Source organism: Xanthomonas vasicola (assembly GCF_000772705.2).
Classification (GTDB): Bacteria; Pseudomonadota; Gammaproteobacteria; order Xanthomonadales; family Xanthomonadaceae; genus Xanthomonas; species Xanthomonas vasicola.
On sequence record NZ_JSBW02000059.1, the window covers coordinates 57,672 to 112,762 of the forward strand.

Here is a 55,091-nt window from a genome sequence, read left to right on the forward strand (position 1 = left end):
GCGAAAGCGTTCATCCCCCGGCCGGTTGCGCGCATTGCCGCAGCACGTGCGCGCCCCCATCGACTAAGAACCCTCGAACACTTACGGTGCCTGTCATGGCAAACCATTCTTCAACGCGCGGCGTGCTGCTGTGCGTTTTGCTGACACTGGCCGGTACGGCGCTGGCGCAGTCGGCCACAACGACGCGCTCGTCCAATACCTTGCAACCCATCACCACGCCAACACCGGTGCAGCCCACCGTTGCGCCGCCGCGCACGCTGCAGCCGGCGCCTTCCGCCGCACCCGTGCCCTCGCAGCTGGGGCAACGCCCGGGCTCGCCAACCATTCCTACACGTGGGCCGGCACAGACCCCTGTCGCGCCTGCCGGCAGCCAGGTGGCTCCCACCAAGCCGATGATCTACGATCGCAACGGCCGCTTGCTGCAGGGCATGCAGCCGGCCGGTGCCAACCGGGTGCTGGATACCAAGACCGGTCGCTACTACGACGCGGTGCCGGCGGGCGATGGTATGCGTGTGGTGCGCTGATAGCGGCGCTGCGATCTCCTGTCCATCGACTCCCAAGCATCCGGCCGACGCCGCTAGCGGGCTGCCCGCACTGTGTCGCCAGTACCCGCGATCCCCCATCCCCGCCTCAATCGGCAATCGGCAAGGCCAGCGTTTCCTTGACCTCTTCCATCACGATGTAGCTCTTGGATTCGCGCACATGCGGCATGGTCAGCAAAGTGCTGCCCAGCAGCTTGCGGTAGGAGGCCATCTCGCTGATGCGCGCCTTGAGCAGGTAGTCGAAATCGCCGGAGACCAGGTGGCACTCCAACACGTTGGGCAGCTTCAGCGCGGCGCGGCGGAATTCTTCGAAGATGTCGCCGGATTTGTAGGCCAGGCTGATTTCCACGAAGACCAGCAGGCTGGCTTTGAGATAGTGCGGGTCCAGCCGCGCGTAGTAGCCGGTGATGGCGCCATCGCGCTCCAGCCGGCGCACGCGCTCGGTGCAGGGTGTGGTGGACAGGCCCACTCGCTCGCCCAGTTCGGTGAACGAAATCCGCCCTTCCTGCTGCAGGATGCGCAGGATCTTGCGGTCGATCTTGTCCAACTCGCGGGCGCGGGTGGTCATGGGGTTTGTTTCGGCAAGGTTTGACAGGAAGTTTCACTGCAAAGGCGCGCCGATTCCAGAAATGGCACTGCCTGGCTCGCAATATACTGCGTCTAACTGTCCCCCTCAGCGCTTGGTTGTGGGGGAATGCCCTTTTCAGGAGAACGACATGCGTGTGCTCATTCTCGGCAGCGGCGTCATTGGCGTGACCAGTGCGTGGTACCTGGCGCAGGCCGGTTGCGAAGTCACCGTGGTCGACCGCCAGCCGGCCGCCGCGCTGGAGACCAGTTACGCCAACGCCGGCCAGCTGTCGTTCGGCTATACCTCTCCCTGGGCCGCGCCCGGCGTGCCCGGCAAGGCGGTGAAGTGGCTGTTCGAGCAGCATGCGCCGCTATCGATCCGCCCCACCCGCGACCTGCGCCAGCTGGCGTGGCTGAGCCAGATGCTGCGCAACTGCACTGCCGAGCGCTATGCGGTGAACAAGGCGCGCATGGTGCGCATGTCCGACTACAGCCGCGATTGCCTCAATGCATTGCGTGCCGAAACCGGGATCGCATTCGAAGGCCGCCAGCTTGGCACCACGCAGTTGTTCCGCACCCAGCAGCAGCTCGACGCGGCCGCGCAGGACATCGAAGTGCTGGCCCAGTACGGCGTGCCGTACGAGCTGCTGAGCCCTGCGCAGATTGCGCAATTCGAACCCGGCCTGGCCGGCGGGGGCGCGCAGATGGCTGGCGCGCTGCGCCTGCCCGAAGACCAGACCGGTGATTGCCGGCTGTTTACCCAGCGCCTGGCCGAACTGGCTGCGCAGGCAGGCGTCACGTTCCGCTACGGGCAGCAGATCGAACGGCTGGAGCATGCTGGCGGCCAGGTCACTGGCGTGCAGATCGATGGCCGCATCGAAACCGCCGACCGTTACGTGCTGGCGCTGGGCAGCTATTCGGCCGACCTGCTGCTCTCGCTCGGTCTGCATCTTCCGGTGTACCCGCTCAAGGGCTACTCGCTCACCATCCCGATCGTGGATGCGCAGCGCGCGCCGACCTCCACCGTGCTGGACGAAAGCTACAAGATCGCGCTCACCCGTTTCGATGATCGCATTCGCGTGGGCGGCATGGCCGAGGTGGCTGGCTTCGACATGTCGTTGAATCCGCGTCGTCGCGCCACCCTGGAAATGGTGGTCAACGACCTGTTCCCAGGCGGCGGCGATCTGGCCCAGGCCGAGTTCTGGACCGGCCTGCGCCCGGCCACCCCGGATGGCACGCCCGTGGTCGGCGCCACCCCGTATGCCAACCTGTTCCTCAACACCGGCCACGGCACGCTGGGCTGGACCATGGCCTGCGGCTCCGGGCGCTACCTGGCCGACCTCATGCAAGGCCGCGCGCCCGAGATCGATACCGAAGGTCTGGACGTGTTCCGGTACCTGTCGCCACGCAGCGCCCGCCCGCAGCGGGAGGCCGCGTAGTGCGTCCTGCGCAAGCGTTGATCGATCTGGAGGCGTTGCGCCACAACTACCGCCTGGCCAAGCAGCTAGGTGGCAGCAAGGCGCTGGCCGTCGTCAAGGCCGATGCCTACGGGCATGGCGCGGTGCGCTGCGCGCAAGCCTTGGAGCCGGAGGCGGACGGCTTCGCAGTGGCCTGCATCGAAGAAGCGCTGGAATTGCGCCAGGCCGGCATCCGTGCGCCGATCCTGTTGCTGGAGGGTTTCTTCGAGCACGACGAATTACGCCTGATCGCCGAACACGACCTGTGGACGGTGGCGGCCACGCCGCAGCAGGTGCGCGCGCTGGCCGAGTTCCAGAGCCCGCGACCGTTGCGGGTGTGGTTGAAGATGGACAGCGGCATGCATCGGCTGGGCCTGTCGCCGGAAGATTTCCGTGCCGCATGGCTGCGCCTGCGCGGGCTGCCGCAGATCGCCTCGCTGGTGCTGATGACCCATCTGGCGCGCGCCGACGAATTGGACTGCAGCCGCACTGACGAACAGGCGGTGGCCTTTGCGCTGACTGCCGGCGGCATGCGCGCGGAAACCAGCCTGCGCAATTCGCCCGGCCTGCTCGGCTGGCCAGCGCTGCGCAACGACTGGTCGCGCCCGGGGTTGATGTTGTACGGCGCCAACCCGTTCCGGCAGGACACCGAGAACACTGCGCAACTGCGCCCGGTGATGACCCTGCGCTCGCGCATCATTTCGGTACGCGAGCTGCCGGTGGGCGAGCCGGTGGGCTACGGCGCCCGCTTTGTCGCCGAACGACCGACGCGCGTCGGCGTGGTGGCAATGGGCTATGCCGACGGCTATCCACAGTTCGCGCCGAACGGCACCCCTGTGCTGGTGGACGGCAAGGTCTGCCCGTTGATCGGTCGCGTCTCGATGGACATGCTCACCGTGGACCTCACCGACCACCCGCACGCGGACATCGGCACGCCGGTGCAGCTCTGGGGCGATGCCCCGCAGGTCAGCCCGCTGGCCGCGCAATGCAACGTCAGCGCATATCAACTGCTGTGCGGACTCAAGCGGGTACCGCGGGTGTATGTGGGCGAGGCGGCAGTGCGCGAGGGAGTCACGCGGTGAGGTGTCTTTTCTCCCACCGGGACATTGTGCTCCTTCATGGGGGAGAAGCTGCCCGAAGGGGCGGATGAGCGTACGTGCGAAGCCACATGCACTTGGAACAACACCTGGGCTTGGCTCGTACCCTCACCCCAACCGCCGCTCCGCGCCCCGGCCGGCGCTTGCGGCGCGGGCGCTCCAAGGCACGCGCGCCAGTGGCGCGCAAGCAGTGCCTTTCCGCCCCGACGGGAGAGGGGCTTTAGCGCGCCCACAAACAAAAACGGCGCGTTGACACGCGCCGTTTTCATTCAGGCCGAATTGCTTTTCCGGCGTCGTCAGCACCAGCCCATCACACCCTGGCCGTACTGCGATCAGCGCGGAACTGCTTGCGCACCCAGTCGTCGATCATCGCCTTCTCGAAGCGCAGCGGGTCGCTGTCGGTGAGCCGTGGGCCGCTCATCAGAAAGGCCGAATCCACCAGCTTGCGTTCGCCCTGGTCGATCACCCGGCCGTCGGCGCCAGTGAGCGTGTAGGTGAAGCTCAGGCGCGGCGGGTAGATGTCCTTCACCACACGCACGTCCTGCATACGTGGCCCGTGCCAGGGCTCGTACTGGCCGGCGCGGCGGATGTCGGTGATGGTGACGCTGAGGTGCTGGCCGTCGGGCAACTGGCGCGCTGCGCTCTTCTGAAAATGGGTTGCCAGCTGCGTCACCCAGTCGCCACGCTGGGCCTCCCAACGGTTGCCGCTGAAGCGCACTTCGGAGAACTGCGCCGGGTCGGTCCAGCGCACGTCCACCTTGCCGTCGCTGCTCAGCGCGCGGGGTGCTGCGGGGTCGGTGACGTTGCGTACCCCGGCCTGCACACCGGTCGCCGCGAGCAAGCCAGCCAGCAGCAGGCCGGCGCCGGAAAGATTGGAAAGTTTCATTGAAAGCCTCCAAACGGAAGGTACGTGACGTACCGGGCATATCAGCAGTGTGGGGGTGCTCCTGAGCGCCTGCAACGCGCTGCACGCCTGGGCTCGTGACCGCGTTGCTGCGCGGTTAATCGCCGCTGCAGGCCATGACGGCGGGTTCACTGCGCCTGCGCCCGCGCTTCACGGCACAGCCCGGAAGATCACCAACATGGACACCCACTCCTTCCGCACAAAATCAGCGTCTTTGGCGCAGGCATACATGCCGTCGGACGTGCGTTTGCAATTCATCGACTGGGCCAAACAGCACGGTCATAACCCTGCCTCCGGTGCGGCCGCCTTCGTCGCCCTGCAGAGCGAGGTCGACCTGGATCTGGCCACCCGCGCGTTGCAGCTGGAGCCGGGCGCCGACCCACGCGCTGCGCTGCGCGAGCATCTGGCTGCGCTGGCGCGGCAGGTCGATGTGGCGGTGCAGTTTCCGCCGGTCTACACCTACACCGCTGCCAGTGGCCTGGAGTATCGCTATTCGCTGATGCTGGTCATTGCCGAAGACTGCGTCGAGTGGACCGGCCGGGTCTGGCAGGACCTGGATTACCAGGGGATGCTTACCGGCCGTGGACAGGGTCCGCGTGCTAACTACACCCAGCTGGCGCGCATGGCGCTGGAACATGAGCTTGATCAGGAACGCCCCCGTTATGTCCAGGCATGAACTTGAATTGCAATTGCCGGTGGGCGCGCAGATCGCCAGCGGCGAAGACGGCTTCAGCCAGCGCTGCCGCGACGAATGCGCCGAGATGGGCGTGTCGCGGGTCCGCCTGTTGCTGCTGGATGCGGATGACGCACGCTCCACCGCCTGGCGCGAGGAAGCGCAGCACTGGATGGACGAACAGCTGCGGCGCGAAGGGGAATGGGTGCTGCGCGGTGTGATCGCCGGGATCGTCGTGCTGGCAACCTGCATTGGATTGGCTGCCATCACCTTATGGTGAGTCTGGGCATTGGCAAGCAAAGCGTGAACTGTAAGTAGCGTGCCGTGCACCCGCTGACGACATCGGGCATGGTTTGATCTGCCCGTCATCCGCTCCGGCAGCATCCGTGGTCTCCGATTTGAGCACTCCCCCTCCCAGCCCTTCGCTGGCTGCCGCACTGCCGGCCGCCATCGCCGAGCCGTTTCTCGACCCGGCGATGTATCACGAAATCTTCCACAACATCGATGCCGGGTTCTGCGTCATCGATATGGTGTTCGACGGTGAGCAGGCGGTGGATTATCTGATCCGCACCACTAATGGCGCCTTCGAGCGCTACACCGGTCTGTCCACCAACGCATTGAACGTTTCCATCCGCGACCTGCTGCCGGAGCACGAACAGGAGTGGTTCGATCGCTACGGCCACGTGGCCCGCACCGGCAACCGCATCCATTTCGAAATGCAGGCCAAAGCGCTCAAGCGCTGGTATTCGGTGGATGCATTCCGGGTCGGGCCACCGGAGCAGGGGCGGGTCGCGATCCTGTTCATGGACATCACCGAGCGCAAACGCGTCGAACGCGAGCTGGCCGAGAGCGAGGCGCGTTTCAGCGCGCTGGCCGACGGACTGCCGATGCCGGTGTGGGTGCTGGACGCGCAGGGCGTCGTGCGCTTCGTCAACAGCGCGTATGGCGAATTCTTCGGCCTGGATATTTCCAGTGGCACGGTGTCGGCGTGGAGAGAATTGCTGCATCCGGACGACCTGCCGACGTTCCAGTTTGAGCTGACGGCATCGCTGCAGGAACAACACGGCCTGCGCGCGTTGGTACGCGCGCGCCGCCATGATGGGCAGTGGCGCTGGATCGAAATGACTGCCACGCCGCGTTATTCGGCCGACGGCCGGTTCATCGGCCTGGCCGGCAGCAGCCCGGACGTGACCGAGCAGCGCGAGATCGAACTGGCGCGCGAACAACTGCTCGAATCCGAGCGCAGCGCACGTAACGAAGCCGAAAGCATGGCGCGGCTGAAGGACGAGTTTCTGGCCACGCTCTCGCACGAACTGCGCACTCCGCTGACCACCATTCTGGGCTGGAGCGAGTTGCTGCTGCAGCGCGTGGAAGAAGGGCAACCCAATTACAAGGGCCTGTCGGTGATCGCCAGCAGCGCACGCGCGCAGAAGCGGCTGATTTCCGACATGCTCGATCTCAGCAGCATGTTGCTGGGCAAGGTGCAGCTGGAAGTCGAATCGCTGGATCTGGTCGAGCAGGTGCGCGAAGCCTTGAACACCCAGGAGCTGGCCGCCGAAGGCAAGGACCAGATACTGGAGCTGCACGTGCCACCCACGCCATGCCTGGTGCTTGGCGATGCCACGCGCCTGCAGCAGGTGTTGTGGAATCTGCTTTCCAACGCGATCAAGTTCACCCCGGCGCATGGCCGTATCGACGTCAGTATCGAGCGCGACGACGGGCATCTGGTGGTGTCGGTCTCCGACTCTGGTGACGGCATTGCAGCTGAATTCCTGCCGCATCTGTTCGGCCGCTTCCGTCAGGCTGACGGCACCACCACGCGCCAGCATGGCGGACTCGGGCTGGGCTTGGCGATCGTGCAACAGCTGGTGGAAATGCACGGTGGCCAGGTCGGTGCGACCAGCGGCGGCCGCGGCAAGGGCGCGACCTTTACCGTGCGCCTGCCGGAACATATTCCCGATCAAGCAAAGCGCCCGCGTCGCGAATTGCGGCGGCGCCTGATGTCCGAACAGATTGTCGAGGCGCGCGCGCTCAATGGCCTGCGCTTGCTGGCGGTCGAAGACCAACCGGATATGCTCGATTATCTGCGGCGTCTGCTCGAAGAGCAGGGCGCCGAGGTGGTCACCGCTGGCAGCGCCACCGACGCATTGGCCTTGATCGATCATCGTGGCCACGCCCGCTTCGACCTGATGCTCACCGATATCGGCATGCCGGGCATGGACGGCTACGGCTTGATCCGCACCGTGCGCGAAAATCTCGGATTGGACGCCACCGCGCTGCCGGCCGTGGCAGTGACCGCGCTGGCCCGGGAAGACGACCGTAAGCGCGCGTTGGAGTCTGGGTTTCAGGAGCATCTGGCCAAGCCGTATAGCGTGGCGCAACTGGTCACCGCCGTGCGCGCGGCGCGTGAAGCGGTGGAGTAACTGCGTACGGCGTTATGCCGCGCGTAAGACGGGTATTGGCGAGCGGCGTACGGCGCCACCGTCGGATGCCTGCAGCAGGTCATCCGGATCCGGTGTGCTGAGGCGTCACCGCCGCCGCTACCTTCGCAATGAAAACAGCCAGCCGTTCGCAATGGCCGTTTTTTTGATTGATCTGTCGTCTCAACTGCCGACCAGTATGTCTGCAGCAATTAGAAGCAGCTAACAAGACCACTGCGCAGCCGCCAGGCGGGCGCGGCCGGTGCTCGGAATCGGCATGTACCACTCGTACACTGCGGTTCTGAGCGCCGTCCGCTCACCTGAGGGCTGCTCGCTAGGTCTTGTTAGCCGCTCTAGGAACACCTGTCGACGCAGGCGCAGTGCGAACGTTATGCAAAAGCAGTCGACGGCAAGTAACGTGTTTTCTGCCTCTTTCACACATGCTGGCCTAGCGTGATGCGCTTTGCTCATGGAGATAGCGCAATGCCAAAATATGCCCCGCATGTGTATTCCGAACAGGTCCAGATCGCCACGCTCGAACACTGGGTATCTCTGCTTGATGGCCAGGAACGCGTGCGCATTGAACTCGACGACGGCAGCACGATCAGCGGAACGGTTGCCGTGCGCCCAAGTCTCCAGACCTACCTCGACGAATACGACAACGAAGGCGTCAACGGACAACTGCGTCTGGATCAGCTGGATGCCTCGCAAGAGCCGCAATGGATCTGGATGGACCGGATCGTCGCGGTGCACCCGATGCCGCTGGGTGCCGATCCGCAAGTGATGCCGTGAAGGCGGCGTGTTGACGGTGTGTTTACTTCTCACCGTCGCGTTGCCGGCATGATGACCAGCTGCCGCAGCCGTTCAGGATTTCGCCGCAATGAATGCACCCGTATTGAAGTTCGCTCGCTGGCCGCTGTCGTTGATGGCGCTCGCCGTTCTTGCCGGCTGTGGCGATACCGCCACGTTGGCCATCGAACAGGGGACCGGGCCGAATCCGCAATTGCCCGAGCCGGTGAAGCGTCTGATTCCCACCGTCAAGATAGCGCCGGTCAAACGCTGGGCAGCCAACGCCAAGCCTATTGCTGCCGATGATCTGCAGGTTGCTGCGTTTGCGCGCGATCTGGATCACCCGCGTTGGATCTATGTGTTGCCCAATGGCGATGTGTTGGTGGCCGAAACTGCCGAGCCGCCCAAGCCTGAAGATGCCGACACCGGCGGTGAACTGCGCAAGAAGGTGCAGGGCGCGATGATGAAAAAGGCCGGCGCGGCGGTGGCCAGCGCCAATCGCATCACCTTGCTGCGCGATGCCGATGGCGACGGTTTGGCAGAGGTGCGTACGCAGTTCGTCAGTGGCCTGTTTTCGCCGTTCGGCATGGCCTTGATTGGGGACCGTTTCTATGTCGCCAACGCCGATGCGCTGGTGAGTTTTCCGTACACGCCTGGTGACACCCACATCACCGCCAAGCCGACCTTCGTGGCCAATCTGCCTGGCGGCATCAATCACCATTGGACCAAGTCGCTGCTGGCCAGCCCGGACGGCAGCAAGCTGTACGTGGGCGTCGGCTCCAACAGCAACGTTGCCGAAAATGGCATGGAAGCCGAGTTGAATCGTGCAGCGATTCTGGAGATCGACCCGGCCACCGGCAACAGCCGCGTGTTCGCCAGTGGCTTGCGCAACCCGGTGGGCACCGCGTGGGAGCCACAGAGCAAATCGCTGTGGGTGGTGGTCAACGAGCGCGACGAAATCGGCAGCGATCTGGTGCCGGATTACTTGACCTCGGTGCGTGACGGCGGCTTCTACGGCTGGCCGTATAGCTACTACGGTCAGCACGTGGATGAGCGCGTTAAACCGCAAAATGCCGAGCTGGTGGCCAAGGCGATCAAGCCCGATTACGCGCTGGGGCCGCATACCGCGTCGCTCGGTCTCACGTTCGCCAACGGAAGCTTGCTGCCTGAGCGTTTCCGCCAGGGCGCCTTTATTGGCCAGCACGGCTCGTGGAATCGCGACCCGCCCAGCGGTTACAAGGTGCTGTTCGTCCCGTTTGCCAACGGCAAGCCCAGCGGCACGCCGATCACCGTGCTGGACGGATTCCTGGATGCAGAAGGCAATGCGCAGGGCCGTCCGGTCGGCGTGGCGTCCGACAATGGCGGCGCGCTGCTGGTCGCTGACGACGTGGGCAATGTGATCTGGCGGGTAACGCCGAAGTCGCGTTGAGCCGGCAGCGGGCCGCATGGCCAAGTGGACTAGCCCCTTTAGCGAGGCACCTCCGGTGAGGCGCTGAAGCGACGCGCATATCCCCTTTCTTCGGCAACGCGCTGGATTTCCTCATCGGCCAATTCTGGCGCGCCATAGACTGCGTAGGCCACGCTGCCATCGGCGCGCTCGCCTATCTGGTGCAGGCGGTATCGGGGGCGACCTGCGCCGGTATTGGCGGGGTAGTGCATGGGCGGGGGCATGTCGTCCAAGTCCATTTCGCTGTTATCGACCACTCCACCTACGAATAAGGCGCGCGTCATGATGCTTTCTCCGGTGTGTGCTTGACCTCAGCCTAGGTGGCTGAATGTTGCGTGCGCATCAATGGCCTGTGCAGTCGCGGCAACACAGTGGGCGGTGTGGCCCCATCGATCCCCTGCAATAGCCGGCCCGTAAGACGGTCTATTGCCAAGTGCTTCGCAAAGTTGACTGAAAGCGCTGACTCTGGCGCGATGCTCGGCCTCGCCGGAACTTCTGCAAATATCCCAAGCTCCTCTTCCCAAACAAGCGAGAGGAGCTGGCCGACAATTATGCGGAGGAAAAGAAATTAGAAAGGCTGCCGCGGGCTGTCGTTGTCGCCTTTACTTGTCGGGGCACTGAATTGATAGCCTGTCAGTTGCCATGATCCACCTGACTGACCAGCCCATTCGTAATCCCATTGTTCAAATGCCCCGCCAGGAAATTCGTTACGGATTGTAATTTTCTCGCCAGGGACGCCGCTGGCGGGCAAAGGAACCGGTGGACCATCCGGCCCGGACTGAATACTCATCAATCCGGTCGAGACTATGCTGCGGGAGACACTCAGGCTACTCGCCGGTAACAGCGGCGGATACTTTGGTGAGTGCTGCTTGATCCAAGCGACGATGGATTGCGATTCGTTAGATCCGGCGCGATATAAACTTTTCTGCGTTGTTACCAGCGAGCTGGATGGCGCCGTCGCCGTACGATAATTCTGACCATATGCGGATGTCGCCAAGAGAAGTGTTACGGAAAACAGTCCGAAATATTTCCTATATCTCATATCCAGTATTCCTATTGATGATCGGCGGGTCTTCCTGCGAGCTCAAGCGTGGGCCTTTGCTCTACCGCTGTCAACGCGCTCATTAAAGAAGCCATCCAAGCGTCGGTAAGCCATTCGAAGGCAGCCTGTGGATGAGATTGAATCGCGTGATCGCTATCGCATTATCGCTTCGCGCTCAACACCATATTTTGTTACTTATCAGTCAAATGGAATCATCTGAATGCCACGCAAGCCTCCCCTTCTGTTGCGGACAGTCAGTATGCAACCGCAGCGGGCGGCACACCGCCACCGCTCCCTTACAATGGCCGCCCATTTCCGCTCCGACGACCAATGGCTAGCCCGCACGATGCACCGCTGCAAGCCCTGTTCCTGCCCTTCGCCCAAGGTGTGCTGCCGTGGCCGGAAGGACCGGTGTTGTTCCTGCGCGCACGCGACGGCTTCCCACTGCGCGAGCAGGCGGTGGCCGAGACGCTGACCTGCGAGCAGAGCTTCCGCCCGTTTGCCGAGGCGCTGGAGCGCAACGGTTGGAACGTGCGCGAAGAAAGCGAGATCGAGGCCGACAGCACGCGCTATGCACTGGTGCTGGTGCTGCCGCCGCGGCAGCGCGAAGAGGCACGTGCGCTGTTCGCACGTGCGGTGGCACTGACTGCCCCCGGTGGCCGTGTGGTTGCCTGCCAGTCCAACAACGAAGGCGCACGCTCGGGGGAAGCCGATCTGCGCCAGCTCACCGGCCTGGCCGGTAGCCTGACCAAGCACCACTGCCGCACCTACTGGAGCGCGCCGCTGCCGGCCGACACCGACGCCGCGCTGCAGGCGCGCTGGGCCGCGCTGGATGCGCCACGCAAGATCCTGGACGGTCGCTTTGTCAGCCGTCCCGGCGTGTTTGCCTGGGATCGCATCGACCCCGCGTCGGCGCTGCTGGTCGAGCATCTGCCCACCACGCTGGCCGGGCATGGTGCCGATCTGGGCGCGGGCTTCGGTTATCTGTCGGCCGAAGTGCTGGCGCGTTGTCCCAAGGTCACCACACTGGATCTGTACGAGGCCGAGGCGCGCGCGCTGACGCTGGCGCGGCGCAATCTGCAGGACATTACGCATCCGGCGCAGCTGCACTACCACTGGCGTGATGTCACCGCCGGGCTGGTGGCGCAATACGATTTCATCGTCAGCAATCCGCCGTTCCACACGCCGTCGCGTGCCGACCGCCCGGATATCGGGCAGCGCTTCATCGCGGTGGCTGCACAGGCGTTGCGCCCAGGCGGGCAACTGTTGTTGGTGGCCAATCGGCATCTGCCCTACGAACAGGTGCTCAACGAAAGTTTCGGACAGGTGCGCGTGGCTGCAGAGCGCGATGGTTTCAAGCTGATCTCGGCCATCCGCGGCCGTGGAGCGCGCGTATGAAGCTGGTCAAACATATCGCCAATCTGGGCTATGGCAGCCGCAAGCAGGTGACCCAGCTGTTTCGGCAGGGCGCGGTCACCGATGCGCAGGGCGAGGTGGTGTACGCCGACGACCAGGTGGAGCACGACGCCATCCGCATCGACGGCGAGCCGCTCGATCCGCCCCCAGGCTTCAGCCTGTTGCTGCATAAACCCAGCGGCTACACCTGCTCGACCAAGGACACCGGGCGGCTGATCTACGAATTGCTGCCGCCACGCTTCCGCTCGCGTGCGCCGGTGCTGGCGCCGGTAGGGCGACTGGACCGCGACACCAGCGGCATGCTGTTGATGACCGATGACGGGGCGTTGTTGCACCGGATCATTTCGCCCAAATCCGCCCTGGATAAGGTGTACGACATCACCCTGGCCGAAGACCTGCGTGGCGATGAAGCCGCACTGTTTGCCAGTGGCACCTTGCTGCTGGAAGGTGAAACCAAGCCGCTCTTGCCGGCCGAGCTAGAAGTGCTTGGCCTACGCGAGGCGCGGCTGACCCTGCACGAAGGCCGCTACCACCAGGTACGGCGCATGTTCGCGGCCGCCGGCAATCACGTGGTCGCTCTACATCGCAGCCGCATCGGCGGGTTGTTGCTGGATGGATTGCCGTCCGGGCAATGGCGTGCGCTGGAAGCGAGCGATCTTGAGGTGTTGTTCGGCCGCGGTGCTGTCGCATGACGCAGATCGCAACGCTGCCGTTCCGCCCGCAGGCGGTGATCTTCGACATGGATGGCTTGATGCTCGACAGCGAGCGCGCCATCACCGCCTGCCTGGCGCAGGCCGCCGCCGATCAGGGCCTTCAGATCGAGCCGGCATTCTGGTTGCGCATGGTGGGCACCGACGATGTAGCTTGCCGCCTGTTGCTGGGCGAACGCATCGGCGATGCCGCCGCCGAGACCATGCTGGTGCACGCGCAACAGCTGTATGCCGCTGTGGTCGAACGCGGCATTCCGCACCGGCCCGGCATCATCGCGTTGCTGGAGTACCTGGCCGCGCAGCGCATGCCGCGTGCGGTGGCCACCTCCACCCAGCGCCCGCTGGCGCTGCGCAAGCTAGAAGCGGCCGATCTGCTATGGCGCTTCGATGCGGTGTGCACCGCCAGCGATGTCGTCCATCCAAAACCTGCACCGGATATCTACCTGCTGGCAGCACGCACGCTGGCCGTGGACCCTACGCACTGCCTGGTGCTGGAAGATTCGCCCATCGGCGTGCGCGCGGCATTGGCGGCCGGCATGACACCGATCCAGATTCCGGACCTGCTCGAACCCGATGCCGCGGTACGCGCACTCGGCCATCGCATCCTGCCTTCGCTAAGCGATGCGCAGCGTTTGCTGAAAGCGTGCTTGTCGGGTTGATGCGTTTGGCCATGCTGAGTATCGGCGCAGCCATGTTGCTAGCGGGCTTCCAATCACGGCGTCGCTACAGGTAAATTCGAGGCGCGGCGTCAACCCGAGCCCTTTACTGCGTGACGCTAATCAACGGTGTTTTGCATTAAGGCATGCGCGTTGGAGCGCCCGCACCTGAAACCCCGTGCACCCCGCGCGACACATGCGCAGAGCAGCGCTCACGCTGGCAGCGATGTGGCTGCATGACACGCAGGCGTGTTGGCAGCATCGTGCACGTGCGGCGTACATCAACATCCAGTCCGCACTTACACATACTGCATCTTGCGCGACATACCACCGTCGACGATGAAGTCCTGCCCGGTGACGAAACCGGAGAGCTGCGGTGCGAGCAAATAGACCGTCAGCTGCGCGATATCTTCCGGCATGCCGACGCGTCCGGCAGGATGCTGCGCATGATCGCGACGCGACAATTTGGGCGCACGCCGACGCTGCGGCGCGCGCCACGCATCGGTGCTGATCCAGCCGGGGCTGATGCTGTTGACGCGCACTTGCGGGCCTTCGCTCAGTGCCAGTGCATGCGTAAACGCCACCAAGCCACCTTTGGCTGCGGCGTAGGCTTCGCTATGCGGCTCTGATTGCCAGGCGCGGGTGGACGCAATATTGACGATCGCACCGCCACCGGGCGCCTGCGTCAACGCAGGCAGCGCGTGCTTGCTGCACAGGAAGGCGCCGTGCAGGCTGGAAAGGCGGCGGTTCCACTCGTCCCAGCCCAGTTGCGGCAGTGCTGCGCTATGCGGATCCGGCACGCCGGCATTGTTGACCAGACCATCGATGCGCCCAAAACGCTTGAGCGCGGTGGCGATCAGGCGCGCGGCCTGCACCTCACGCGCGGCATCGCAACGCACGAAAGCGCTACGACGCGGTAGCGCCCATTCCTGTAGGCAGGCCTTGCCGGCGTCGGTATCCAGATCGCCGATCACCACGCTGCCGCCGGCGCCAAGCACCGCCTGCGCAATGCCGCGGCCGATGCCTTGCGCGCCACCGGTGATCACCACCACGCGGTCCTGCAATGGTGACGGGTGCCATGCGGAAATTGCGGGAGTCAGGGCCATGGCACGCTGCACATCGGTGAAGGTTGCCGCACTGTAGCGTGCGCGCTGTCGTCGTTGCAGCAAGGCAGTGCGCGCACGAGGGGTCAGTGATTGCGCTCATCGCAAATGATGGCGCGCCCCTTGATCGTTGTTATCGAGGTCGGGCCGGAGGAACTATGCCGTCGTCCTCCCAAATGCCACGCAATGCACGTCGCACAACGGCCACAACCTGGGCAGCGTTGCTCGCGTAGCAATAGCGGTTTAAGAAGATGGCGGTGCCCAGCGTCAAGCATCGGCAGGAAATTGCGGGGTGTGGCATGTGTCACTCGGGGACGCTTGGACCCTGAGCGTGCCATTCGCGCGTCGTGCGCAGATATCCAGACCTTGCCGTCCACTCCCGGCCAATCACAGCTCGGCAATGACGCGCTGCCGACCGCGCTAACGCGCAGCAGGCGCAGCACTCAGTGCTCGGCACCGTTCAACACGCGCTCCCAGCCATCGCTGCCCAGGCGTTCGAGCGTTTGGATATTGCGTTCGACAATCACGTCCGGGTCCGGGAACGCCGCCACCGCACGCTCTACGCTGTCTTCGCGCAGCAGATGCAAGGTGGGGAAGGGCGAGCGGTTGGTGAAGTTGGCCACATCGTCCAGCGCGGCGCCTGCGAATTGGTAATCCGGATGGAAGCTGGCCACCTGCAAGACGCCTTGCAGATCCAGGGCTTCTACCGCCGCATCGGCGTTGTCGAGGAAGTCGTTGTACTCCAGGAAATCGGTGAGTACGTCCGGGTGCACGATCAGCGTGGTGTCGATCTGTTCGGCCGGCGTATCGCGCAGCAGCACCAGCTCCTCGGCCAGCTGTTCCAGCAAGGCTTCGGGCGTGCTGGCATCGCTGAGCACCAGACGTACCTGATCCTTGACGTACACCGCCTTGGCGAACGGGCATAGATTCAATCCGATCACCGCGCGCTCGATCCATTTGCGGGTGGCGACGATGGGATCGGGCGTGGCAGGCGTCGTGGTCATCGTGGCGGCAGCGGGATGGTGCGCCAGTGTATGCGATCGACATGCAGCGAGCCCCGAGCGTGGGTGCCGGGTGCCGGGTGCAGCAGCAAGCGCTAACGGCGCGTGTTCACCAAGACGCGAGCACTGCGGTTCGCGCCTGCAGCGACCGTTGCGCACTGCGTTGTGCTCAAGCGTTGCCGGCGTGCGGCGCAGCGCCGAGCTGCGCCTGCAAGAACGCGACGGACGCCTGCGCAACGGTGCCGGCCAGCGGCGTCTTGTGCGGCGACCCGATCGCATGCGCGCCACTGTCGAAGGCAATCGCTCGCTTGTGTGCAGGCGCAGTGCCCAGCGCCGCAAACATCTCCAGCATCGCCGGGACCGAGGCGGTCGCATCTTCGCGGCCATCGGTGGCGCGGTAATAGCCCAGCAATACCGGGCAGCGCACGCATGGCCAGGGTGGGTCGGTAGCAACCATCCGAAATAAGCTGCGCAATGCGCGAAATCCATCCGGGTGGATGGTCTCTGACCAGAAGGCGCGCGCTGCTGGCGTACGTGGGCGCGGGTCGGTCAGCGGCGCCTGCGCGGCGCAGACCTGGTCGAGCAAGGCCGGATCTGCGGGCTGGATGCCTGGCGACCAGGCGACCACTGCGGCAACCGCGTCCGGGTGCTGCACGGCCAACCACAAGCCCAGCGTGGCGCCCATCGACGAACCAATAATCACAACCCGCTGGCCCATGCGCTGCGCCTGAGCCAGCGCCTCCAGCGCCGAGGCTTGCAACACCGCTGGAGTCAGCCCCTGCATTGCATTGGGGCTGTTGAGTCCGTGTCCCGGCCAGCGATGCACATAGGCATTGGCGGCCAGCGCATCGGCCATCTGCTCGGGTAACGCGCCAGCTTCGCCAGGGCTGGCACTGAAGCCGTGCAGATAGAGCAGTGCCAGCGGTGTGCGGATATCCGCCGCATGCTGCCAGTGGCCACGTGCGGCATTGCCGGGTTTGAGCTCAGGGGCGTGCATGGCTGGCGTGCTGGGCGAGCAATGCCAGCAATTCGTGTGCGTTGATCGGTTTGGGCAGATAGCCGGCCACACCGGCCGCGCTGGCCTCGCGCATCGAATCGGTGCGCGTGTCGGCGGTCAGCACGATGATCGGCGGGAGTGCCCACATCGCATCGCGCGCTTCGCGCAGCGCATCCCAACCGGTCGTGCCGGGCATGTGTAGATCCAGAAACACCAGATCCGGCGCTGCCTCGCGGATGCGCTGCACTGCATCGGTGCCATCGATCTGGAAACTCACGCGATGCCCGGCGCGGGTCAGCAGGTTGCCAATCACCAAGCGATTGGTATCCATGTCCTCGAACACCAGGCAATGCAGCGAAGGAACCTGTTGCGCGTGCTGCGCCAGCGCATCGCGCAGCGCCAGCGTGTTGCTGCCAGCTGCAGCGCCGGGCAGCTCGAAGATCCAGCGGAAGATGCTGCCGCCGGCCGGGTTGTCGCTCACCGTCAGACTGCCGCCCATCGCATCGGACACCGACAGCGCGATGTACAGCCCTAAACCCACGCCGCCTTCGACGCGACTGAAGCCGGTACTGAGCTGGGTGAACGGAGTGAAGATGTAGGCCTTCTGATCGTCGGGTACGCCGATACCGGTGTCGGTCACAGTGACCGCGATGCTCCAGCGCTCCTGCACCTGTGTCGCGTCGATCAGCAGATCCACCGTGCCGCCGGCTGGAGTGAACTTGATGGCGTTGATCACCAGGTTACTGATCACCTGTTCGATGCGGCCTTCGTCGCCCATCACGTGTGGTATTTGCGGGCTATCCACACGCACGTCGAGGGTTATGCCCTTGCTGGACGCCGCGGTTGAGCACACGGCCTTTACCGTGGTGACCACGTCCAGCAGGTTTAAGGGTTTGCTCTGCAGCTGCAGGCGTCCGCCATCAATGCTGGCCACATCCAGCACTTCGTTGACGCGATGCCGCAGCGCGCTTGCATTCACCGTCACTGCCTGCAGCAGCTCGCGTTGTTGCGCCGGCATTTGCTCGGTGTCGATCAACTGCGCGCAGTTGATCACCGCATTCAACGGCGTGCGCAATTCGTGACTCATGGTGCTGATGAAACGGCTTTGCGCATCGCGCGAGGCCAGCGCCTGCAGCGCCACTTCCTGCATCGCAAGCACGATGCGCGCCACCAGCAACGGCAGCACGATGATGAGCGCCACGGCATAGACGAAATACGCCGGCCGCGACAGCCAGTAGCCTGCCGGCGCCGTCAACAGCATCAGCACGAAGGTAGTGAGCAACACCGGAAAGATCGCGCGCTGCCCATAGCGCGCCACCGCAGCGATGGTGATGAACGGCAAAAATGCGTTCAACGACATCAGCAGGATGAAGGCCAGATAGGTCTGGATGCCGATGAACAAAACGTTCATCGCAAAGCCCATCGCATCCAGCCATTCGCTCGGCGGAACGATCCGGCGGCGCACCAGCACCATCCACACCACCGATAGCGCCCACAGGCTCACCGCAGTGGGAAACACATGCTGTGCGTCCGCCACCAGCACCGGCTGCGGCCCGTACAGCCAGCCCAGGCACCACGTGGTCACGATGGTCTGTACGATCACCCGGCCAACGCAGGCGCGGTATTCCAGGAATGACTCGAACAGCCGCACCAGTCTGTCGTTGCGCAACCGCCTGGCGGCCAGGATCAGGCCGGGCGCTGCGCGGTTGGGAGTGCTACGCATGAGGGTCCGTGTTGTCGGAGGGCAGGGTACGGCGGTAATACTTGACCAGTAGACCAGCCGCGTTCGCCACGGCAATGAAGCGCTGCGCCAGCGTGTCGCCCGGCGCGTGGTGGCTGACGGCATCGCGCAATTGGTCGCAGGCTTTCAGCAGCTGCTGCGAGCCGGTCAGCGAAATGGTGTTCTTCAACGAATGGATCTGCAGCAAGGCCTGTCCCTGGGGCGTGTCGGCATCGCCGAGCGTGCAGGTGGCGATGGCATGTTCGATTTCCACCACGAAGGCATCGGCAAATGCGACTGCCGCCACCGGGTCAAGCCCGGCCATGGTGTGCAGCGTCGAACCGGCTTCGATGCAGGGTGGTGCGTGGGCGAGGCTGTTGCTCGCACTATCGCCCGATGCGTTGGTCGGCCTGTGGAGACGTAGGCGTTGCAACAGGCTGGCAAAGGAGCCTCGCACGATCGCCAGCTATGTCAGCGCGGTGACGTGACAGTGGCAACCGCCACGCAGGCGCCCTGCAGGCCGCATGCGCCAACCTGGCGCATCGCGCTGCACAGCATGCATGAACAGCGCCGCACCGATCGTTGCAATCACCCAGGCGCACTCAATCGCGGAAGTTGTCGAACTGCAGCGGCAGCTCGAAATCGGCCTTTTTCAGCAGCGCGATCGCGTCCTGCAGGTCGTCGCGCTTCTTGGCACTGACACGCAGCTTGTCGCCATTGATCTGCGCTTCGACCTTGAGCTTGGCTTCCTTCAACTTGGCCACCAGCTGCTTGGCCTGCTTCTGCTCGATGCCTTGCTTGACGGTCACTTTTTGCCGCGCGCCGGCCAGGTTGGTTTCCATATCGCCGAACTCCAGACAGCGCACATCGATACCGCGGGCCAGCAGCCGCGCGCGCAGGATGTCGGTCATTTGCTTGACCTGGAAATCGCTGGGTGCGGACTGGTTGATCAACTTGCCGTCTTCCAGCTCGAACCTGGCCTCGACTCCCTTGAAGTCGAAACGCGTGTCCAGCTCGCGGTTGGCCTGATCCACCGCATTGGTCAGTTCGTGCTTGTCTACTTCGGACACGACGTCGAAGGAAGGCATGCAAAGCTCCTGCAATTCGAAAACAGTCGCCATTCTAGGGCATCGTGCCGTCCCGGCCGTGATCCGCGCATTGGCGGGCGTGCCGGCGCCGCGGCGATAATGTGCGCATGCCCACCACCCGTTCCCCGCTTCCCGCCATCGCCTGGATGGTGGCCGCCGCGGCTTGCTTCTCGCTGATGGATGCGGGAATGAAGCTGCTCTCGGCGCACTACCCACCGCTGCAGGTCACCTTGTTGCGCGGCGCCGCCTCGCTGCCGTTCGTGCTGGTGTGGGTGTTCGCCACCGCCGGGCCGCGCGCGATCGTGCCGGTGCGCTGGGGCCTGCATTTGCTACGCGGGGCGCTGGGCATGGTAATGATCGACTGCTTTGTGTACGGCTTGAAGCGCATGCCGCTGTCCACCGCCTACACGCTGTATTTCGTGGCGCCGCTGCTGGTGGCTGCGCTGTCGGTGCCGCTGCTGGGCGAGCATGTCGGCCCACGCCGCTGGACCGCGATTGGCATTGGCCTGGTCGGGGTGATCGTGGTGCTGCGCCCGGGGGTGGACGGGCTGATCTCGCTGCCCGGCCTGATGGTGCTGCTGGCAGCCACGGCCTACGCCATCGCGGCGATCACCGTGAGCCTGCTCACCCGCACCGACACCCCGCAGGCCATGGTGGTGTGGTTTCTGCTGTTTATGGCGATCGGCGCCGGGCTGCTGGCCATCCCCGGCTGGGTGCCGCTGCAGGCCGGGCACGCCTGGTTGATCGCCGGCATGGGCCTGGCCGGTGCGCTGGGCCAGGTCGCGCTGACCCAGGCCTTCATGCGCGGCGAGGCCTCGATGATCGCCCCGCTCGAATACACCGGGCTGGTCTGGGTGATGGGCTGGGACTGGCTGCTGTGGCGGACCCTGCCCGACAGCTGGACCTGGACCGGCGCCGGCATCATCGTTGCCAGCGGGTTGTATTTGTTGCGCCGGGAGCGACTACGGCAGGCTGACCGTCCGCCGCCGCTAGACAGGCGTGAGGACGAGATTCGGGATTCGGGATTGGCAACAGCGGGGACGCTGTTGTCCTTGCGAATCCCGACTCCCCAATCCCGACTCCCGGTCGTGAACATTGACTGTTAGGCTTCACGACCCCCCACCAATCGGCTACGCGCGGTGATCCAGTTTCAGCGCCTGCACAAGTCCTATTCCGTTGACGGTCGCCAGATCGTGGCGTTGCACCCGCTCGATCTGTGGATCGGCCCCGGCGAAGTGTTTGGCATCATCGGCCACTCCGGCGCCGGCAAATCCACGCTGATCCGGCTGATCAACCGGCTGGAAGAGCCCAGCGGCGGCCGCCTGCTGATCGGCGACGAGGACGTCACCGCACTGGACAGCCAGGGCCTGCGCGCCGTGCGCCGCCGCATCGGCATGATTTTCCAGCACTTCAACCTGTTGTCCTCGCGCACCGTGGCCGGCAATGTCGCGTTCCCGCTGGAACTGGCCGGCACGCCGCGCGCCGAAATCGATGCGCGCGTGGCTGAGCTGTTGGCACGGGTGGGTCTGCAGGAGCACGCCCACAAGTATCCGGCGCAACTGTCGGGCGGGCAGAAGCAGCGCGTGGGCATTGCGCGCGCGCTGTCCACCCGGCCGCAGATCCTGCTATGCGACGAGGCCACCAGCGCGCTGGACCCGCAGACCACCGCCTCGGTGCTGCAGCTGCTGGCGCAGATCAACCGCGAGCTTGGCCTGACCATCGTGCTGATTACCCATGAGATGGACGTGATCCGCCGTGTCTGCGACCGCGTCGCGGTGCTGGACGCCGGCAAACTGGTGGAAACCGGCCCGGTGGCCGAGGTCTTCCTGCATCCCAAGCACGCCACCACCCGACGCTTCGTCTCCGAAGCCGAGCATGTGGACGAAGCCGAACTGCACCGCGATTTCGCTGCAGTCGGCGGGCGCATCGTGCGGCTGACCTTCCTTGGCAACGGCACCTACGAGCCGGTGCTGGGCCGCATCGCGCGCGAAACCGGGGTGGACTACAACATCCTGTCCGGGCGGGTGGATCGCATCAAGGACACGCCGTACGGCCAGCTCATCGTGGCCCTGACCGGCGGCGACCATAACGCTGCGCGCGCCGGCTTCGTCGCCGCCGGCGTGCAGGTGGAGGATCTATGCGTATGAATCCGATCGTTGCCGCCGCCGGCGGTTTCTTCCGCAATCTCGATGCTGCCAAGTGGGGCGATATCGGCCAGGCCACCCTCGACACGTTGTTGATGCTGGCCGGTGCGTTGCCGCTGACGCTGCTGATCGGCCTGCCGTTGGGGGTTGCGCTGTTCCTGTGCGGGGCGCCGCAGTTGCGCCGCCGCCCGGTGCTGTATGGCGCGCTCGCCGCGCTGATCAACCTGCTGCGCTCGGTGCCCTTCATTATTTTGATGATCGCGATGATCCCGCTCACGCTGATGCTGATGGGCACCTCGCTCGGCGTGCGTGGCGCGATCCTGCCGCTGGTGGTTGGTGCCGCACCGTTCTACGCCCGCCTGGTGGAAACTGCGCTGCGCGAGGTCGACCGCGGGATCATCGAAGCCACCCAGGCGATGGGCGCCACCACCCGCCAGCTGGTGCTGCGGGTGTTGCTGCCCGAAGCGCGCCCCGGCCTGATCGCCGGCGCCACCGTCACCACCATCGCGCTGATCGGCTTCACCGCGATGGGCGGTGCCATCGGCTCGGGCGGCCTGGGCGATGTGGCCTACCGCGAGGGCTACCTGCGCTCGCATTCGGACGTGGCGCTGATCACCGTCATCGCCTTGCTAGTGCTGGTGCAGGTGCTGCAGATGCTGGGCGACCGCCTGGTAGCGCATTACAGCCGGCGTTGAGCCCGTGCCCGGCGGTTGGATCGCACGTCGGGCGCCCGCAGCCTCATCGCTCCGCCCGCACCGCACCGATGCATCGCCGTTGCACGCAGGCTCTGCTAGGTTGAATCCCTGCGGCAGCGCCGCATTCTTCCCCCCACGGATCCTTACATGAGCACATTCGCGTTTCGTTCCCTCCTGGCGGCCGCCACGCTGGCCTTGGCGTCCTGTGGCGGCGGTGGCAGCAGCAGCGGCGGCACCCTGACCGTGGCCGCCACGGCGGTGCCGCATGCCGAAATCCTGGAAGTGGTCGAACCGCTGCTGGCCAAGCAGGGCGTCAAGCTCGATGTGCGCGTGTTCAACGATTACGTGCAGCCGAACGACCAGGTCGTGCAGAAGCAGATCGACGTCAACTACTTCCAGACCGAGCCCTATCTGGATGCGTACAACCGCGACCGCAAGAGCCAACTGGTGACCGTGGTCGGCGTGCATATCGAACCGTTCGGCGCGTATTCGCGCCGCTTCAAGGCGCTGGCCGATCTTCCCACCGGCGCCGATGTGGTGATCCCCAACGACCCCAGCAACAACAGCCGTGCGCTGATCCTGCTCGACAAGGCCGGGGTGATCAAACTCAAGGACCCGAGCAACGCGCTGTCCAGCCAACGCGACATCGTCGAAAACCCCAAGCAGCTCAAATTCCGCGAGCTCGATTCTGCCATGCTGCCGCGCGTACTGGACCAGGTCGATCTAGCGCTGATCAACACCAATTACGCGCTCGACGCCGGGCTCAATCCCACCCGCGATGCGCTGGCGATCGAAAGCAAGGACTCGCCGTACGTCAACTTCCTGGTGGCGCGCGCCGACAACAAGGACGATGCGCGCGTGCAGAAACTGGCCAAAGCGCTGACCAGCCCGGAAGTGAAAGCCTTTATCGAGCAGAAGTACAAGGGCGCGGTCCTGCCGGCGTTTTGAGTGCGGGCAGCGGCGCTTTTACACCCAGGCGTCTTCACCACGACTTGTAGTAATAGATGCCATCGGCCGTCATGACCAGGTTGATGGCATTCTCCTCGCCGTTGCGATCGCTCATGCTGGGGTGCAGCTTGGCGCCTACGATATTGAAGTCGTGCCCGAGCGCCAGCAGGTCTCTCTCGATTTCGAAGCTGCCCAGCTCGTCTTGGTTGGAGATCATGCCGCCTACCAGGAATATGTCGGGCTTACGCACGCCTTCTTCGCGCATATCGTCGCGGATTTCGGAAAGTGCATCTTGTGCATCCTGTATCCCCGAATAATGCAGCAGGCCCAGGATGTCGTGGCCGCGAGGATTTTTTCCTTTTGCACAAATGCAGACGCATGAAGACAAACCGTGCGTGCCGATCGAATCAAATCCATCTTGCGCAAGATTGATGACGACACATGCGTCCATATCCACATCCATTGTCCGGCTGGCTTGGATATCGCGTGCAGACCGGACGGCGCGGATGTGGGGCGTGCAAAAGAGTGCGGCGTATTGTCGTTGTTCCAGATCGTGAAATGGCTGGATCTGCTCCCGGGTAAAGCCGTCCGGGATGGCGAATTCGTCGCTGCCGCATGGGCGCGCACGGCTGCCGGCCCGTGCGCCATCGCCATCGCCCGCGGTGTCGGCAACACGCTTTCTGGGTCGTTGGCGTGGCAACCCCTGGCAGTCGGGGTGGGGCGCAGGCCACTGCGCAATCCCGTCGGCTGGATCGGCCGAAGGCGGCGGCTCCGCGGTGTAAGCGGTGCTGGTGGATGTGTCGGGTCTGATGGAAGCCGGCTTCATGGAGTCAGGACCGCCCGCGATACACGTCTGCATCCTCGCATCGCTCCTGCACGAGGGCACGCCCGCTGCCGAACCGATGGGGCTGGAAAACGAAGTGTTCTGCTTGGACGAAAACGGATGCGCGAGGCCTGCTTCTTCGAACATCGCGTCTTGATCGCCTGGCGGCGCGCCGGTACCGGGATCAACAGCCCAACGATCCAGTTGCAGCTCGCCAGGCGGGCGTCCGGTTCTTGCCAGACGGCGCCCAGATCGTAGCTCTGCGGCAACATTGCCGAGAATGTCTCCGTGGTCGCTGCCGATCTTCGGAAGGACGCGCTCGATCCTTCCCAATGCGTATCACGTTGGCGCGTTCGCCCCGAGCCGAGCGCGTTCGCCGTGCTGCAGATGTGCGCAATTGGCACCGAACACGCGCTGCTGCACGTATACGTAGTAGCGTCATCGGCCATCTTTCTACGGCAGTCTCCCGATGCCTTTGCTGCTTGCCATTCCGCTGGCTGTGATCATTGCCCTGGCAGTGTTCGTGGTGGTGTTCCCGTTGTCGCTGCTGCAGCGCTTCCGCATGGGTACTGCACGTCGTCAGGCGCGTGGATGGCTGCTGATGCTCAACCTGGTGTCGGCGGGCATCTCCAGCGTGCTGTTTGTGATCTTCAGCTTGATCGCGGCGGCGTTCTGGCCCGGCGCGATCAGCCACGCCGCATTCGGCTGGGCCTGCGGGTTGGCGCTGGGTGCGTTGGCGTTGCGCCTGACCCGTTTCGAACGCACCACGCAAGGCCTGTTTTACCGGCCCAACCTGTGGCTGGTGCTGGGCTTGACCGCGTTGGTCGTGGCCCGGGTGATCGCCGGGATGGTGCAGGGCTGGCGTAGCGCCTGGCAGGGGGTGGCCTGGCCAACCGACGGGTGGCTCAGTCATGCCAGCCTGCTCGGCGCTGCCGGCGCCTTGCTCGGTTATGCGCTCGCCTATGCCACCTTGCTGTGGTGGCGCTGGCGCAGCGCACGTTTGCGCGGCAGCGTTTATTGGCGGTGATCCTGTTACTGCCAGCCCTCTCGGTGCTGGCAGTAACAATTAGAGTGCTCCTAATTAATTAATTGATTGCTTCCGCAGCTTTAAGCGTCTGCGGGTCTGCTGGTGCTAGGCGAATGGAGCTTAGGCAATCTGGAGAGGTCTCCGGGAAGGAAAACTCCATCTTCCCCTGATTTTTAACAACGGCCAAAGTCAATGTCTCTGAACTACTCTGTCCCCTCGGAATATTTGAAATCAGATAATTCGGATATCGACTCTTGAAATCCTGACGAGAGACGCAGGAGCCTTCCAGACTCAGTAAGACTGATTCGATATTTTTTTTATCTGCTGATATTGATATGGAAGAGTTCTTGGCAGTCAGATGGTCGCCTATTTTTAATATTCCTCCGCTAACCTTATACGTTCCTTCGGTTTTCAGATTTGGCGTCGAAATGCTGGCCCCAGGCCATGAATTAATAAATTCAGAGGGTGATTTTTTGAGATTTCTCGAAATTTCTTCGGCTAGTTCAAACGTACGGGCAGCATCCGCTGCTGTCGCTGCTGAAATTTTATTTGCATATACTGAGGGTGCAATCAGGGCAGCAAGTAGCGTTATTGCAAGGCGGAAATATGATGATCTGTTAAGGAAGTTTGTCATACTGCTCTCCGTAATATACGTTATAGTTCTGTCCTGTGGTTGAGGTTACGTTATTCGCGCAGAAGGATTTTCCAACGTTTGAGGCAACATTGGGTCCTCCAGCATAGTAAATCCCGAAAAGCTGATCGGGATTTGATGCTGCAAGGTTAATGTCTATGCTATTTTGAGTGGAACTCCATATTTCATTCCTTGCAACTATGTTATTCGTTACGGCAAGTCCTTCCATCTTGCATGCTTCATCTATATATGCTTGTCGAGTCGTTTTGGCAAACGAATAGTTGAATTTCACATGACCAAACTCATGAGCTAAGGCTGAGACTGTAAAATACATGCCCGGCATATCTTGACTCTCGCAGCTATAATTTTGGATATACACAGCTTTATTTGGCATGTCCGTATAGCTGGCCGAGCCGTAAGCGATCGTAAAATTAGGGCTGCTGTTTATCTGTTCAGTAAGTGTCGTTGACTGGGAAGTTATGAAGTCAATGCAGGTTCCAAGTCCTGTGGTAGGGACAGTTGTCTGAGCCTGAGTTCCAAAGGAAACGAGCGAGAGAAGAAATATCGCGGCGGCTACATGGCATCTTATGCTCATGGTATCTCCATATTTAATTGAAGAAGTCGTGCTGATTTCTACACGATCTATCCCCCCTTCCGCGAAATCCTAAACGTAAAATTCCCTTTAAACTGAGGTTTTGATCAAAAAAACAGGCCCTTGCGGACCTGTTTGGTGGAAGTGCTTAGTCAATCGCTCTGCTTAGAAGCGCGCGCCGATGCCGAAGCCAACGGTCCACGGGTCCAGTTCCAGCTCGCTGCCGGTGCCCTGGCCGCCCACGCGCAGTTCCGGACGCGAACGCATGTAGCGTGCGTCGGCACGTGCGAACCAGGTGGAGTTGATGTTCATGTCCACACCAACGGTGCCGATGACGCCCTTGGCGGTGCTCAGACCCACGTGATCGCCGGTGGTCGACGCCGCATCAATCTTCTCGTTGCTGAAGTTCGACTCGTAGTAGCCCACGCCTACGAACGGACGGAACACGTTGTCGGCTTCGCCGAAGTGGTACTGGCCGCTGATGGCGATCGGCTGCTGATCGACGGTACCGACCTTGCCCACGCCGTTGGCGGTGACGCGGTGGTTGAACTTGTCGGCTGCGCCCCACAGTTCAACGGCCCAGTTGTCGTTGATGTAGTAGCTGGCGCTCAGCGTCGGTGCCGGGCCGCCATCGACGTCCAGGCCCGGAGCCGGGTTGTTCTTCGGGTTCAGCAGCGCCACGCCGCCAACCACGGCCCAATGCTTACCCGAGGCGGTATCGCCGCTGGTGGGCATCGTGCTGGAGGAAGTCGAGGAGGTGTCGCCGGTATAGGTGGTGTCCTGCGCGAACGCGGATGGTGCAATCGCAAGTGCAGATACAGCAGCCAGGCTCAGGATGGAAATGGAACGCATGAGGGTCTCCTCGTCTTGTTGTTAGGCCCGTGGAGTGGGCCGGGCCAAAACTATTCCTAAAAATCTGAATCCACGCCCACCTATGGCTCGCTAAAATTTCGTTTGTTCAGGAAGTCCCTCAAGAAGGCCGTCGTTACGTCATGCAGCCTAAAAAAGACATTCACGCAGATGCGATCGCCGTGACGAAAAAACATCTCAGCCAAGGCCTACCAGCGCACATTCGCAGCGATTGCAGGGTATTGCTGCTTGGCTCGATGCCCGGTGTCGCCTCGTTAGAAGCGGCGCGTTACTACGCACATCCGCGCAATCGTTTCTGGCCACTGATGCATGCCCTATTGGGGATTGATACAGCTGAGAGCTATGCAACGCGCCTGCAAGCGTTACTCGATCATCGTGTGGGCTTGTGGGATGTCATCGGCCAATGCAAGCGGCGCGGCAGTCTGGATACGGCCATCGTGGCGGCGAGCATTGTGGTCAATCCGCTGCCCGCGCTGCTGGCCACGCTGCCGCAGCTGCGCATGGTGGCCTGCAATGGCACTGCGGCAGCACAGGCGTGGCGCCGGCATGTGCAGCCGCTGCTATCGGCGGAGCTGTGCGCGCTGCCAGTGATTGCCTTGCCGTCCACCAGCCCGGCCAATGCTGCCTGGTCGCTGCCGCGGCTGGCGACAGCCTGGCAACCGCTGTGCGATGCGGTGCGTTAGCTGAGGTGGGATGACGTGGGGTCAGTGTGGAAGGCGAGCGCCGTGCATTGAACGACGCGACGGTCGCAACACCTCGCTCTGAGTGCGGATGCACACCGCTGGCACAGCTGCCGACACGCGAGCTGTGTGCATCGGGGCCACGGGCCAGAAGTCATGCCAGCGTCCGGCACAGGCCTGCGTGCCACACGCGTAGGCATGCTGCAGCCAGCGCACAACGGAGTGGCGACATGACGATCAAGCCCGCAATCACGATGGCAGCCGGCGTGCTACTCGGCCTGCTGGGCGCCGTAGGCGCTGCCAATGCAGCCAGTGCAGACGACACGCACTGCGAGATCAGCAGCGATTACGACCTCACGCTCAACGCACGCAGCCTGATCCTGGTCCGAGAATCAGGCACGCCGCAGCGGCTGGTGATGCGCCAGGGCGCTCTGTTCGTCGACGACCGTTGGGTGGACCTGAGTGCGGATGATCGCGCTCGCCTGATCCGGTTCGAGCGCCAGACCCGCGATGTCGTGCCGCTGGCGCAGGCAGTCGGTCGCGAGGCGACCGATATCGCAGTCACCGCACTGGGCGAGGTGGCCGCTGGCTTCAGCCGCAGCCCGGAGGCCACGCGCGTTCAGCTGGCAAAGGTGCGCAAGAAGATCGACGTGCGCTTGAAGCAGAGTTTCAGCAAAAGCCAGTTGACCCTGGTCGATATCGACGACGACATCGGCGCACTGGTCGCCGAGGTGCTGCCGCAGCTGATCGGCGATGTGGTGGCCGGTGCGGTGCAGTCCGCAATTGCCGGAAATGAAATGACGTGCAGCTGCGTTCGCTCGATGGGGTGGAAGCGCGCATCAAGCGCTTGATCGAGCCGCAAGCGCGTGCATTGCGGCCGCACGCGCAGCAGTTGTGCCAGCGCCTGGAAGCGCTCGATGGGCTAGACAATGCGCTGGCGTATCGTTTGCCGTCGGGCGAGCCACTGCAACTGTTGCGGGTCGATCGACGCGCAGCGAAATGATCGGCGCACGTACGCATGCGGACGCTGCATCCCGCCGGGCGTGCAATTTTTTGCACGGCAATGGTTGGCGCTGCGGCCCGCAGCCCGCCACAATAGGGGTTTCCCCATTCTGTTGCCGGAGTTCCCCGTATGGCCGAAATCAAGGAAGCACTTGTCCCCGATATCGGTGACTACAGCGACGTCCCGGTAATCGAGGTGCTGGTGTCCGTCGGCGATACGGTCAGCAAGGACCAGAGCCTGGTCACGCTGGAATCGGACAAGGCCACCATGGAAGTGCCTTCATCGGTGTCCGGCGTGATCAAGGAGATCAGGGTCAAGGTCGGCGATTCGCTTTCGCAGGGCGCGCTGGTGGCGTTGATCGAAGTCGCCGATGCCGGCGCCGAGGCCGCCAAGCCAGCAGCAGCTGCGCCCGCCGCACCGGCCAAGGCCGCTCCCGCCGCTGCCCCGGCACCGGCTGCCAAGGCCGAAGCTGCTACGCCTGCGGCCTCCTCGAACGGGGGCCTGATCGAAGCGCGCGTGCCCGATATCGGCGATTACACCGACATTCCGGTGATCGAAGTGCTGGTTGCCGTCGGCGATACCGTCGCCAAGGATCAGAGCCTGGTCACGCTGGAATCGGACAAGGCCACGATGGAAGTGCCGTCCTCGGCCGCCGGGGTGGTCAAGGAGCTCAAGGTCAAGGTTGGCGACACGCTGTCGCAGGGCAATGTGGTGGCGATCATCGCGGCCAGCGATGGTGGCGCCGGTGCAGCGCAGTCGCCGGCCAAGCCCACCACCGATACCGCGGAAACGGCAGGCAAGGTCGAGCCGGTCGCCGTGTCTGCGGTGCCGGACAAGCTGGCCCAGCGTGAAATCGCGCAGGTGCAGGGCTCCGGCACGCAGGCAGCGCAGGCTGGCCAGCCGTCGGCCGGCAACCCGAGCAGCCCGCCGGTCACCTTCGATGCCGATAGCGTGCTCCCCTCCAAGGTGCCGTACGCCAGCCCGGTGGTGCGCGTGTTCGCACGCGAGTTGGGCGTGGATCTGAACCAACTCAAGGGCAGCGAAAAGGGCGGCCGCATCACCCGTGAAGACGTGCAGCGCTTTGTGAAGGCCGCACTCAGCGGCGGCACACCTGCCGCAGCCGGTGCTGCGCCGGCCGGTGGCGGCAATGGGCTGAACCTGCTGGCCTGGCCGAAGGTGGACTTCAGCAAGTTCGGCGAAACCGAGACCCAGCCGCTGTCGCGCATCAAGAAGATTTCCGGGGCCAACCTGGCGCGCAACTGGGCGATGATTCCGCATGTCACGCAGTTCGAATCGGCCGACATCACCGACCTGGAAGCCCTGCGCGTGGCGCTCAACAAGGAAAACGAGAAGGCGGGCATCAAGCTCACCATGCTCGCGTTCCTGGTCAAGGCCAGCGCCGCAGCACTGAAGAAGTTCCCCGAGTTCAATGCCTCGCTGGATGCGGCCGGTGAAAACCTCACGCTGAAGAAGTACATCAACATTGGCTTCGCGGCCGATACACCGAACGGCTTGGTGGTGCCGGTGATCCGCGACGTCGACAAGAAGGGCGTGCTGCAGATCGCGCAGGAAAGCGGTGAGCTGGCCAAGAAGGCGCGCGACGGCAAGCTGGGCCCGGCCGACATGAGCGGCGGCTGCTTCTCGATCAGCTCGCTCGGCGGTATTGGCGGTACGGCGTTCACGCCGATCATCAATGCGCCGGAAGTGGCGATCCTAGGCGTGTCCAAGTCGGCGATGCAGCCCGTCTGGAACGGCAAGGATTTCTCGCCGAAGTTGATGCTGCCGTTGTCGCTGAGCTACGACCACCGTGTCATCGACGGCGCGCTGGCGGCCCGCTTCACCACCTACCTCAGCCAGGTGCTGGCCGACATGCGTCGCGTCCTGCTGTGAGGGCTGCGCTGCTGACCATCGCCGTGCTCGGTGTACTGCCGTGGACAACGGCTGCTGCACGCGAATGCGAGAGCACGCTCGGACGCGGCTGGCCGCCGGCCGTGGGCAACTACGGCACTGCTGTCACCACGCTGCTGGATGGCGGCATCAAGCCGGCCTTGTCGTTGCTGACGCTGCCCACACGTGGTGTGGAGAGCGCGGTGTCGCTGGTGCCGGGCAAGGACGGCGCCGACTGGACCCTGCGGCATAGCCGCGCCGATGAGCGCGTCTATAGCTGGGTCAGCCAGAGCGACCGCGGCAGCGTGCAGTTCCGCACCGAGCAAACCCCGGAAACGGTCGAGATCCCGATTCCGGCGGCCCTGGCCAAGCGTCTGGTCAGCAACTGGACCAACACGCTGACCCAGCTCGCGCCTGACGGACGCACTGCCCCGGTGAGCGAGGGCGAAGTGTTCTCGTTCCAGGTCGATGGCGTGCGCTACAGCGGCGCGCGCCCGAGCTGCGGCGCCGGCGAGTTGCTGCTGCAACAGGCCGCGTTGCTGATCGAAGCCAGCGAAGGCAAGGAAAAGAAGCGCGACAAGCGCTGGACCCAAATCGAATCGTCGCTGGATGAACTCCAGCAGACGCTTGCCGGCACGGCCGGTTGAGCTACAGGAGAAGCAAATGGCGGTCATTGAAATCAAGGTTCCCGACATCGGCGATTACAGCGATGTCCCCGTCATCGAAGTGCTGGTCGCCGTTGGCGACAGCGTGGCTAAGGACCAGGGCCTGGTAACGCTGGAATCGGACAAGGCCACGCTGGAAGTGCCGTCCTCGGCTGCCGGTGTGGTCAAGGAACTCAAGGTCAAGGTCGGCGACACCCTCTCCGAAGGTGCGCTCGTGCTGCTGCTCGAGTCCGAAGGCGAGGCCGCTGCACCAGCCAAGGCCGAGACCAAAGCCGCCCCGGCCGCTGCAGCGCCTGCCGCCGCCCCGGGCAGCAAGCCGCCAGTGACGCCGTCGCACCGCGCCCCGGCCGAACCGGCGCCGTCCAAGCCGGCACTGGCCAGCGGCAAGCCGGCCGACATCGAATGCAAGATGGTGGTGCTCGGCGCCGGCCCCGGTGGCTACACGGCAGCATTCCGCGCGGCCGATCTGGGCCTGGACACGGTGCTGATCGAGCGCTACGCCAGCCTGGGCGGCGTCTGCCTCAACGTTGGCTGCATTCCGTCCAAGGCGCTGCTGCATGCCGCCGCGGTGATCGACGAAGTAGCCCATGCCGGCGACTTCGGCGTGGACTTCGGTCAGGCCAAGATCACCCTGGACAAGCTGCGCGAGTACAAGGAAAAAGTGGTCGGCAAACTCACCGGCGGCCTGGCCAGCATGGCCAAGCAGCGCAAGGTGCGCACCGTCACCGGTGTGGCCAGCTTCGTCTCGCCCAATGAGCTTGAAATCGTCGGCGACGATGGCAAGACCCAGCTGCTGCGCTTCGAGCATTGCATCATCGCGGCCGGCTCGCAGGTGGTGAAGCTGCCCAACTTCCCGTGGGACGACAAGCGCGTGATGGACTCCACCGACGCGCTGGAGCTGCACGACATTCCCAAGACCCTGCTGGTGGTCGGCGGCGGCATCATCGGCCTGGAAATGGCGACGGTGTACAGCGCGCTCGGCAGCAAGGTCACCGTGGTCGAGTTTATGGACCAGCTGATGCCGGGCGCCGACAAGGACCTGGTCAAGCCGCTGGCAGACCGCCTGAAAAAGCAGGGCGTCGAAGTCCATCTCAAGACCAAGGCCACCGACGTCAAGGCCGACAAGGCCGGCATCACCGTGTCGTTCGAAGCGGCCGTGGAAGGTGAAAAGCCCGGCTTGCAGGCCACTGCGTACGACCGCGTGCTGGTCGCCGTGGGCCGCACTCCCAACGGCAAGAAGATCGGCGCGGAGAAGGCCGGCGTCAGCATCACCGAGCGCGGCTTCATTCCGGTCGATCGGCAGATGCGCACCAACGTGCCGCACATCTTCGCCATCGGCGACATCGTCGGTAACCCGATGCTGGCGCACAAGGCTACGCACGAAGGCAAGCTGGCCGCCGAAGTGGCTGCCGGCGAGAAGAAGGAATGGGTGGCGCGGGTGATCCCGTCGGTGGCGTACACCAACCCGGAAGTTGCCTGGGTCGGCGTCACCGAAACCGAAGCCAAGGCCAAGGGTCTGAAGGTCGGCGTGGCCAAGTTCCCGTGGGCCGCCAGTGGCCGCGCGATCGGCATTGGCCGCACCGAAGGTTTCACCAAGCTGATCTTCGATGAACAGACGCACCGGGTGATCGGTGGTGCCATCGTCGGCGTGCATGCCGGCGACCTACTGGCCGAAATTGGTCTGGCGATCGAGATGGGCGCCGAAGCCGAAGACATCGGCCACACCATCCACGCGCACCCGACGCTGAGCGAGTCGGTCGGCATGGCCGCCGAGGTGTACGACGGCACCATCACCGATCTGTACATCCCGAAGAAGAAGTGACGTCGCTCCGCACGACCGTGCCACGCGTGGCACGGTCGCCGCGCTGGTGATCCGACGGATGGAGGTCGCTATAGGGCAGGGCAATCTGTGTCCCGAACTGCAGGCGCTGCTGCAGCGCGAACTGGCCAGCGGCAACCGTATCGCCGAGCCGCCGCGGCGGACCGACTGGCCACATCCGGGCTCGGTGTTCGTCTCGCTGAAGCGCGACTTGCGCAGCGACGTGGCGTCGCTGCCGGCGACGGTGCGGCATGCGATCTGCACCGATCCGCACTACGGTTGGCACGACGAATGCTACTGCACCACGCACCAGCATCTGTTGGTAGCGGGTGCCACCAAGCCGCCCTGAGCGTGTATCCGCTGCTGCTGTGGCTGCCGCCGCGTCGCTTACGTGCCGAGCACCCGTCAAACGGCAGAACCCCGCATCGCTGCGGGGTTCTGCATGAAGCTGCTGTTCGGGTACCGGGTTCCGGGTCCCGAAAAGATCAGAACGCGAACGTCACGCCTGCCACCGGGCCCTTGAACTCCTGCTTCAGGCCGATGAGGCCGTCGCTGCCGCTCTTGTCGACGTCCAGCCTGAACCAGTCGTAGCCGGCAAAAATGCCGAAGTTCTTGGTGAAGCGGTATTCGGCAATGGCGTTGGCGCGGCTCAGGTCGCCGTCGTAGTCGCCGAAGTCGCCCCAGCTGGTGTTGAGGTACTGGCCCTGCACGTTGAACAGCCAGTGTTCGCTCGGACGTGCGGTGAAGCGGATACCGACGACCGGCGCAACGCCGTCTTCGCTTTCGTCCAGGACGTCGCCAGTGAACGCGCTACCCAGGTCGGCATACGCGTTGGCTTCGACCTTGGCGTACTCGGCACCGATCTGCAGGCCAAGGCTGAATTCCGACGAATCGATCACTGAGTAGTCGTACACGAAGGTCGCAACCTGATACTTCAGCTCACCCTTGATGAAGCTGCCCGACGGCACGGTCACACCACCGGCGCTCACATCCTGTGACAGGGTCTCGCGGCGATCCTTGTCGTACTTGAAGTAGTCGAAGATCAGGCGCTGGCGGGTGCTGATGCGGAACACGCCGTCCACGCGCGGCTCCCATTCCTTGCCGCCCAGCTTGAAGTCTTCATTGACCGACACATTGTTGCCAGCCAGCAGGGTGTTACCGCGGATGGTGTTGTCGTTGTCGACATTCATCGCGCCGAGACGGATCTGGAAACGGTCATCGGTGTCTTCGGCGTGCGCGGGCGCGGCATAGGCGGCAGCCAGAACGCACGGAATGGCCAGCGCGAGGAGGTGTTTCATGGGGAGCTCCGAATTCTTAAGAATGATCAGGCAGTTCGGCCTGTGCCGCGCATAGTCGGTAAGGCGGCGTCTTTCAAAAGTGAAGGAGGTGTCCAATCGCTGTGAAGGCGGACATAGCAATCGGACAAAACGGTCCGCTTTGCGGCTCTGATCTTTTCGTCGAGTCATGCGTCTGTGAGTGCCATCGACCCGGAGTACACGACGCCAAGATTGGACCACCAATGGGAAGGTCGCAGGGTGCGACAAAATGCGTAAAAAAGCAGGAGCCCCGGTCTCCCAGGGCTCCTAGACGCGGCCTGCGGCGATACCTTTCGACGAGGATGTGCAGGCCTCACAAGTTCTGACCGCCGGTTTGTGGCAAAGTTCCCACCCGCCCCCGCGGTCACCACGTGGTGCATCGCAGCAAGTGATGGCCTCTGCCGGTTGTCTCGCAATTTGTCCCATTGCTATACTTTCGCGGCTAGACGAGGCGCAACTGCGCTTCCCACTCATTCACACGTAAGGTAACCGTAGTGCTGAACTCCGTTGACGCGGGTCGGCGGTTGATGCTGCGCGCTGCGGTATATCCGCTTTCCGCCGTAGCTATAACCAGTTTGGGGTTGCTGTTGGTCGGTCCCCGTTACTCTGCAGGTCTGGCATTGACCGGATTTGCGACGGTGCTGGGCGGTTGGGTCGCGGCACGTACCGCGCTAGGTGGCGGTATCCAGGCAGCGGGCATCGCCATGGTGCGGCTGATTCTGGCGATGGTGCTGAAGTGGGTGTTGGTTTTCGTGGCGCTGGCGCTCGGCTTCGGCCTGTGGCGGCTACCTCCTCTGGCTTTGTTGGCGGGTATCGCCATCGGGCTGATTTTTCAGGTTCTGGCTCTGGCCAGACGTTGATTCGAACTTAAAGGGCTCCGGACACATGGCGGGCGAGGCAGCAACACCTACCTCCTATATCCAGCATCACTTGCAGAACCTGATCCTTCCGGTTCGCGATGGTGGCGGCACGTTTTGGACCATCCACGTCGATACCCTGGTCATGGCGGTGTTGATGGGGTTGGTCATGGTCCTGGCGTTCTGGACCGCAACCCGCAATGCGACGGCCGGCGTGCCGGGCAAGTGGCAGGCGTTCGTGGAAATCTGCCTGGAGTTCGTCGACCGCCAGGCCAAGGACACCTATCACGGCAGCAGCAAGCTGGTGACGCCGATTGCGATCACCATCTTCTTCTGGATCCTGTTGATGAACCTCATCAAGATGATCCCGGCCGATTTCATCGCCATCCCGCTGAGTTGGGTCGGCGTGCATGCCTGGAAGCCGGTGCCCACCGCCGACGTCAATGCCACCTTGGGCATGTCGATCAGCGTGTTCTTCCTGATGATCGTGTTCTCGCTGCGCTCCAAGGGCGTGGGCGGCATGACTAAGGAATTCCTGACGGCGCCGTTCGGCAAGTGGATGATGCCGTTCAACCTGCTTTTGAACATCGTCGAGTGGCTGAGCAAGCCGATTTCGTTGGCGATGCGACTGTTCGGCAACATGTTCGGCGGCGAGATCGTCTTCCTGCTGATCTGGGTGCTGGGCGGTGCGGGCATCGCCGGCATGTTCGCAGGCGGCGTATTCGGCCTTGGCTGGATGCTGTTCCACCTGCTGGTGATTCCGCTGCAGGCCTTCATCTTCATGATGCTGTCGATCGTGTATCTGAGCCTGGCCGAAGACAGCCACTGAGTTTGCGTCACCCTTCATCTGCTTCATTCCGCTTCATCCATCACCCTTAGAAACTTTCGTTCGGAGATCACCATGTACCTCGCCGTCCTGACCAACCTCGCTCAAGTCCAGAGCTCCACCGTCCTCGCCGTCGGCATCATGATCGGCCTGGCCGCGCTGGGTGCCGGCCTCGGTCTGGCCATCATGGCTGGCAAGTTCCTGGAATCGGCTGCGCGCCAGCCGGAACTGATCCCGGTGCTGCAGGTTCGTATGTTCATCACCGCCGGCCTGATCGACGCCGCGTTCATCATCAGCGTCGCTGTCGGCCTGCTGTTCGCCTTTGCCAACCCGCTGGCCCAGGTGTTCATCGAGCGTCTGTCGCAGGCTGCCGGCTGATCCAGCGGTAGCAGGATGTGGATGCAGCCGCGTGCGGTTGCCTCCGCGGATGAAGGTCGGAAAGCGCCGCCCCTGCGGTGGCGCTTTCACCCCTAAACAGCGATTGAGCGACCCATGGATATCACCCTTACCATCTTTGCCCAGGCGCTGGCATTCGCCGGCCTGATCTGGATCGTCGCGACCAAAATCTGGCCGCCGCTGCTGCAGGCGATCGAAGAGCGTCAGCAAAAGATCGCTGAAGGTCTGGCTGCGGCCGATCGTAGTCAGAAGGATCTGGCGCAGGCGCAGGAAAAGGTCAACGAAGCACTGAAGGACGCACGCACCAAGGCCAACGAGATCATCGATCAGGCCCATGCGCGCGCCAACCAGATCATCGAAGCGGCCAAGCATGAGGCAATTGCCGAAGCTAACCGTCAGAAGGATCTGGCGCAGACCGAAATCGATGCATCCGCCACGCGTGCCCGCGAGGAGCTGCGCAAGCAGGTCTCGGTGCTGGCCGTCAGCGGTGCAGAAAAGCTGCTCAAGCGCGAAATCGACGCCAACGCCCACAAAGCGCTGCTCGACGAGCTGGCGGTGGAGATTTAAGCGATGAGTCAGGCCCTCACCCTTGCCCGTCCCTACGGCCGTGCCGCGTTTGCGATCGCGCGTGAGGGCGGCAGCTTCGCCCCCTGGTCCGATGCGCTGGCGTTTTCGGCGCAGGTGGCCGGCGACCCGCGCGTGGCCGCATTGCTGCTCAAACCGGCCCTGGGCCAGGAGCAGGCAGTGACGCTGCTGGCGCCGCCGCAGGCGGGCGAGGACTATCTGCGTTTCCTCGGCGTGCTCGCCGATGCGCAGCGGTTGTCGCTGCTGCCGGAAATTGCAGGCTTGTACGAACAACTGCGTGCCGATGCCGAACACGTCGTCAAGGCGACGGTCACATCTGCCGTTGCAATGAGCCAGACGGAACTCGACACGATCGCTGCTGCGCTGCAGAAGCGCTTCGGCCGTGAAGTGGACATCACCACCGCAGTCGATGCCTCGCTGATCGGCGGCGCGGTGATCGACACCGGCGACGTGGTCATCGACGGCTCGCTGAAGGGCAAGCTCGCGCGTCTGCAAAGCTCGCTCGCCCACTGAATTCACATAAACGCATGGCCCCTGCGGCCGGCACCTAGGACTGAACGATGGCAACCACGCTCAACCCCTCCGAAATCAGCGACCTGATCAAGACCCGCATCGAAGCGGTCAAGCTGTCCGCAGAGTCGCGCAACGAAGGCTCCGTGACCAGCGTGTCCGACGGCATCGTGCGCATCTTCGGCCTGGCCGACGTGATGCAGGGCGAAATGATCGAACTGCCGAACAACACGTTCGCGCTCGCACTGAACCTGGAGCGCGATTCGGTCGGCGCCGTGGTGCTGGGCGACTACGAAAACCTGCGCGAAGGCGACGTGGCCAAGACCACCGGCCGCATCCTGGAAGTGCCGGTGGGTCCGGAGCTGCTGGGTCGCGTGGTCAACGCACTGGGCGAGCCGATCGACGGCAAGGGCCCGCTGGGCGCCACCCAGACCGCACCGGTGGAGCGTGTTGCGCCCGGCGTGATCTGGCGTAAGTCGGTCGACCAGCCGGTGCAGACTGGTTACAAATCGGTCGATGCGATGATCCCGATCGGCCGTGGCCAGCGCGAACTGGTGATCGGCGACCGTCAGACCGGCAAGACCGCGCTGGCGATCGACGCGGTGATCAACCAGAAGGGCACCGGCATCAAGTGCGTGTACGTGGCGATCGGCCAGAAGGCCTCGACCGTTGCCAACATCGTGCGCAAGCTGGAAGAAAACGGCGCGCTGGCGCACACCGTGGTGGTGGCTGCGACCGCGTCCGAATCGGCTGCGATGCAGTACATCAGCCCCTACGCCGGCTGCACCATGGGCGAATACTTCATGGACCGCGGCGAAGACGCGTTGATCGTGTACGACGATCTGTCCAAGCAGGCGGTGGCCTACCGCCAGATCTCGCTGCTGCTCAAGCGCCCGCCTGGTCGCGAAGCCTACCCGGGCGACGTGTTCTATCTGCACTCCCGCCTGCTGGAACGCGCAGCGCGCGTGTCCGAGGAATACGTGGAGAAGTTCACCAACGGTGCGGTGACCGGCAAGACCGGCTCGCTGACCGCGCTGCCGATCATCGAAACGCAGGCCGGCGACGTGTCTGCCTTCGTGCCGACCAACGTGATCTCGATCACCGACGGCCAGATCTTCCTGGAAACCGACCTGTTCAACGCCGGTATCCGTCCGGCCGTCAACGCCGGTATCTCGGTGTCGCGTGTCGGTGGTGCAGCCCAGACCAAGATCATCAAGAAGCTGTCCGGCGGCATCCGTATCTCGCTGGCGCAGTACCGTGAGCTGGCGGCGTTCGCGCAGTTCGCCTCGGACCTGGACGAAGCGACCCGCAAGCAGCTCGAGCGCGGTCAGCGCGTCACCGAACTGATGAAGCAGAAGCAGTACGCGCCGATGTCCATCGCCAATCAGGCGCTGTCGATCTACGCCGTCAACGAGGGCTACCTCGACGAAGTGCCGGTCAACAAGCTGCTGGCGTTCGAAGAAGGCCTGCACGCGCACTTCGCCAACACCCAGGGCGAGCTGGTCTCCAAGATCAATAGCACCGGCGGTTGGGACAACGACATCGAAGCCAGCTTCAAGAAGGGCATCGAAGAGTTCAAGACTACGGGCAGCTGGTAAGTCAGTCGCCGCGATTTGGGATTGGGCATTCGGGATTGGTAGGAGCGGTGGTTCGGGGCTTTGGCTGATACCGAGCCATCGTCTTCCATTCCCAGAAGTTAGGCATCCGGGGTTCGCGGAAGCGGTGAGGTGGGGAGGCTTTGGCCAATCCCGAATCCCGATTCCCGAATCCCACTAAGCGAGCGAAGCGAGCGAGTATGGCAGGCGGACGCGAAATCAAAACCAAGATCAAGAGCGTGCAGAACACCCGCAAGGTGACGCGCGCGCTCGAAATGGTCTCGGCCTCCAAGATCCGCAAGGCGCAAGAGCGCATGAAGACCTCGCGTCCGTATGCGCAGGCGATGAAGCAGGTGATCGGCCATCTGGCGCAGGCCAGCACCGATTTCCAGCATCCGTTCCTGATCGAGCGCGAACAGGTCAAGCGGGTCGGTTACATCGTGATCTCTTCCGACCGCGGCCTGGCCGGCGGTTTGAACAACAACCTGTTCCGCAAGATGCTGGGCGAAGTACGCCCCTGGCAGGACAAGGGTGCGGAGATCGACTTGGTGACCATCGGCCAGAAGGCGTCGGCCTTCTTCCGTCGCATCAAGGTCAACATGGTCGGCAGCGTGACCCACCTGGGCGACAGCCCGCAGGTGGAGCAGTTGATCGGCGTGATCAAGGTGATGATCGATGCCTTCATCGAAGGCAAGGTCGACCGCGTGTATCTGGTCTACAACCGTTTCGTGAACACGATGACGCAGAAGGCCAGCTTCGATCAGCTGCTGCCGTTGCCGGCCGCTGAGCACAAGGTGGCGCACCACGATTGGGACTACCTGTACGAACCCGATGCCGCCACCGTGCTGGAGCACGTGATGACGCGTTACATCGAGTCGCTGGTGTACCAGGCCGTGCTGGAAAACGTGGCCTCCGAACATGCCGCGCGCATGGTGGCGATGAAGGCCGCCAGCGACAACGCCAACAAGATGATCGGCACCTTGCAACTGGTCTACAACAAGGCACGCCAGGCGGCGATTACCCAGGAAATTTCGGAAATCGTCAGCGGCGCGGCCGCCGTATAAGTACCGCCGGGATTGGGGATTCGGGATTGGTTGGAGCGCAGCGAATCGCGCCCTTGCGAATCCCCAATCACGAATCCCAAATCACAAAATTCCACGAGATGGCATTGGCCACTCGGACAGAACAAAGCTAACCGGAGCAGCAAAATGAGTCAGGGCAAGATCGTTCAGATCATCGGCGCGGTCGTCGACGTCGAATTCCCGCGCAATGAAGTGCCGAAGGTGTATCACGCACTGAAGGTCGAAGGCACCGAAATCACCCTGGAAGTGCAGCAGCAGCTCGGCGACGGCGTGGTGCGCACGATTGCGCTCGGCTCCACCGACGGCTTGAAGCGCAACCTGCTGACAACCAACACCGAGCGCGCCATTTCGGTGCCGGTCGGTGCCGGTACGCTGGGCCGCATCATGGACGTGCTGGGTCGTCCGATCGACGAAGCCGGCGACGTGCAGGCCTCGGACCATTGGGAAATCCATCGCGGCGCGCCGTCGTATGAAGACCAGTCGTCCAGCACCGAATTGCTGGAAACCGGCATCAAGGTCATCGACCTGATGTGCCCGTTCGCCAAGGGCGGCAAGGTCGGCCTGTTCGGCGGCGCCGGCGTCGGCAAGACCGTCAACATGATGGAACTGATCAACAACATCGCCAAGGCGCACAGCGGCTTGTCCGTGTTCGCCGGCGTGGGCGAGCGTACCCGTGAGGGCAACGACTTCTACCACGAGATGAAGGACTCCAACGTCCTGGACAAGGTCGCGATGGTGTACGGCCAGATGAACGAGCCGCCGGGAAACCGTCTGCGCGTGGCGCTGACCGGCCTGACCATGGCCGAGTATTTCCGCGACGAGAAGGACGAGAACGGCAAGGGCAAGGACGTGCTGTTGTTCGTAGACAACATCTACCGCTACACGCTGGCCGGTACCGAAGTGTCCGCGCTGCTCGGCCGTATGCCGTCGGCGGTGGGTTACCAGCCGACCCTGGCCGAAGAAATGGGCGTGCTGCAGGAACGCATCACCTCGACCAAGAGCGGTTCGATCACCTCGATCCAGGCCGTGTACGTGCCTGCGGACGACCTGACCGACCCGTCGCCGGCGACCACCTTCGCCCACTTGGACTCGACCGTGACGCTGAGCCGTAACATCGCTTCGCTGGGTATCTACCCGGCCGTGGATCCGCTGGACTCCACCAGCCGTCAGATGGACCCGCTGGTGATCGGTCACGAACATTACGACACCGCCCAGCGCGTGCAGCAGACCTTGCAGAAGTACAAGGAACTGAAGGACATCATCGCGATCCTGGGCATGGACGAGCTGAGCGAAGAAGACAAGCAGTCGGTGTCGCGCGCACGCAAGATCGAGCGCTTCTTCAGTCAGCCCTTCCACGTGGCCGAAGTGTTCACCGGCTCGCCGGGCAAGTACGTGTCGCTGAAGGACACCATTCGCGGCTTCAAGGCGATCTGCGACGGCGAATACGACCACCTGCCGGAGCAGGCGTTCTACATGGTCGGCAGCATCGAAGAAGCCGTCGAGAAAGCCAACAAGATGAGCGCCAAGGCCTGATGCGATCCCAGCCGCTGCGCGGCTGGAACCGGGAATCGGGAATCGGGAATCGGGAATCGTAAAGGCGGGTTGTCGGCGAGTTGGAAAGACGGGAATCACGAAGAGTGCGTAGCCAACCGCTCTTCCCATTCCCGATTCCCGACTCCCGATTCCCCGCCTCACTACAGTGAGGCAGCATGAGCACTATCCGTTGCGACATCGTCAGCGCCGAGAAGGAAATCTTCCACGGTGAGGCGACGCTGGTCGTGGCCACCGGCGAGTTGGGCGAGTTGGGTATTGCGCCCAAGCACGCGCCGCTGATCACGCGCCTGAAGCCGGGCAAGGTGGTGGTGACCACCGCCAATGGCGAACATCTGGATTTCGCTATCTCTGGCGGCATCCTGGAAGTGCAGCCGCAGGTGGTGACCATCCTGGTCGACACCGCAGTGCGTGCGCAGGACATCGACGAAGCCGCAGTGCGTAAGGTCAAGGAAGAGGCCGAGCGGCAGCTGGCCAGCCGTGGCAACACGGTGGACGTGGTCGAGGCACAGCGTCGGCTGGCTGAAGCGACGGTGCAATTGCAGGCGCTGGAGCGCTTGCGTCGCAACCTCAAGCACTAAGTGGCTGCGTGCCGACCCGATGGGGGGGCAAGCACTGCGATCAGCTGCAAGGTCATCTGCAGATGAGAAATTCGGAAACGCCGGCCATCGTGTCGGCGTTTTCGTTTTTGGAGATCCGTCTGCGGGTCCACGAACCGGCCGTGGCGTGCGATAGGCACACTGCGTGCCTTAGCGCACCACTGCCCGGCAGTGGTGCATGGCAAAGTGATCCAGGCACGTTGAGGAACATGGCATGACCCGCTCGATCGATGGCATTCGCGCTTACATAGTGACCGGCCTGTTGGCCGCCGGACTGCTGGGGTGCGCATTGCCTGCGCGCAGCCAGCCGCCGCTGGATCTGTTGATTGACCGCATCGTGCAGCGCAATGCCATTGGCGATGCGGTGGCGCTGAGCAAGTGGGACAGCGGCAAGCCGGTGCTGGACCAGGCGCGCGAGGCGGCAGTGCTGCAAAGCGTGCGCGATCAGGCGCCGGCGCATGGGCTGGATGCCGACGACGCGGCGCGTTTCTTTGGCGCGCAAATCGAAGCCAACAAGTTGGTGCAGTACGCGCTGTTGAACCGTTGGCACGAGCGCGGACGTGCGCCGAATACCGCACGTCCGGATCTCACAGCGCTGCGCGCACGCCTGGATCAACTGCAGGGCGAATTGCTCGATGCGCTGGCCGATGTGGCATCAGCGCGCAGCGCGCCCGACTGCCCGGCCGCCACGGCACGTGCCGCATCGCATTACGCCGAGCAGTGGCAGCTGAATGCGCTGCATCACGCAGCACTGGTGCGCGGCCTGGGCGATTTTTGCCACTGATTCCGCGCGGTGGAATTGGTTTGCGACGCTGTCGCGCGGTTTAGAGCGGCTGACAAACGTAGCGAGCAGTCATCAGGTGGGCGTGGACTGCGTGCATGAACCGCAGGGTACGGGTTGGACATGAGGCGTCCCAGTGCAGGCCTCGCCTGCCTGGCGTTGAACGCGTTAGCTCAGGGAGCTGGTCTTACTGCACGGCGCCCAACGCGGTTTTTGCTGTTTGAAATCGCGGCACAGGGCTGGATCGTCGAATTGCCGAACCTGTACGCGATTGACTTTGCGGCCATGCGCCTGGCTGCTGCACGACACCGACAGAGCCTGCCCGTCGCTTGTCATGGCATCGCACAGCTCCACTGGTAAATTGATGTGGGAGCGAGGAGCTCATTGGCGTCCCCTTAGGAGGAGGACGCTGCGTTGATCGGCACTTGAGGAAACGTGGTCGCTTCGGAAACGCTAGGTCCACGGAAAGCGACCTCCATTGTTTCCATGTACGGTCGCCACACAGCCGAACGATCACTCACTGCCTGCGCATGCTGCGATCAGCGATACACCACATGCCGGCCCAGAAAGAACGACACGATCGCCAGGCCGCCTTCGACCAGCGGTTTTGCCAGCCACGCCTGACGTAGCCCGAGTAGGTTTACCGTGGTCGAGAGCAGCCAGGTGCTGATCACGGTGAGTGCCAGCCACATCAGCGCGAAGCGGCAGAAGCGTTGCCAACCCAGTCGCGCATCGCCCTGCTGGGCGAAGGTGTAACGGCCATTTAGCCAGAAGCCGAGCATGGCGCCGCCGATACGTCCAAGCAGATTGGCCGGCACCGCAGGCATGCCTGCGGCGGTGGCGGCGATGAAGATGCCGCAATCTACAGCCAGCTGCAGGGCACCAATCATCATGAACTGGCTGCCTTGGCGGAACAGACTCATGCGTGTCGGACAGAGGGAAGGGGCGCCCATCCTAGCGGCAGCGAGACCCAAACGCTGTTATCGCAGACGAACACTGCATCCGGGCAACGACGTGACCGGGTGCAGCGACTAGAATTTAGCCATCATATTGCCTGGAATGTCTTGATGACTCTGCCCCTGCACGTTGTGATCCTGGCCGCGGGCGAGGGTAAGCGCATGCGCTCGTCCCTGCCCAAAGTGCTGCAGCCGCTAGCGGGCCAGCCGATGCTGGCGCAGGTCATCGCCACTGCGCGGCAGCTGCAGCCGGCGGCGATCCATATCGTGCACGGGCACGGCGGCGATCAGGTGCAGGCCGCCTTCGCCGATCAAAGCGATCTGCGCTGGGCCGAGCAGCGCGAGCAGCTCGGCACCGGGCATGCGGTGCAGCAAGCGATGCCTGCCATTCCCGACGCGGCGACGGTGCTGGTGCTGTACGGCGATGTGCCGCTGATCCGCAGTGACAGCCTGTTGCAGTTGCTGCATGCATCGGGCCGCATGGCGGTGCTGGTGGCCGAGCTGGCCAATCCCACCGGCTACGGGCGCATCCTGCGCGATGCCGAAGGCAAGGTGGCCGCCATCGTCGAGCAGAAGGATGCCAACGACGAACAGCGCCGCATCCGCACCATCAATACCGGCATCCTCACCGCCGAATCCACCGCACTGCGCCGCTGGTTGGGTGGCTTGTCCAACGACAATGCGCAGGGCGAGTTCTATCTCACCGACGTGTTCGCCCGCGCCGCTGCCGATTTCACGCCGGCCGACATGGTGCATGTGGCCGATCCGCAGGAGGTGGAAGGTGCCAACGACCCTTGGCAACTGGCCCAGCTCGAACGTGCCTGGCAACTGCGCGCTGCGCGTGCGCTGTGCCTGCAGGGCGTGCGCATGGCCGACCCGGCGCGCGTGGAGCAGCGTGGCAGCGTGCAGGTGGGCCGCGATGTGCAGCTGGATATCGATGTGATCCTGGAAGGCGAGGTGACGCTGGGCGATGACGTGGTGATCGGCCCGTTCGTGCGCTTGCGCGACGTGACGCTCGGCGCCGGCACCCAAGTGCGCGCACACAGCGACCTGGAAGGCGTGATCACCGAGGGCGCGGTGCAGATCGGGCCTTTCGCGCGTCTGCGCCCCGGCACCGTATTGGCCGATGGCGTCCATATCGGCAATTTTGTGGAGACCAAAAAGGTCACCATGGGCGTGGGCAGCAAGGCCAACCATCTGACCTATTTGGGCGATGCGGTGATCGGCAGCAAGGTCAACATCGGTGCCGGCACCATCACCTGCAACTACGACGGAGTGAACAAGTCGCAGACCACTATCGGCGATGGTGCGTTTGTCGGCTCCAACAGTGCGTTGGTGGCGCCGATCGAGATTGGCGCAAATTCCACCATCGGGGCCGGGTCGGTGATCACGCGCGATGCGCCGCCGGGCCAGCTCAGCGTGACACGTGCGCGGCAGACCGTGATCGAAGGCTGGGAGCGGCCGACCAAGAAATAGCTGCGCTGCACTCTGGATCGCAGAGAGCAGCGCCGCGCTGGCGCTGGTTGCGCTACTGGCGCGACCCATCGGAAGCGCGCGACAGCTCCGTCGTTCTCGGCGCGATGCGTCAAGGGCTGCTAGCGGGCCCCAGGGGGCTCGGCCGCCGGTGTAGTGCCGCCCCGCATTGAACGTGTAGGAGCGCACCCGGGCGCGACCGGCATTACCGGTAACGCCCATCGCGCCCAAGGGCGCCGCTATGACGTGCGCGGGGCGCGTCTGCTAGCGGCGGTGTGATGCAAACCCATGGATTGCATGGATCCCAAGTGCTATTCAGTCCTGAGCCCCTTGCTAGGTTCAAGCCGCCAACGGCAACAGCAGGGTCACGCACAATCCACCGTGTTCGCGGTTGTGCAGCGAGATGCGGCCGCCATGCGCTTCGGCAATTTCGCGGGTGAGTGCAAGGCCGAGACCGGTGCCGTTGCGCTTGGTCGAATAGAACGGCATGAGTGCGTTGTGCAGCACCGCTTCGTTCATGCCGTTGCCACGGTCCAGCACTTCGATCCGCAGCCACTGCGGTACGCGCGTGACCCGCAGCGCCACGTCGCTATTGGGCGGCTGCGCTTCGCTGCAGGCTTCGTGGGCATTTTTCAGCAGATTGAGCAGCGCCTGCTCGATTTGCGCTGCGTCGATGCGGCTGGAAACATCGGTGAGCCTGCCCTCCACCTGGAAGGGGATCTGTTGCCGCAAGCGCTCCAGAAACGGCGCCCATTCGATGGTCTGCAACTGCGGTTGCGGCAATTTGGCAAAGCGCGCATAGCCGCGGATGAAGCCTTCCAGGTGGCGCGCGCGCTCTTCGATGGTTTCGAATACGGTGCCCAGCCGATCGGTGCGTTTGCGGCGCAGCAGCTCGGCACCGGAATGCGCCAGCGAGGCGATCGGTGCCAGCGAGTTATTCAATTCGTGGCTGATCACGCGGATGACCTTTTTCCAGGTCTGCACTTCCTGGCGGCGCAACTCAGTGGTCAATGTGCGGATCAACAGCAGCTCGTGTCCGCGCCCGTTGATGTGAAAGCTGCGGCGCGACAGGTGGTAGATCTGCTCGTCTTCTTCGTCATCGCCATCTTCGCGTACCGCGAACAGACAGTCGCCGCCACGTGCCAGCGCGTCGCGTAATTCGCCGGGCATGCGGCCAAGCACATCGTCCAAGTGCTGGCCTTCAAGCTTGCGTCCGTCGTAGAGCAGTTTGCGTGCGGCGTTATTGGAAAACCCGATTCGCCGCAGGCCATCGCCGCCGGCGACCACCAACAGCATGGCCACCGGCGTGTTCTGCAGCATGGTGTCGAGCATCAACTCGCGCTGTACCAGATGGCTTCGCTGCGCACGCAACACATCGCCAAGTTCGGCATGCGCTTGCACCAGTTGCGCCAGTTCGTCGTTGCCGCGCCAGTACACGCCGAAGTTGTACTCGCCATCGCGATAGCTACTGGTAGTGCCGGCCAGCGCACGAAACAGCGAGCGCATCGGCGCGGTGGCGCGGGTGAGGCTGAACCACATCGCTGCCAGCAACACGACGACCGAAATCGCCGCCACTTGCCAGCCGCGGTCCAGCCAGTACGCCATGAACCACGGCAAGGCGGCTGCCAGCGCAAGCACCGGCAACAAGCGTAAAAACAGCGACAACGTGAAAGAGCGGTTCCGCATACGCAGGTTCATTCCGAGGTGATGCCGTAGCGGTCCATGCGCCGATACAGCGCCTGGCGGCTCAGCCCCAACTCGGCGGCGGCTTGTGCGATCACGCCTTGCGCACGTGCCAGCGCCTGCTCGATGCGCGCGCGATCCGGCTCGCCTGCAGCAGGCGTTGCCGGCCGTGGCGCCGCAGCACGCGGCAGATGCAGATCGCTGGCTTCGATGCGCGCCCCTTGTGCGAGCAAGGCGGCACGTTGCAGCACATTGCGCAGTTCGCGCACGTTGCCTGGCCAGGCATGCCGTTGCAATGCATCGTGCGCTTGCGTGGAGAGCGGCTTTTCGCCAGCGAGGAAATGGTCGGCCAGCGGGCCGATATCGCCGGGGCGCTCGGCCAGTGCGGGCAGCGCGATTTCCACGGTGTTGAGTCGGTAATACAGATCCTCGCGAAAACTGCCGTCGCGGATCATCGCTGCCAGATCGGCATTGGTCGCGCTGATCACGCGCACCTTGGCGTGGCGTTCGCGGTTGGAGCCCAGCCGCTCGTAGCGGCCGGTTTCCAATACGCGCAGCAGTTTCATTTGCCCGGCCAGCGGCAGGTTGCCGATCTCATCGAGAAACAGCGTGCCGCCATCGGCCGCTCCGAACTTGCCTTCGCGCGCCTTGTTGGCGCCTGTGTAGGCACCGGCTTCTGCGCCGAATAATTCGGCTTCGATCAATTCGCCTGGCAATGCACCGCAATTGAGTGCAATGAACGGTCCGTGCTTGGCGGTCGAGTTGGCTTGGATGATTTCGGCGATTTTTTCCTTGCCACTGCCGTTGGGGCCGGTAATCAGCACCGGCAGGTCGGAGCGTGCGACCTGGCAGGCAAGGGCGATGGCGCGTTCGCTGGCCGGATCGGCGAACACCGCACCGCGCAGGTCGTAGCGTTGGGTCAGCTGCTCGCGACCGCGCCGTTCGCGTTCGCGACGACGTTCCAGTTCGCGGCGTGCTTCGGAAAGTTCCAGCAGGTTGTTGACCGTGGTCAGCAGCTTGGTGTCGTCCCAGGGCTTGGCGATGTAATCGGCTGCGCCGGCCTTGACCAGGCCCACCGCGCTGCCCAGATGGGTCCACGCGGTGAGCAGAATCACCGGCAGGTCCGGGTGACGCTGACGCAGTTGGGTAAACAGCGCCTCGCCTTCTTCGCCGGAGGTGGTGTCGGCGGTGAAGTTCATGTCCTGGATCACCAGATCGAACGCCTGCTCGTCCAGCAGCGCCAGCCCGGCCTGCGGCGAATGCGCGTGCCGCGCCTCGATGTCGTGCAACGAAAACAGCACTTCCAATGCAGTGGCCACGGCCGTGTTGTCGTCGATGATCAGGATGTGCGGCATCGCATTGCTCAAGAAGGCGCGGGATGGGATCGGCACAGAATACTGGCAACACGCAGCGACAACGCGCTGCTCGGCGGGGGCGGCAGATCGCCGGGCGGCAAGGTCGGCGGACTCAAGCGGCCGATGCAGGGTGCATCGGCTGTTGCCGGCACGGCGCTGGTTATGGAGCCGCGGGCGGCAACAGCGGTGTGTACGTGGCCGCTGTCCAGATCAGGTGCACCTGCACACCATCGCGCATGACATCCACGGCGATGGGGTTGCCTGCAGCAGCCTGCAGTGCGGCCAGCAATGTTGCGATTGTGGTGATCTGGGTTCGGCCCGCCGTGCGCACGCGGTCGCCACGTTGCAACTGCAGGCTGAGCGACGCGCTGGCCTGGGTCACCAGCAATCCGTCGCTACTGGCGACGAGTTCCAGAACTTGATCGTCATGGCGCCAGTTCAGCCGGGTGTCGTCGATGGCGAGCACCTCTTGCGTCGAAGTGCTGGACGAGGCCGACGCCGCGTGCGCCCGCGTTGCCGCATCGGCCTGGCCGGGGTGAAGGAGGCGGCAGGCGGTCAGGGCGATCAATGCCGATGATGCAAGAGAGCAAGGCATGAGGGAATCCGGTTCGTAACGATGGTGGAAACGCGCGGTGGATGGCGAGCCGGGTTGCTTCCCCACTGCCAAGCGACGGGGAAGCAACGCCGGCCATCATGCACTGCGGGTGGCAACAGCCGGGGGCACTGCGGCTGCGCGGCGGGCCGGCCAGAACACCGCCAGCTGGCCGAGCATCCATAGCAGCAGCGCGCCAATCGGCAGGTAGATTGCCGGCAGTCGCGGCAATTCATAGCGTGCCATCAGCCAGACGTTGATCGAGTAGGCCATCAGCATGCCGAGCACGATGCCGACCGAGGCGAGCAGGAAATTCTCGATCTGGAAGTAGCGCAGGATCTGGCTGCGCGTTGCACCCAGCGCACGGCGGATACCGATCTGCTTGGTGCGTTGCTGCACCCAGAAACTCGCCAGGCCGACGATGCCCAAGGCGGTCACAATCAGCAGGGCGACGCACACCGCTCCAAGCAGCCAGATCATGGCGCGATCATTGCGGAAATACTTTTCGCGGATTTCGGTGTAGGTCTCTTGTTTCAGCACCAACCGGCTGTTGTCCACTTTCATCAAGGCCGCCACTGCCGCCTTCAGCACTTCCGCCCGACGCAAGGGATCGGTGACACGTACGATGTATTGCCCGTTGTTATACGGTGGACGGATGGGCAGCAGCATCGAATAGTCCTTTGCCGACAGTCCATTGACATTGTTCGGCCGCGCCAGGGTGCGCACGATTCCGACGATACGCAGCGGGACATCGCCAGAGTAGATGGTCTTGCCGAGCGCGCTGTGGTCGGGGAACATCTTGTCCGCCGCCCCCTGCGTCAGAATGACCGCCGCACCCTTCTTGCGGACTTCATCGTCGTTATCAGCCTTTTCCTGGCTGATGTATTCGTCGGGGCTGAAGTCGCGGCCGGCATTCAATTGCAGGCCAAGTGCATCCAGGCTGCCTTCGCTGACCAGATACTGCGCGGCATTGAGCGTGGGGCGTTCCTGCTCCGGGGTCAGGGTCAGCCCCGTGTTGGACGAGTAATTGACGAAGGGGATCTGATTGGTGATGACCGCATTGCGCACGCCGGGTACCGCGCGTAGCGCTGCCAGATCCTCCCGGGTACGTGCATCGGCATTGGCCTGCGGGCCGATGCCGTCCAGCTGGATGCTCAGCAACTCCTGTTCGGCGATGCCGCTGGGAGTCCGGAGCGTGTCCAGGCGATTGCCGATCAAAAACAGCGAATTGCAGATGATGGCGCAAGCCAGTGCGATCTCGAGCACGATCAGTGCGGCGGCCGTCTTATGGCGGCGCAAGGTGGAGATGATGGGTCGGATGTCCATAGGCTGACCTTGAAGATAGGAAGCGTGGCTCGCCGCGATGCGGCGGGCAGGAGGTTCAGGACGACTTCAACTGCAGTGCCGGTGCGACCTGGATGGCGCGCCAGGACGGCAGGATGCCGGCGAGCAGGCTCGCGGCGATCGCAATGGCGAATGTCAGCAGCAGCATCGTGATATCCAGGTGCGCCAGTGCGGCGTAATCCACCGGTTGCTGACGCACGGCCCACAGCCCCAGCCACGCCAGCCCAAGTCCGCCGATGCCGCCGGCCAGGCCGATGGTCCCTGCCTCCACCAGGCACTGCGCAAAGATTGCGCCGCGCGACGCGCCAAGCGCACGCCGCACGCCAATCTCTCCGCTGCGGCGCAGGAATTTCGCCAGCAACAGGCCGACCGTGTTGAGCAGGCACACCAGCAGAAAGCCCATGGCCAGCCACAACTGCAGACGGACGTCGCTGGGAACCACCTTGTTGTAGTCCAGCCATTGCATCACGTTGCGCAGGCGCACATTGTTGGGCCGGGTAAAGCGCCCGGCGGCACGTTGTTGATCGGAATAGTTTTCGAAGTAAGCCTTGTAGTCGCCCGCTTGCTTGGCATTTTCCAGCTCCACCCAGTACTGCACCCATGTGCAGGGCGCATTCAGCGCGGTGGTGTCGCCTGCCTCGACCTTGCCGGAGCAGTTGGTCCCGCCGGCGTGGGCCAATTTCAGATCCATCGCCGTACTGAACGGCACATACAGCTGTTCGTTCGAGCCGTAGGTGTCTGTGATGTCGTAAAAGCGTGGGTCGATCTTCCAGGTATCCAGGACGCCGACGATACGGAAGGTGTTCTTGTCCACGCGCACTTCGCGCCCGACGCTGTTGCCACCGTCGAACAGCTTTTCGTTCAGCGACTTGCTGATCACCGCGACACGTTCGTGCCGCTCGTCGCTTGTGCCGGACCACGCTTGGCCGTAGCGCAAGGGCACGTCGAACATCGCAAAGAAATCGGCCGAAGTGAAACGAGCGTTTAGCTTGAAAGGACTCAATCCACTGCGCTGTGGCTCGATCGCGACACTTCCGCCTGACATCATCGCCTGACGCATGGCGCGCTTCTCACGCAGCAGCGCCTCGGCGTCGAAGCGGGTGGACTGGTAATCGGGCTCGTCTCCCGGCTGATAGCCGGACTTCGGTTCCGCATCCACCTGCACATAGAACAACCGATCGCTCTTTTGCGGAATCGGGTCGCCCGACAACACATGGAACACCGTCAGCGTTGTCATGCTGGCGCCGATACCCAGCGCGATGGCCAGCACCATCAGTGCGGTCAGCACCTTGTTGCGGCGGAAGCTGCGTACCGCAAGATTGAAGTAGTAGCCGAACATGGGTGGGCTCCTCAGTCAGCCAGGGTTGCAACGGCGGCAGGCGTGCGCATCAGGCTGGGATTGCGTTCCAGGTCGGTGGCCTGCCCGTCGACGATGTGCACGTTGCGCTGCGCGCGTGCGGCCAGTTCCGGATCGTGGGTGACCATGACGATGGTGGTGCCCTGGCTGTTGATCTCTTCCAGCAGTTCCATCACCCCGCGCGCCATTTGCGAATCGAGGTTGCCGGTGGGTTCGTCGGCCAGCAGCAAGCGTGGACTGCCGGCCAGTGCGCGCGCAATCGCAGCGCGCTGCTGTTGCCCACCGGAGAGTTCGGTGGGGTAGTGACGCAGGCGCGAGCCCAGGCCCACCTTGGTCAGTGCCTCTTCGATGCGCTGCTTGCGCTCGGCTGCCGCCATGCCGCGATATCGCAGCGGCACATCGACGTTGTCGAACAGGTTGAGGTCGGGAATCAGATTGAAGCCCTGGAAGATGAAGCCGATCTTGCGGTTGCGCAGGCGCGAACGTGCATCGTCGGACAGATGGCTGACGTCTTCGCCATCGAGCAGATACTGCCCGCTGGTGAAGGTTTCCAGCAGCCCGGCCAGGTTGAGGAAGGTGGTCTTGCCCGAGCCGGAGGGGCCGGTGACCGCGACGAACTCGCCTTCGCGCACATGCAGGTCCAGCGACCGCAGCGCATGCGTTTCCACCTGTTCGGTGCGGAAGACCTTGGAGACCGCTTGCATCTTGAGCATTGCCGATTCCTTTGCGAAGAGAGTGTGCGACGAGTGGGAATGAGTGAATCAGTGGACGGTGACGCGCGGCGCGTCGCCAAAGTTGTCTGCACCGGAGACCACCACGCGGTCGCCGACCTGTAGCCCGGAGAGCACCTGCACTTCGCCCAGGCTGCTGACACCGAGCGTGACCGGGCGGCGCGCGGCGGTGTTGCCATCCATCACATAGGCATAGCTGCCGCCGGATTGTTCGACAAACGGGCCGCGTTCGACCTTGAGCACGTTGCGGCGCGTGTCCATCACCACGCGTGCGCTCATGCGCTGGCTCTGGCGCAGGCCTGGCGGCTGCTTGTCAGTGAAGCGGATGCGCGCGGTGACTTCGCCATTGACCACTTCCGGCGACACCGCCGAGATAGCGCCGGCGAACGGTTCGCCGCTGCCGCTGGTGAGCTGGGCCGGCATGCCGATCGCCAGATCGCGGGCGAAACTCTCCGGCACCTTGATCTCCACTTCGAACTTGGACAGATCCACCACGCCCAGAATCGGCGCGTTCGCCGCCACCTGGGTGTGCTGCACCGCCTGCACCTGGCCGACCTGGCCATCGAAGGGCGAGCGCAGCGTGAGCGCGTCCACCTGGCGCTGCACTTCGGCCACCACTGCGCGTTGGCGGTCTGCCAGCAGGCGCTTGTTGCGCGAATCCAGGTCCGCACCCTGGCTCTTCAACGCGGCATCGCGCTGGGCGTGCTGCAGGTCGATATCGGTCTTCTTCAAGGTGTCCTGCGCCTTGGCCAGTTCCACCTGCGGCACGGCGCCACCGTCGTAGCCGCGTTGGTAGCGCTCCAGGTCGCGCGCGGCAGCCTGCTTGTCGATCTGGGCCTGGTCGGTGAGCTTGCTGGCGTTGGCACGCGCCAGGGTGGCATCCAGGGCCGCGCGGCTGGATTCGGCCTCCAGGCCGGCCAGGGTGGCCTGCTCCTGCGCCAGCTTGCTACGCAGCTCGGGGCTGTCGATGCGCGCCAGTTCCTGGCCCTGCTTGACGACGTCGCCAGCCACCACGCTCAGCGTCACCGTGCCGGCAGAGATGGCGTACAGCACCGGGCTGTTGGCGGCGATCACGCGGCCGTCGGCGGCGATGTCGCGTACCAGGTCGCCTCGGGTGACGGTGGCAACGCGCACGCGGCTGGCGTCGAACGAGCGGCTGCCGGCGCTCCACGCAGCCACGGCCCAGCCGATCCCGGCCAGCACCGTCACCGCGGCGACGCCAGGCCACAGCCAACGGCGCCATGGCGCGCGCTGGGCGGGTGTGCGGAGAACCTGGTCCTGGGCAGAGGTATCGCGAATCATGGTCGGCTGGCTCGGTGGCGTCACTGCGATAAAGCAGGACCCGTGCCAACGTTCAAGTCATTGAAATGGATGGTTTTGTTGGCGTGGCGACCGGTGTCCGCAGTGTCCGCGGACACTGGGGGCGGACACGCTGTCCGGGCACGGTCATGCAGCGGACAAGAGCGGACACGCTAAAATGTCCGACTTCTTTTGCGAGAGCTGTCCTATGTGCGGCATTGTCGGAGCGATCGCCGGGCGCGATGTGGTCCCGGTCCTGATCGAAGGACTCAAGCGCCTGGAATACCGCGGCTACGATTCCTCCGGCATTGCAGTGCTCGACGGCGTGCAGGTGCGCCGGGTGCGTCGCACTGGGCGTGTGGCCGAGATGGCGCAGGCCGCGCAGGCCGAACAGTTCGGCGCCACGCTGGGTATCGGCCACACCCGCTGGGCCACCCATGGCGGCGTCACCGAAGCCAACGCGCACCCGCACATCAGCGCCGGCGTGGCGCTGGTGCATAACGGCATCATCGAAAACCACGAGGAGCAGCGCGAAAAATTGCGCGCGCTTGGCTACACCTTCGAGTCGCAGACCGACACCGAGGTTATCGCGCATCTGATCCATCATCATCTGGGCAGCGCCGGCGACCTGCTCACCGCGCTGCAGCGCACCGTCAAGGAACTCACCGGTGCCTATGCGCTGGCGGTGATGAGCCAGGCCGAACCGGAACGCTTCGTCTGCGCGCGCATGGGCTGCCCCTTGCTGATCGGGGTGGGTGAGAGGGAAAACTTCGTCGCTTCCGACGTGTCG

56 protein-coding genes, 2 other RNA genes and 2 pseudogenes (1 of these 60 only partly in view) are annotated in these 55,091 nt (G+C 63.7%); 36 read left to right on the top strand and 24 right to left on the bottom strand.

The annotated features are described in order from the left end of the window. The first annotated feature begins 95 nt into the window (after positions 1 to 95). The gene (locus tag NX05_RS16550) at positions 96 to 524 is read left to right on the top strand and encodes a superantigen-like protein SSL4 (RefSeq protein ID WP_039431214.1); all 429 of its coding nucleotides are present in this window, start codon (positions 96 to 98) and stop codon (positions 522 to 524) included. A gap of 106 nt (positions 525 to 630) precedes the next feature. On the opposite strand, the gene NX05_RS16555 is transcribed toward NX05_RS16550, so the two are convergent. After that, positions 631 to 1,110, bottom strand: a complete 480-nt coding sequence (locus tag NX05_RS16555; protein WP_010372124.1) for an Lrp/AsnC ligand binding domain-containing protein — start codon at positions 1,108 to 1,110, stop codon at positions 631 to 633. Between the two features lie 148 nt (positions 1,111 to 1,258). Between NX05_RS16555 and NX05_RS16560 the strand changes: the two genes are divergently transcribed. Both NX05_RS16560 and alr read left to right on the top strand, forming a co-directional pair. Then, positions 1,259 to 2,548 carry a D-amino acid dehydrogenase gene (locus tag NX05_RS16560; protein ID WP_039431211.1) on the top strand — a complete coding sequence of 430 codons (1,290 nt, stop codon included), beginning with the start codon at positions 1,259 to 1,261 and terminating at the stop codon, positions 2,546 to 2,548. After that, entirely contained in the window at positions 2,548 to 3,648 is a 1,101-nt protein-coding gene (gene alr / locus NX05_RS16565) for an alanine racemase (protein ID WP_010377641.1), read from the top strand. Before NX05_RS16560 ends, alr begins: the two co-directional genes overlap by 1 nt. 325 nt (positions 3,649 to 3,973) lie before the next feature. On the opposite strand, the gene NX05_RS16570 is transcribed toward alr, so the two are convergent. After that, positions 3,974 to 4,549: a DUF3016 domain-containing protein gene (locus NX05_RS16570; protein ID WP_039431205.1), complete on the bottom strand. Its 576-nt coding sequence runs from the start codon at positions 4,547 to 4,549 to the stop codon at positions 3,974 to 3,976. A 247-nt stretch (positions 4,550 to 4,796) separates the two neighbouring features. On the opposite strand from NX05_RS16570, the gene NX05_RS16575 reads away from it, so the two are divergent. From NX05_RS16575 to NX05_RS16595, 6 genes are all read left to right on the top strand, one after another. Further along, entirely contained in the window at positions 4,797 to 5,243 is a 447-nt protein-coding gene (locus NX05_RS16575; protein ID WP_039431310.1) for a hypothetical protein, read from the top strand. After that, a complete protein-coding gene (locus tag NX05_RS16580; RefSeq protein WP_039431202.1) occupies positions 5,230 to 5,520 on the top strand; it encodes a hypothetical protein in 291 nt (96 codons plus the stop codon). The genes NX05_RS16575 and NX05_RS16580 overlap by 14 nt, the downstream gene beginning before the upstream one ends. 106 nt (positions 5,521 to 5,626) lie before the next feature. Next, a complete protein-coding gene (locus tag NX05_RS16585; RefSeq protein ID WP_039431198.1) occupies positions 5,627 to 7,663 on the top strand; it encodes a PAS domain-containing hybrid sensor histidine kinase/response regulator in 2,037 nt (678 codons plus the stop codon). Positions 7,664 to 7,937: 274 nt separating this feature from the next. Next, positions 7,938 to 8,010, top strand: a non-coding RNA gene (locus NX05_RS22925) — sX9 sRNA. 133 nt (positions 8,011 to 8,143) lie between these two features. Next, entirely contained in the window at positions 8,144 to 8,452 is a 309-nt protein-coding gene (locus NX05_RS16590; RefSeq protein WP_010372097.1) for a DUF3247 family protein, read from the top strand. 88 nt (positions 8,453 to 8,540) lie between these two features. Continuing rightward, positions 8,541 to 9,878, top strand: coding sequence for a PQQ-dependent sugar dehydrogenase (locus NX05_RS16595; RefSeq protein ID WP_039431196.1), 1,338 nt, complete (start codon positions 8,541 to 8,543; stop codon positions 9,876 to 9,878). Between the two features lie 38 nt (positions 9,879 to 9,916). Here NX05_RS16595 and NX05_RS16600 read toward each other — a convergent pair whose 3' ends face one another. Beyond that, the gene (locus NX05_RS16600) at positions 9,917 to 10,180 is read right to left on the bottom strand and encodes a hypothetical protein (RefSeq protein ID WP_010372091.1); all 264 of its coding nucleotides are present in this window, start codon (positions 10,178 to 10,180) and stop codon (positions 9,917 to 9,919) included. A 284-nt stretch (positions 10,181 to 10,464) separates the two neighbouring features. Further along, positions 10,465 to 10,938 (bottom strand): hypothetical protein, encoded by a 474-nt coding sequence (locus tag NX05_RS22930; RefSeq protein ID WP_080764485.1) that lies wholly within the window; start codon positions 10,936 to 10,938, stop codon positions 10,465 to 10,467. Between the two features lie 330 nt (positions 10,939 to 11,268). Between NX05_RS22930 and NX05_RS16605 the strand changes: the two genes are divergently transcribed. The 3 genes from NX05_RS16605 to NX05_RS16615 are packed head-to-tail and all read left to right on the top strand — an operon-like array spanning position 11,269 to position 13,723. Then, complete coding sequence (locus NX05_RS16605; RefSeq protein WP_039431194.1) at positions 11,269 to 12,336, top strand: class I SAM-dependent methyltransferase; 1,068 nt, start codon at positions 11,269 to 11,271, stop codon at positions 12,334 to 12,336. Beyond that, positions 12,333 to 13,046 carry a pseudouridine synthase gene (locus NX05_RS16610; protein ID WP_010372086.1) on the top strand — a complete coding sequence of 238 codons (714 nt, stop codon included), beginning with the start codon at positions 12,333 to 12,335 and terminating at the stop codon, positions 13,044 to 13,046. Before NX05_RS16605 ends, NX05_RS16610 begins: the two co-directional genes overlap by 4 nt. Then, positions 13,043 to 13,723, top strand: coding sequence for an HAD family hydrolase (locus NX05_RS16615; RefSeq protein ID WP_039431191.1), 681 nt, complete (start codon positions 13,043 to 13,045; stop codon positions 13,721 to 13,723). The genes NX05_RS16610 and NX05_RS16615 overlap by 4 nt, the downstream gene beginning before the upstream one ends. Before the next feature lie 296 nt (positions 13,724 to 14,019). On the opposite strand, the gene NX05_RS16620 is transcribed toward NX05_RS16615, so the two are convergent. The 6 genes from NX05_RS16620 to NX05_RS16645 form a co-directional block, all read right to left on the bottom strand. Then, positions 14,020 to 14,826: an SDR family oxidoreductase gene (locus NX05_RS16620; RefSeq protein WP_010377656.1), complete on the bottom strand. Its 807-nt coding sequence runs from the start codon at positions 14,824 to 14,826 to the stop codon at positions 14,020 to 14,022. Positions 14,827 to 15,266: 440 nt separating this feature from the next. After that, entirely contained in the window at positions 15,267 to 15,827 is a 561-nt protein-coding gene (locus tag NX05_RS16625) for a DUF1415 domain-containing protein (protein ID WP_017116656.1), read from the bottom strand. 166 nt (positions 15,828 to 15,993) lie between these two features. After that, complete coding sequence (locus NX05_RS16630) at positions 15,994 to 16,821, bottom strand: alpha/beta hydrolase (protein ID WP_039431184.1); 828 nt, start codon at positions 16,819 to 16,821, stop codon at positions 15,994 to 15,996. Further along, positions 16,808 to 18,544 carry an ATP-binding response regulator gene (locus NX05_RS16635; RefSeq protein ID WP_039431180.1) on the bottom strand — a complete coding sequence of 579 codons (1,737 nt, stop codon included), beginning with the start codon at positions 18,542 to 18,544 and terminating at the stop codon, positions 16,808 to 16,810. The genes NX05_RS16630 and NX05_RS16635 overlap by 14 nt, the downstream gene beginning before the upstream one ends. Then, entirely contained in the window at positions 18,537 to 18,998 is a 462-nt protein-coding gene (locus NX05_RS16640) for a hypothetical protein (protein ID WP_039431179.1), read from the bottom strand. Before NX05_RS16640 ends, NX05_RS16635 begins: the two co-directional genes overlap by 8 nt. A gap of 145 nt (positions 18,999 to 19,143) precedes the next feature. After that, entirely contained in the window at positions 19,144 to 19,629 is a 486-nt protein-coding gene (locus NX05_RS16645; protein WP_010372066.1) for a YajQ family cyclic di-GMP-binding protein, read from the bottom strand. A 107-nt stretch (positions 19,630 to 19,736) separates the two neighbouring features. Between NX05_RS16645 and NX05_RS16650 the strand changes: the two are divergent. The 4 genes and pseudogenes from NX05_RS16650 to NX05_RS16665 form a co-directional block, all read left to right on the top strand. Continuing rightward, positions 19,737 to 20,627, top strand: a pseudogene (locus tag NX05_RS16650) (DMT family transporter); the annotation flags it as partial. 141 nt (positions 20,628 to 20,768) lie between these two features. Next, a complete protein-coding gene (locus NX05_RS16655; protein WP_039431175.1) occupies positions 20,769 to 21,776 on the top strand; it encodes a methionine ABC transporter ATP-binding protein in 1,008 nt (335 codons plus the stop codon). After that, entirely contained in the window at positions 21,773 to 22,468 is a 696-nt protein-coding gene (locus NX05_RS16660; RefSeq protein WP_010372057.1) for a methionine ABC transporter permease, read from the top strand. The genes NX05_RS16655 and NX05_RS16660 overlap by 4 nt, the downstream gene beginning before the upstream one ends. Positions 22,469 to 22,615: 147 nt before the next feature. Then, positions 22,616 to 23,416: a MetQ/NlpA family ABC transporter substrate-binding protein gene (locus NX05_RS16665; RefSeq protein ID WP_039431173.1), complete on the top strand. Its 801-nt coding sequence runs from the start codon at positions 22,616 to 22,618 to the stop codon at positions 23,414 to 23,416. Between the two features lie 34 nt (positions 23,417 to 23,450). Here NX05_RS16665 and xopAK read toward each other — a convergent pair whose 3' ends face one another. After that, positions 23,451 to 24,386: a XopAK family type III secretion system effector gene (gene xopAK, locus NX05_RS25180; RefSeq protein ID WP_315897510.1), complete on the bottom strand. Its 936-nt coding sequence runs from the start codon at positions 24,384 to 24,386 to the stop codon at positions 23,451 to 23,453. Positions 24,387 to 24,708: 322 nt separating this feature from the next. Between xopAK and NX05_RS16675 the strand changes: the two genes are divergently transcribed. Then, positions 24,709 to 25,266: a CcdC protein domain-containing protein gene (locus NX05_RS16675; RefSeq protein ID WP_039431171.1), complete on the top strand. Its 558-nt coding sequence runs from the start codon at positions 24,709 to 24,711 to the stop codon at positions 25,264 to 25,266. 58 nt (positions 25,267 to 25,324) lie between these two features. Here NX05_RS16675 and NX05_RS22940 read toward each other — a convergent pair whose 3' ends face one another. The 3 genes from NX05_RS22940 to NX05_RS16680 form a co-directional block, all read right to left on the bottom strand. Further along, positions 25,325 to 25,900, bottom strand: a complete 576-nt coding sequence (locus NX05_RS22940) for a hypothetical protein (protein WP_080764483.1) — start codon at positions 25,898 to 25,900, stop codon at positions 25,325 to 25,327. Continuing rightward, entirely contained in the window at positions 25,884 to 26,492 is a 609-nt protein-coding gene (locus NX05_RS22945) for a hypothetical protein (protein WP_080764482.1), read from the bottom strand. Before NX05_RS22945 ends, NX05_RS22940 begins: the two co-directional genes overlap by 17 nt. Positions 26,493 to 26,654: 162 nt before the next feature. Next, positions 26,655 to 27,341: an OmpW/AlkL family protein gene (locus NX05_RS16680; protein WP_039431168.1), complete on the bottom strand. Its 687-nt coding sequence runs from the start codon at positions 27,339 to 27,341 to the stop codon at positions 26,655 to 26,657. A 140-nt stretch (positions 27,342 to 27,481) separates the two neighbouring features. Here NX05_RS16680 and NX05_RS16685 point away from each other — a divergent pair, with 140 nt between their 5' ends. The 6 genes and pseudogenes from NX05_RS16685 to NX05_RS16710 all read left to right on the top strand — a co-directional run bounded on the left by NX05_RS16685 (position 27,482) and on the right by NX05_RS16710 (position 33,762). Continuing rightward, on the top strand, positions 27,482 to 28,042 hold the full coding sequence (locus tag NX05_RS16685) for a DNA-deoxyinosine glycosylase (RefSeq protein WP_039431165.1): 561 nt from the start codon (positions 27,482 to 27,484) through the stop codon (positions 28,040 to 28,042). A gap of 227 nt (positions 28,043 to 28,269) precedes the next feature. Continuing rightward, positions 28,270 to 29,042 (top strand): annotated as a pseudogene (locus tag NX05_RS16690) (DUF2884 family protein). A gap of 129 nt (positions 29,043 to 29,171) precedes the next feature. Next, on the top strand, positions 29,172 to 30,932 hold the full coding sequence (locus NX05_RS16695; RefSeq protein WP_039431162.1) for a dihydrolipoyllysine-residue acetyltransferase: 1,761 nt from the start codon (positions 29,172 to 29,174) through the stop codon (positions 30,930 to 30,932). Then, positions 30,929 to 31,576 carry a hypothetical protein gene (locus NX05_RS16700; protein WP_039431159.1) on the top strand — a complete coding sequence of 216 codons (648 nt, stop codon included), beginning with the start codon at positions 30,929 to 30,931 and terminating at the stop codon, positions 31,574 to 31,576. Before NX05_RS16695 ends, NX05_RS16700 begins: the two co-directional genes overlap by 4 nt. 16 nt (positions 31,577 to 31,592) lie before the next feature. Beyond that, positions 31,593 to 33,416, top strand: a complete 1,824-nt coding sequence (gene lpdA / locus NX05_RS16705; RefSeq protein WP_039431158.1) for a dihydrolipoyl dehydrogenase — start codon at positions 31,593 to 31,595, stop codon at positions 33,414 to 33,416. Positions 33,417 to 33,474: 58 nt separating this feature from the next. Continuing rightward, positions 33,475 to 33,762 (top strand): hypothetical protein, encoded by a 288-nt coding sequence (locus NX05_RS16710; RefSeq protein ID WP_010377686.1) that lies wholly within the window; start codon positions 33,475 to 33,477, stop codon positions 33,760 to 33,762. Positions 33,763 to 33,898: 136 nt separating this feature from the next. Here the strand turns inward: NX05_RS16710 and NX05_RS16715 are convergent, their stop codons facing one another. Further along, positions 33,899 to 34,711 carry a hypothetical protein gene (locus NX05_RS16715; protein ID WP_039431152.1) on the bottom strand — a complete coding sequence of 271 codons (813 nt, stop codon included), beginning with the start codon at positions 34,709 to 34,711 and terminating at the stop codon, positions 33,899 to 33,901. 512 nt (positions 34,712 to 35,223) lie between these two features. Between NX05_RS16715 and NX05_RS16720 the strand changes: the two genes are divergently transcribed. The 10 genes from NX05_RS16720 (at position 35,224) to NX05_RS16765 (ending at position 43,514) form a co-directional block, all read left to right on the top strand. Continuing rightward, positions 35,224 to 35,589 carry a hypothetical protein gene (locus NX05_RS16720; RefSeq protein ID WP_017114484.1) on the top strand — a complete coding sequence of 122 codons (366 nt, stop codon included), beginning with the start codon at positions 35,224 to 35,226 and terminating at the stop codon, positions 35,587 to 35,589. Positions 35,590 to 35,614: 25 nt separating this feature from the next. Then, positions 35,615 to 36,415, top strand: a complete 801-nt coding sequence (atpB, locus tag NX05_RS16725; protein WP_039431149.1) for a F0F1 ATP synthase subunit A — start codon at positions 35,615 to 35,617, stop codon at positions 36,413 to 36,415. 72 nt (positions 36,416 to 36,487) lie between these two features. Then, the gene (atpE, locus tag NX05_RS16730; protein ID WP_002814105.1) at positions 36,488 to 36,790 is read left to right on the top strand and encodes a F0F1 ATP synthase subunit C; all 303 of its coding nucleotides are present in this window, start codon (positions 36,488 to 36,490) and stop codon (positions 36,788 to 36,790) included. Between the two features lie 114 nt (positions 36,791 to 36,904). Continuing rightward, positions 36,905 to 37,375 (top strand): F0F1 ATP synthase subunit B, encoded by a 471-nt coding sequence (locus tag NX05_RS16735; protein ID WP_039431145.1) that lies wholly within the window; start codon positions 36,905 to 36,907, stop codon positions 37,373 to 37,375. Between the two features lie 3 nt (positions 37,376 to 37,378). Beyond that, positions 37,379 to 37,906 (top strand): F0F1 ATP synthase subunit delta, encoded by a 528-nt coding sequence (locus tag NX05_RS16740; protein ID WP_039431143.1) that lies wholly within the window; start codon positions 37,379 to 37,381, stop codon positions 37,904 to 37,906. Positions 37,907 to 37,953: 47 nt separating this feature from the next. Continuing rightward, a complete protein-coding gene (gene atpA / locus NX05_RS16745; RefSeq protein WP_039431140.1) occupies positions 37,954 to 39,501 on the top strand; it encodes a F0F1 ATP synthase subunit alpha in 1,548 nt (515 codons plus the stop codon). Between the two features lie 197 nt (positions 39,502 to 39,698). Further along, positions 39,699 to 40,562, top strand: coding sequence for a F0F1 ATP synthase subunit gamma (gene atpG, locus NX05_RS16750; protein WP_010371995.1), 864 nt, complete (start codon positions 39,699 to 39,701; stop codon positions 40,560 to 40,562). Positions 40,563 to 40,706: 144 nt separating this feature from the next. Continuing rightward, positions 40,707 to 42,113, top strand: a complete 1,407-nt coding sequence (atpD, locus tag NX05_RS16755; RefSeq protein ID WP_039431137.1) for a F0F1 ATP synthase subunit beta — start codon at positions 40,707 to 40,709, stop codon at positions 42,111 to 42,113. Positions 42,114 to 42,289: 176 nt separating this feature from the next. Beyond that, a complete protein-coding gene (locus NX05_RS16760; protein WP_039431135.1) occupies positions 42,290 to 42,712 on the top strand; it encodes a F0F1 ATP synthase subunit epsilon in 423 nt (140 codons plus the stop codon). A gap of 232 nt (positions 42,713 to 42,944) precedes the next feature. Beyond that, positions 42,945 to 43,514 carry a chorismate mutase gene (locus tag NX05_RS16765; protein WP_039431133.1) on the top strand — a complete coding sequence of 190 codons (570 nt, stop codon included), beginning with the start codon at positions 42,945 to 42,947 and terminating at the stop codon, positions 43,512 to 43,514. Positions 43,515 to 43,561: 47 nt separating this feature from the next. Here the strand turns inward: NX05_RS16765 and NX05_RS22950 are convergent. Further along, a non-coding RNA gene (locus tag NX05_RS22950) (sX9 sRNA) lies at positions 43,562 to 43,636 on the bottom strand. Between the two features lie 88 nt (positions 43,637 to 43,724). Here NX05_RS22950 and NX05_RS24255 point away from each other — a divergent pair. Continuing rightward, entirely contained in the window at positions 43,725 to 43,871 is a 147-nt protein-coding gene (locus NX05_RS24255; RefSeq protein WP_162231365.1) for a hypothetical protein, read from the top strand. A 179-nt stretch (positions 43,872 to 44,050) separates the two neighbouring features. Here the strand turns inward: NX05_RS24255 and NX05_RS16770 are convergent, their stop codons facing one another. Next, a complete protein-coding gene (locus NX05_RS16770) occupies positions 44,051 to 44,434 on the bottom strand; it encodes a GtrA family protein (protein ID WP_010371983.1) in 384 nt (127 codons plus the stop codon). A gap of 144 nt (positions 44,435 to 44,578) precedes the next feature. Between NX05_RS16770 and glmU the strand changes: the two genes are divergently transcribed. Continuing rightward, positions 44,579 to 45,943, top strand: a complete 1,365-nt coding sequence (gene glmU, locus NX05_RS16775) for a bifunctional UDP-N-acetylglucosamine diphosphorylase/glucosamine-1-phosphate N-acetyltransferase GlmU (protein ID WP_039431128.1) — start codon at positions 44,579 to 44,581, stop codon at positions 45,941 to 45,943. 336 nt (positions 45,944 to 46,279) lie between these two features. On the opposite strand, the gene NX05_RS16780 is transcribed toward glmU, so the two are convergent. The 7 genes from NX05_RS16780 to NX05_RS16810 form a co-directional block, all read right to left on the bottom strand. Next, positions 46,280 to 47,626 carry a sensor histidine kinase gene (locus NX05_RS16780; protein ID WP_039431301.1) on the bottom strand — a complete coding sequence of 449 codons (1,347 nt, stop codon included), beginning with the start codon at positions 47,624 to 47,626 and terminating at the stop codon, positions 46,280 to 46,282. Positions 47,627 to 47,634: 8 nt separating this feature from the next. Next, the gene (locus NX05_RS16785; RefSeq protein WP_039431298.1) at positions 47,635 to 48,978 is read right to left on the bottom strand and encodes a sigma-54-dependent transcriptional regulator; all 1,344 of its coding nucleotides are present in this window, start codon (positions 48,976 to 48,978) and stop codon (positions 47,635 to 47,637) included. A 160-nt stretch (positions 48,979 to 49,138) separates the two neighbouring features. Continuing rightward, positions 49,139 to 49,444: a hypothetical protein gene (locus NX05_RS16790; protein ID WP_039417653.1), complete on the bottom strand. Its 306-nt coding sequence runs from the start codon at positions 49,442 to 49,444 to the stop codon at positions 49,139 to 49,141. 225 nt (positions 49,445 to 49,669) lie between these two features. Further along, complete coding sequence (locus NX05_RS16795) at positions 49,670 to 50,896, bottom strand: ABC transporter permease (RefSeq protein ID WP_039431126.1); 1,227 nt, start codon at positions 50,894 to 50,896, stop codon at positions 49,670 to 49,672. Positions 50,897 to 50,951: 55 nt separating this feature from the next. Further along, positions 50,952 to 52,253 (bottom strand): ABC transporter permease, encoded by a 1,302-nt coding sequence (locus NX05_RS16800; RefSeq protein WP_039431123.1) that lies wholly within the window; start codon positions 52,251 to 52,253, stop codon positions 50,952 to 50,954. Between the two features lie 11 nt (positions 52,254 to 52,264). Further along, entirely contained in the window at positions 52,265 to 52,984 is a 720-nt protein-coding gene (locus NX05_RS16805) for an ABC transporter ATP-binding protein (protein ID WP_011348648.1), read from the bottom strand. 48 nt (positions 52,985 to 53,032) lie between these two features. Beyond that, positions 53,033 to 54,304 carry an efflux RND transporter periplasmic adaptor subunit gene (locus NX05_RS16810; RefSeq protein WP_039431121.1) on the bottom strand — a complete coding sequence of 424 codons (1,272 nt, stop codon included), beginning with the start codon at positions 54,302 to 54,304 and terminating at the stop codon, positions 53,033 to 53,035. A 205-nt stretch (positions 54,305 to 54,509) separates the two neighbouring features. Here NX05_RS16810 and glmS point away from each other — a divergent pair, with 205 nt between their 5' ends. Beyond that, on the top strand, positions 54,510 to 55,091 hold the 5' portion of the coding sequence (gene glmS, locus NX05_RS16815) for a glutamine--fructose-6-phosphate transaminase (isomerizing) (protein ID WP_039431119.1). It continues 1,248 nt past the right edge of the window; only the first 582 of its 1,830 coding nucleotides appear in the window; the start codon lies at positions 54,510 to 54,512; its stop codon lies off the right edge, out of view.

What these genes read in the sequence shown, in the direction of transcription:
- NX05_RS22945 (WP_080764482.1), bottom strand. Translation starts at nt 26,492, where the DNA reads ATGAGCATAAGATGCCATGTAGCCGCCGCGATATTTCTTCTCTCGCTC.
- NX05_RS16570 (WP_039431205.1), bottom strand. Translation starts at nt 4,549, where the DNA reads ATGAAACTTTCCAATCTTTCCGGCGCCGGCCTGCTGCTGGCTGGCTTG.
- xopAK (WP_315897510.1), bottom strand. Translation starts at nt 24,386, where the DNA reads ATGTTCGAAGAAGCAGGCCTCGCGCATCCGTTTTCGTCCAAGCAGAAC.
- NX05_RS16645 (WP_010372066.1), bottom strand. Translation starts at nt 19,629, where the DNA reads ATGCCTTCCTTCGACGTCGTGTCCGAAGTAGACAAGCACGAACTGACC.
- NX05_RS16675 (WP_039431171.1), top strand. Translation starts at nt 24,709, where the DNA reads ATGCCTTTGCTGCTTGCCATTCCGCTGGCTGTGATCATTGCCCTGGCA.
- NX05_RS22930 (WP_080764485.1), bottom strand. Translation starts at nt 10,938, where the DNA reads ATGAGATATAGGAAATATTTCGGACTGTTTTCCGTAACACTTCTCTTG.
- NX05_RS16595 (WP_039431196.1), top strand. Translation starts at nt 8,541, where the DNA reads ATGAATGCACCCGTATTGAAGTTCGCTCGCTGGCCGCTGTCGTTGATG.
- NX05_RS16740 (WP_039431143.1), top strand. Translation starts at nt 37,379, where the DNA reads ATGAGTCAGGCCCTCACCCTTGCCCGTCCCTACGGCCGTGCCGCGTTT.
- NX05_RS16795 (WP_039431126.1), bottom strand. Translation starts at nt 50,896, where the DNA reads ATGGACATCCGACCCATCATCTCCACCTTGCGCCGCCATAAGACGGCC.
- NX05_RS16780 (WP_039431301.1), bottom strand. Translation starts at nt 47,626, where the DNA reads ATGCGGAACCGCTCTTTCACGTTGTCGCTGTTTTTACGCTTGTTGCCG.
- NX05_RS16600 (WP_010372091.1), bottom strand. Translation starts at nt 10,180, where the DNA reads ATGACGCGCGCCTTATTCGTAGGTGGAGTGGTCGATAACAGCGAAATG.
- NX05_RS16555 (WP_010372124.1), bottom strand. Translation starts at nt 1,110, where the DNA reads ATGACCACCCGCGCCCGCGAGTTGGACAAGATCGACCGCAAGATCCTG.
- NX05_RS16760 (WP_039431135.1), top strand. Translation starts at nt 42,290, where the DNA reads ATGAGCACTATCCGTTGCGACATCGTCAGCGCCGAGAAGGAAATCTTC.
- atpE (WP_002814105.1), top strand. Translation starts at nt 36,488, where the DNA reads ATGTACCTCGCCGTCCTGACCAACCTCGCTCAAGTCCAGAGCTCCACC.
- NX05_RS22940 (WP_080764483.1), bottom strand. Translation starts at nt 25,900, where the DNA reads ATGACAAACTTCCTTAACAGATCATCATATTTCCGCCTTGCAATAACG.
- NX05_RS16680 (WP_039431168.1), bottom strand. Translation starts at nt 27,341, where the DNA reads ATGCGTTCCATTTCCATCCTGAGCCTGGCTGCTGTATCTGCACTTGCG.
- glmU (WP_039431128.1), top strand. Translation starts at nt 44,579, where the DNA reads ATGACTCTGCCCCTGCACGTTGTGATCCTGGCCGCGGGCGAGGGTAAG.
- NX05_RS16660 (WP_010372057.1), top strand. Translation starts at nt 21,773, where the DNA reads ATGAATCCGATCGTTGCCGCCGCCGGCGGTTTCTTCCGCAATCTCGAT.
- NX05_RS16615 (WP_039431191.1), top strand. Translation starts at nt 13,043, where the DNA reads ATGACGCAGATCGCAACGCTGCCGTTCCGCCCGCAGGCGGTGATCTTC.
- NX05_RS16580 (WP_039431202.1), top strand. Translation starts at nt 5,230, where the DNA reads ATGTCCAGGCATGAACTTGAATTGCAATTGCCGGTGGGCGCGCAGATC.
- atpD (WP_039431137.1), top strand. Translation starts at nt 40,707, where the DNA reads ATGAGTCAGGGCAAGATCGTTCAGATCATCGGCGCGGTCGTCGACGTC.
- atpG (WP_010371995.1), top strand. Translation starts at nt 39,699, where the DNA reads ATGGCAGGCGGACGCGAAATCAAAACCAAGATCAAGAGCGTGCAGAAC.
- NX05_RS16560 (WP_039431211.1), top strand. Translation starts at nt 1,259, where the DNA reads ATGCGTGTGCTCATTCTCGGCAGCGGCGTCATTGGCGTGACCAGTGCG.
- NX05_RS16625 (WP_017116656.1), bottom strand. Translation starts at nt 15,827, where the DNA reads ATGACCACGACGCCTGCCACGCCCGATCCCATCGTCGCCACCCGCAAA.
- NX05_RS16590 (WP_010372097.1), top strand. Translation starts at nt 8,144, where the DNA reads ATGCCAAAATATGCCCCGCATGTGTATTCCGAACAGGTCCAGATCGCC.
- NX05_RS16605 (WP_039431194.1), top strand. Translation starts at nt 11,269, where the DNA reads ATGGCTAGCCCGCACGATGCACCGCTGCAAGCCCTGTTCCTGCCCTTC.
- NX05_RS16695 (WP_039431162.1), top strand. Translation starts at nt 29,172, where the DNA reads ATGGCCGAAATCAAGGAAGCACTTGTCCCCGATATCGGTGACTACAGC.
- atpB (WP_039431149.1), top strand. Translation starts at nt 35,615, where the DNA reads ATGGCGGGCGAGGCAGCAACACCTACCTCCTATATCCAGCATCACTTG.
- NX05_RS16620 (WP_010377656.1), bottom strand. Translation starts at nt 14,826, where the DNA reads ATGGCCCTGACTCCCGCAATTTCCGCATGGCACCCGTCACCATTGCAG.
- NX05_RS16575 (WP_039431310.1), top strand. Translation starts at nt 4,797, where the DNA reads ATGCCGTCGGACGTGCGTTTGCAATTCATCGACTGGGCCAAACAGCAC.
- NX05_RS16610 (WP_010372086.1), top strand. Translation starts at nt 12,333, where the DNA reads ATGAAGCTGGTCAAACATATCGCCAATCTGGGCTATGGCAGCCGCAAG.
- NX05_RS16770 (WP_010371983.1), bottom strand. Translation starts at nt 44,434, where the DNA reads ATGAGTCTGTTCCGCCAAGGCAGCCAGTTCATGATGATTGGTGCCCTG.
- atpA (WP_039431140.1), top strand. Translation starts at nt 37,954, where the DNA reads ATGGCAACCACGCTCAACCCCTCCGAAATCAGCGACCTGATCAAGACC.
- NX05_RS16715 (WP_039431152.1), bottom strand. Translation starts at nt 34,711, where the DNA reads ATGAAACACCTCCTCGCGCTGGCCATTCCGTGCGTTCTGGCTGCCGCC.
- NX05_RS16800 (WP_039431123.1), bottom strand. Translation starts at nt 52,253, where the DNA reads ATGTTCGGCTACTACTTCAATCTTGCGGTACGCAGCTTCCGCCGCAAC.
- NX05_RS16785 (WP_039431298.1), bottom strand. Translation starts at nt 48,978, where the DNA reads ATGCCGCACATCCTGATCATCGACGACAACACGGCCGTGGCCACTGCA.
- NX05_RS16710 (WP_010377686.1), top strand. Translation starts at nt 33,475, where the DNA reads ATGGAGGTCGCTATAGGGCAGGGCAATCTGTGTCCCGAACTGCAGGCG.
- NX05_RS16765 (WP_039431133.1), top strand. Translation starts at nt 42,945, where the DNA reads ATGACCCGCTCGATCGATGGCATTCGCGCTTACATAGTGACCGGCCTG.
- NX05_RS16735 (WP_039431145.1), top strand. Translation starts at nt 36,905, where the DNA reads ATGGATATCACCCTTACCATCTTTGCCCAGGCGCTGGCATTCGCCGGC.
- NX05_RS16550 (WP_039431214.1), top strand. Translation starts at nt 96, where the DNA reads ATGGCAAACCATTCTTCAACGCGCGGCGTGCTGCTGTGCGTTTTGCTG.
- lpdA (WP_039431158.1), top strand. Translation starts at nt 31,593, where the DNA reads ATGGCGGTCATTGAAATCAAGGTTCCCGACATCGGCGATTACAGCGAT.
- NX05_RS16810 (WP_039431121.1), bottom strand. Translation starts at nt 54,304, where the DNA reads ATGATTCGCGATACCTCTGCCCAGGACCAGGTTCTCCGCACACCCGCC.
- NX05_RS16685 (WP_039431165.1), top strand. Translation starts at nt 27,482, where the DNA reads ATGCAGCCTAAAAAAGACATTCACGCAGATGCGATCGCCGTGACGAAA.
- NX05_RS16635 (WP_039431180.1), bottom strand. Translation starts at nt 18,544, where the DNA reads ATGCGTAGCACTCCCAACCGCGCAGCGCCCGGCCTGATCCTGGCCGCC.
- NX05_RS16665 (WP_039431173.1), top strand. Translation starts at nt 22,616, where the DNA reads ATGAGCACATTCGCGTTTCGTTCCCTCCTGGCGGCCGCCACGCTGGCC.
- NX05_RS16630 (WP_039431184.1), bottom strand. Translation starts at nt 16,821, where the DNA reads ATGCACGCCCCTGAGCTCAAACCCGGCAATGCCGCACGTGGCCACTGG.
- NX05_RS16805 (WP_011348648.1), bottom strand. Translation starts at nt 52,984, where the DNA reads ATGCTCAAGATGCAAGCGGTCTCCAAGGTCTTCCGCACCGAACAGGTG.